This window comes from Myxococcales bacterium, from assembly GCA_016716835.1.
In the GTDB taxonomy this organism is placed as follows: Bacteria; Myxococcota_A; Polyangia; order Haliangiales; family Haliangiaceae; genus JADJUW01.
In genome coordinates this window covers 57672-115342 of sequence record JADJUW010000001.1, presented here as the reverse complement: position 1 = coordinate 115342, position 57671 = coordinate 57672, and the positions used below count along the sequence as shown (strand labels likewise).

Genomic DNA, 57671 nt, shown 5'->3' with positions numbered 1-57671 from the left:
GCGACGCCGTCGCGGCCGTGGCTCACCACGATGTCGCGCGCCGACGCCGTCCCCCGCCATAACGCGACGTCCACCTCGCCAACCGTCACGTCGCCGCCAAACGTCGTTTGCAACCGCGCGACCAGGCCACGACGCACGCGGCGCTCGACATACGAATTTGCCAGCGCCAAGCCGGCGACGTAGACAACCACCAGCAGCACGGCAAGCAATCCCCCTCGCCGACGCCATGTCATGACGAATTGCTAACACGATCTGCCCCTCGAAAGCGTGCTAGCCTACGCGCCATGAATCGTTCCCCTATTGGTGGCCGGCAAGCTTTTGGTGGCCCTTTTCGCCGTTGCAACCGTTGGCCTGCCGCTCACGGGCTGCAGCAAATCAGCCCCGACCGCGACCACGCCACCGGTCGAAACGCCCGCGTCCCCTGAGGTCCGTACCGCCACACTAGCGGACGTCGGGCTCGAGTTGGCCTCGCTCGATCGCCGCATTGGCGCGTGCGACGACTTCTACCACTTTGCCTGCGGCGGCTGGCTGGCCGCCACCACCATCCCGGCTGACAAATCGATCTACGGCCGCTTTCACCAGGTCCACGACCAAAACGAGCGCTGGCTGGGCGAGCTGCTCGATGCCGCTGTGACTCGGCCGACGGGGCAAGCCGACAAAAAGATTGGCGCCTTCTTCGCGTCGTGCATGGATGAGGCCTCGATTGAAAAGGTGGGCATCGCCGGCATTGCGCCGCTGCTCACGCCCATCGCACAATTAGCCACCACGCCGCCGAGCGCGTTTGCGAAAGCCTTTAGTTCGATCATCGGGACGTTGCACGCCCACGGTATTCGCGCCGCATTTGCGGCCTACCCTGAGGCCGACAATCTCGACTCGACGACATATTTACTGACGCTTGATTCGGGCGGGCTGAGCCTGCCCAGCCGCGACTACTATCTCGACGCCGCGTTTGCCCGCGAGCTGGCGGCCTACAAGGCGCATCTGGCGCGCGTCTTTGAACGGCTCGGTCAGGCGCCAGCATCGGCGCTGATATCGGCGGCCAACGTGGTGGCCGTTGAAACCGCGTTGGCAACCCTCACCAAAACCAACGTGCAGCGGCGCGACGTGCCAGGCATGTATAACCCCACGCCGAGCCTGACCGCGGTCGCGCCGCAGCTCGACTGGACCGCCTACTTTACTCAAATTGGCCTGGGCCAGCGTTCGTTTAAAGTCAACGTAACCTCGCCGGACTACTACCGCGGGCTGGGCGCATCGTTAGCGTCGGTAAAGCCTGCGGCATGGGTGAGCTACCTTACGTATCGCGTCGTGGCCTCAACTGCGAACACCCTGCCCAAGGCGTTTCGCGACGAGGCGTTCGCGTTGCGCAAGGTGATTCGCGGCGTCACCGAGGACAAGCCGCAGCGCAAGCAATGCATCGACGCCACCGGTGCCGCGCTGCCCGAGCTTGTCGGCCAGCGCTATGTTGAGACGCATTTTAGCGGCCACGCCAAGACCACGGCCGTTGAGATGATAACAGCGATTGGCGACGCCATGGGTAAGCGCATCGCCGAGCTGCCCTGGATGAGCGACGCCACAAAAACCCTGGCGGCGAAAAAGCTTGCAGCACTCGAGGCGCTGGTTGGCTATCCCGACGCGTGGCGCGCCTACGACTTCGAGGTCGTGCCGGGCAGGTTCACGCAAAATTCGCTTGCCGCCGACAAGCACGAGGCCTTGCGCCAGTTTGCCAAGGCAGGCACTCCTTATGATCGCAACGAGTGGCTGATGCCGACCTTCATCGTCAACGCCTACTACAACCCCAGCGCCAACAACACCGGCCTACCCGCCGGCATTTTGCAACCGCCGTTTTTTGGCAAGGACCGCAGCATCGCCGCCAACATGGGCGGCATCGGCATGGTGATTGGGCACGAGCTGACTCATGGCTTTGACGACCAAGGCGCACAGTTTGACGAGCGCGGCAACATGAAAAACTGGTGGACCAAGGATGACGCCGCGCAGTTTGCGAGCAAGGGCCAATGCGTCGTCGATCAGTACAATGGCTTTGAGCCGCTGCCGGGCAAGCGCCTCAATGGCGCACTCACGCTCGGTGAAAACATCGCCGACATCGGCGGCGTCAAGATGGCCTATTTCGCCTATCGCGCGCAGCGCGCCGGCGCGGTGCCGCAGGTCGTCGCCGATGGCTTTACCGAAGACCAACAATTTTTCCTTGGCGTCGCCCAGGCTTGGTGCAGCAAGGCGCGCGATGAGGAGACGCTGATGCGCCTGGGCACCGACGTGCATGCGCCGGCGCAATTTCGCGTTAACGGTGCGCTGCGCAACCTGCCGGAATTCGCCACCGCCTTTGGCTGCGCCGCCGACGCGCCGATGAACCCCAGCAAGCGCTGCGAAGTTTGGTAGCGTGTCATGCGCCAACCGAGCGTCCACATGTAAGTGTCAAGTCACCCTGATCAAAGAACTCGCCGAGAGGTTCTCCCCCGCAAAAAAAGTGGCCGAGATCGCCCACCGCAGATCCCGGGAGGGATAATGCAAATGTGGGGGTTCTAATGTCAGAAATAATTTCTATTAGGCTGCGAAGGCTAACCGATCGAAACGTCATTCCAACGCTGCGGCCGCGCTCAGAGGAGCTGCTTGCCGGTCTCGAGGCAGACCTTGGCTGGCAGCTGCCGCCGCGCACGCGCGAGCTGCTCTCAAGCGTCGGGCCGCTCGAGCTGCCGCCAACGCTGGCGGTGGTGCATTCGTTCCTCGGGCCAACGCCCGGTCCATACGGCAGCATCGCCTCCAAGACCGCGGAGCTTGTGGCAAGGTGTCCCGCGGCGCGTCACATGGTGGTACTCGGCGTCGGCGCCGTCGGGCGCGAATGGTTTTGCGCGCACCTCGCCGATGACCTCGAAGGCGAGCCGCCCATCTATCTCTACGACGCCACCGATGGCGTGCTCGAAGGCGTCTTCTATGACAATTACGAGGCGATGCTTTGTGAAGTACTCGACTTTGTAGACGAAATCACGGCGCTCGCGCCCGGGCCGCTTGAGCACCGGATGCCGCCTTTGACCATGTAGCGACCTCCCTACTTTGGGTGTATAAAACCGCCCATGCCAAGCTTTTCGCTCACCCAACACGGCATTGCGGTCAAGGAAATCGTCCGCAACGCCTCGCCCGCCGCCTACTATGAAATGGCGCTGCAACACGAAAAGGGCACGACCATCTCGTCAACCGGCGCCCTGGTCGCCTATTCCGGCGCCAAGACCGGCCGCAGCCCGACCGACAAGCGCGTCGCCGACGAGCCCGCAAGCACGAACGATATCTGGTGGGGCAACGTCAACATCAAGCTCGAGCCGAGCGTGTTTTTGATCAACCGCGAGCGCGCGGTGGATTACCTCAACACCAAGGAGCGCCTATTTTGCGTCGACGGCTTCGCCGGCTGGGACCCAAAATACCGCCTCAAGATTCGCGTCATCTGCGCTCGCGCCTATCACGCGCTGTTCATGCACAACATGCTGATTCGCCCGACGCCAGAAGAGCTGCACAATTTTGGCGAGCCCGACTATGTCATCTACAACGCGGGCGGCTTCCCAGCCAACCGCCATACGCCGGGCATGACCTCACCGACCAGCATCGATCTTTCATTTGGCCGCAAAGAGTTCGTCATCCTCGGCAGCGAATACGCCGGCGAAATGAAAAAGGGTGTGTTCACGATCATGAACTACCTGATGCCCAAGCAAAACGTGCTGTCGATGCACTGCTCGGCCACCGAGTCGCGCGACGGCAAGGATACGTCGATTCTCTTTGGCCTCTCGGGCACCGGCAAGACCACGCTGTCGGCCGACCCCAAGCGCCTGCTCATCGGCGACGACGAGCATTGCTGGAGCGAGCAAGGCATCTTTAATATCGAAGGCGGTTGCTACGCCAAGGTGATCGACCTTTCGCGCGAGCAAGAGCCCGACATTTGGAATGCGCTGCAATTTGGCTCGGTGCTCGAAAACGTCGTGCTCGACGCCGGCACGCGGCGGGTCGACTACACCGACGTCTCGATCACGCAAAACACGCGCGGCTGCTACCCGATCGACAGCATCCCGAACGCGAAGATTCCGTGCGTCAGCAAGCATCCGCAAAACGTCATCTTTCTCACCGCGGACGCCTTTGGCGTGCTGCCGCCGGTCTCCAAGCTAACGCCGGCGCAGGCGATGTACCATTATATCTCGGGCTACACCGCCAAGGTCGCCGGCACCGAAGTGGGCGTCAAAGACCCAGAGGCCACGTTCTCGCCGTGTTTTGGCGGTCCGTTTCTGGCGTGGCACCCAACCAAGTACGCCGAAATGCTAGCCGAGAAATTGCGCAAACACGGAGCCCAAACCTGGCTCGTCAACACCGGTTGGTCGGGCGGCCCGTACGGCGTAGGCTCGCGCATCAAGCTCAAGTACACGCGCGCCATCATCGACGCCATTCACGCCGGGACGCTCGACAAGGTGCCGACCACCACCGATCCAATCTTTGGCCTCGCCATTCCGACCTCGTGCCCCGAGGTGCCGAGCGACATCTTGCAGCCGCGCAATACATGGGGCGATAAGGCCGCCTTTGACGTCAAGGCTGCGCTCGTCGCCGCGCTGTTTCGCGACAACTTCAAAAAATACGAAGCCGCCGCCTCCGCCGAAATCCGCGCCGCTGGCCCAGCGCTGTAACCAATTCACGTCCTTGGCGTTCGGCGCCTCCCGTCGATCGCCCGACCGCCGCGCCGCGCGCGTCACGTTCGACGACATACGCAAAAGCCACGGATACTGGCTAACAGCGTCGCCAGCCCAGACTGGTGTCGCCAGCTGCCCCTGCCCACGACGCACGCTGCTATCGCTTACTAACCGCATAAATTTCCATCGCTTATCTTTTGCTGGCCGCGATGATGGCGGAAACGAGGGCTGATCGCCCGTCGCGCAGGGACTTTTAAGTGCGTCATTTACCAATAAGTCAGTCTGGCACTAGTCTTGCTCTACTGGTCACCATGAACCATACCGTTTCACGCCTCTTGCTTGCCTCCCTCTTCAGCATCACCAGCCTTGCCGGCCTGGCGGAGGCCGGCCCCCGCCAGGCCTCCGGCGGCGCCATCAAGCAGCGCGAGCCCCGTCCTGCCGCTGGCAAGATATTCGTATCCCGCACGTGGAAAAATAATAAGGGTCGAAAGACGACAGAGCTCCAACTAAAAATTACGCGTGGCAACGCTAGGCTCACCCGCGGCTATACCCAGTACGCCGCAGACGTGGCCGATGGCATCGTGATCTTTGACGGCAGCTTCGCAACCGGAGTCAAGGTCGACGTGCCAGGCATGGGCGCGGTTTCCCCGTTGTCGGCGACGATTTGGGAAGTCGTCACGAACCAGGGCGCGCGCCCCGCGGCTGGCAAACCGCTCCGAATCAAGGTGACGTATGGAATCATAAAGATGGTGGAAGGGGTACGAGAAATGAACCCCGAGCTGACGCGCGCGCAGCAACTCGCGCAGGTCATCGAGATAAGCGAGCAAGGCGACGTCTGGGGCACGTTAAAGGCGCTTGGCTACAACCCCGACACGCTGACCTTCCGCACGAGGCGCCTGCCCGACGACAAGTGGGGCCAACACAACATGGAAGCCTATATGGAAATTCGCCCTTCCAGCCCCTAAGCCGCGTCGCGCAATTTTCCCTGGCGCGGTTCTTGCTGTAGCCCCGAGCATGAAACGATTCTTAGCGATATTCCTCGTGTTCACGCTGGCGGCTCCGCTAGCCACTGCGGACAAATGGCCCCGGGGCGGCAAACCGTCGACCCATGCGAAGCTAACCAAGCGCGTCAGCACGGCAATCAAAGGCGCCTATAAACTCAATCGCGCCACCCAACGCAGCGGCGCACCGACCGATATAGCCTGGAAAGGTCCGGAGCTTGGCGTACAAACCGCGGCCATCGCCGGCTCCGCGGCGCGTCAGCTCACCAAAGACAGCCTAGACTATGCCGCCCAGCGCGGCCGCGAGCCCATCGATGTCCTCACCGGTATCGCCGTCAGCCTTGGCATCGAGCAAGGAGAACGCATGGTTAAAAGCGACCCGCTCTTGCTGGCGGCCCTTGAGATCCTGCGCAGCGCCGCGACCAGCGGCAATCAAGCCAGCATGCAAGCGGGTTTGCAACTCTTGGAACAGGTGCTTCGCCCGTCAACAACCCCATAGCCAATCCAGCGCAATGTATTTCAAAAAACAGACTACGACGTGAATGAGTAACATGAGCCCCTTACGCACATTCCCCACCGTCATCCTGCTTATCGCTTGCGCGACCGCGGCCCACGCCGCGCCACGCAACCGCTTGGCTGCCGGGTCAGACGTAAAGGCCGACTATGAAAAAGCCATCAAGTTAGCCAAGGTCGCACGCGCGGTGCCAGGCCCCAAGCCTACGCTCGGCACGCTAACCAAGCTAGAAACCAAACTCAAGCATGGCGTCCGCCGGGTGGTATGGGAAGCCGACATGAGCGAGATCGAGCTCAGAAAGTCGTTCGAACCCAGTGGCAAGGAAGCCACGACTGGCTTCTTTAAGGAGCACGACCATGTGTTTTTCAGAAGGCGACTCGATGGCTCAATCGTTCGAACCGCAAAGGCAACCTATTATACCGGACCGAGTCGGGACGCCAGCAAGCATCCCATTGAGTTTACCGAGGAAACCATCCAAGCGGCCGATGGGACGACCTCGTCAACTACGACCGTCGCGATTACCATTCACGCCCTTCGCAAGAATGTTAGCGAACCTGCGTTTGTTAAACTAACCCGCGTTAACGATAGGCCTATCGAAGCAGATTTCAACTTTAGATACAGCAGCGTCCGGGCTTCGCTGAATTCAGAAATCACGCCGATCCTTGCAATTATCGAAGGCCTAGGCGAAGGCATCGGCGCGCCAATGGCCGAGGCGTTTCGCAGCGCGATGAAAACCCCGCTCCATCGCTAGCAAGCGATGCGCATTGCAAACGTAGACAAGCCGCGCCCGGCGCCTGCATGGAAACACCCATCGAGACAAACGCAAACCCGTCCAGCCATGCGCCTGCCGCGGCCTGTTAAGGAGCCAGCGGCCCGGCGCGACATGAATGAATCATAAATAATGCGCAGCCACCCGTGAACCATCTCCAGTGCACGCCGCGCAGACCTGGTTGCTCACCACCGGCTGGCGGCGCCATGGCTTGCTGCCCCGCCCGCCCCTCCGCTAGCGATATTTTTAGTGCACGCGCGGAATTTCCCTGCCGTTTGGGTGTTCCCAGCCGGAGAGCCGCGGCCGCGCGCCGTGGTATAAGGCAGGCGGAATTCACATGAAAAAACATACCGTTGTTGCAGTGGCTTTAGCGTGGGTGGGCGTGGCGCAACTGAGCTGCCGAGGCACGCTCGAAGGCAAACAGCAGGTGGCCTTTGCCCCATCGCAAACCCAATCGCAAGGCCCGATCGAGGTTCGTTTTTATGAGCCGGTCGTCACCGCGGAGCAGGTCGGCACGCCGATCGCCGCTGGCGACATCAGCATTGAGCCATCGCTGGAATTTACCGCGCAGTGGCGCGACCGCCAAACCCTGGTTATCGAGACCGGTGGCAAATTGGTCGGTTCCACCGCCTATCGCGTAAAAACCCTCGGCGCGCTGGCGGCGCTGACGAAGGGCTACGAATTTTCCTTCATTCACCAGCCGCTCGTCGTCTACGGCATCACCAGCCGCCGCAAAGATAGCCTACCAACCCGCGGCGAGTTTGCCCTGGCATTTAACCAAGACGTCAACGCCGCGGATGTCGCGGGACACTGCCACTTGCTGACCGAAAACCAGACCAAGCTGCCGGTCGTCGTCGCCGATGGCCAGACCAAGAGCGATGTCGTCGTTTTGCGCGCTAAAGACGCCCTAGCTAAGAACACGAGCTACCGCATGGCCTGTCGCGGGCTTGCCGGGGCTGCGGGCCCTGCGCCCATGGTCGGCGAGTACCTCGAAATCATCAAGACGCGGCCCGATTTTGCCATTGCCGAAACGTCCCCCACGGGCGGCAGCGAGGTCGACCCCGACGAAACCACGGTTGAAATCACCTTCTCGACGCCGGTCAGCCTCGAGGCCGTGCGCAAAGCGATCACGACCACGCCGGCGCTCGAAGGCGCCAATGCCGGTTGGCTGAGCGATGACTATACCTATCGCTTCAGCGGTGAGTTTGACACCAACACTAAATATCGCGTCGCGCTGACGGGGCTCAAAGATGTCGATGGCGAGGCGCTGCCGCGCGACTTTCAGCTCGAGTTTGCCACCGGCGACGCCAAGCCCAACGTCACCATGGACACCGGCATCTTCGTGCTCGAGGGCTCGGCCAAGGGTTATCCGATTTGGTCGCGCAACGTCACCAACTACGACATCGCCTGCGCGCCGATCGCGGCGCCGAAGTTGGCGAGCATTCTGACCGCCGACATCGACTGGCAACCCTACCCAACTGGCCCCCGCAACGTCGCGCTAGCTTGGACCAAGCTTGGCTTAGTTCCCGCGCAGCATCAGCATACAGTCACGGGCTCACCCAATCGCTGGCAGCGCAATGACCTTAATCTGGGGCAGATCTGTAGTGGCGGCAAGGCTGGCGCCAAGGGTGTGTACCTCGCCGAGCTCCATGCGCCGCAGGTGCCTCGCGATGAAGATCGCCCGTGGCGATCGCCACAACGCCAGCGCGTGCTGATCAACGTCACCGACATGGGCGTCTTGCTCAAGGTCGGCGGCGGCTCAAGCATCGCGTGGGTGACGGACTTGGCCACGGGTGCGCCACAAGCCGGGGTCGCGATTTCGCTGTTTGACAAAAAAGGCAAGTCGTTCGCACAGGCGGTGACTGACGACCAAGGCCTCGCGCGACTGCCCGGATCGTCGGCGATGGCGGCTGCCGGCGCCTCCGAAGAAAACTGGTACGCCCCCACCATCTTCGCCGTCGCGCAAAAAGGCGATGACACCGCGGTGGTGAGCACGCAGTGGAACGACGGCATGGAGGCGTGGAACTTTGACATTTCCAGCGATCGGCTGGCCACCGCAACCCGCATCCGCGGCTTCATCCAGAGCGATCGCGGCATCTACCGCCCCGGCGATACGGTGCATTTCAAGGGCATCGCGCGCCAGATCGCCAAAGACGCGCCACCGCGCGTGCCGGCCGCCAAGAATGTCGCGGTGGAAATCTCCGACAGCCGCGGCACGGTGATTTCCAAGCAGACGTTAAAGCTTAGCAAGTACGGCGGCTTTGGCTTTGACCTGCCGCTGATTGCCGACGCCGCCCTCGGCGACTATGCCGTGCGCGCCAAGCTCGAAAATCAAACCTTTGTCGAATACTTCTCGGTCGAAGAATATCGCCCCGTCACCTTTGAGCTTGGCATTACCGGCAAGGAAGGCGGCCATCGCCTCGGCATGCCGCTCGAGGCGTCGCTGAAGGCAAACTACCTCTTTGGCGCGCCGGTCGACGACGCCGAAGTCGCGTGGAGCGTGCGCCGTCGCAATAAGTGGGTGAGCTTCCCTGGTTTTGACGGCTTCTCGTTTGAAAAAGGCGAGCGCTGGTACGAAGAATATAGCGATGAGTATGGCGACTTCATCGAAGAAGGCAGCGGCCGTACCGATGCCGCCGGTAACTTTGCGCTCCTCGTGAAAGATGGCAAAACGGAGTTTGACGGCCCGCAAGATTACGTGGTCGAGATGCGCGTCACCGACGCCAGCACGCAAACCGTCGCCAAGAGTTCGGTCATCGCCGCCTACTATGGCGACTACGTGCTCGGCGTTCGCAACGAAAACTGGGTCGCACCCGCCGGCAAGCCCTTCACGGTCGAGCTCGTAGCGCTCGACGAAAAGGGCACACCCGTCACCACGACCGCGCGCCTGTCGCTGGTGCGCTCGTCATGGGAATGCCGCCGCATTGGCATGGTGCAGATGCGCAGCGACTGCGAAGAGAAACAAACCGTCGCGATGGTCAAAGACCTCAAGGTCACCGGCATCACCAAGGCCGAGCTCGTCGGCAAGTTGCCGGGCTCGTACTCCATCCTCATCGAATCAAAAGATAGCCGCGGCCGCAGCATCGCGGCGAGCAGTGGCATTTGGCTAACCGGCGCCGGCGAAGGTGGCTGGGCCTACAGCGACGAATCCAAGATGAAGCTCATCGCCAATAAGCGCGACTATAAGATCGGCGATACCGCGACCATCGTTGCGCAGAGCGACTTTAAGCGCCCCACCGCGCTGCTCACCATTGAGCGCGACGGCATTATCGAGGCCTCGGTGCAACGGCTCGATAGCGCCAGCCAAGCCATGATGGTGCCGATCAAAGACCAATACGCGCCCAACGTGTTTGCCAGCATCGCCTTTGTTAAGGGCCGCACCGGCGCCGCCGACGAGGAGCGTCCGCGCCTGCAAATGGGCATGGCCACCCTGCCCGTCGACGCGTCGAGCAAGGAGCTAACCGTCGATATCAAGCTCGATCGCGCCGAGGTAAAACCAGGTGAACTCGTCACCGGTACCATCACCGTGTCGTCGCGCGGCAAACCCGTTCAAGCCGAGCTTTCGTTAGCAGCGGCCGACGAAGGCGTGCTGCAACTCATCAATTATCAGACGCCGAACCCCATGAAACGCTTCTATGCGCCATTTGGCCTTGGCGTCGACAGCAGCACCAACCTCGGCCGCATCGCGCGCCTGCGCGACAAGAAAAAAGACGCGGACGGCGACGAGGGCGGCGACGCCGGCAGCAACCCCGGGCGCGTCCGCTCCAAGTTTGTCGCCTCGGCGTACTGGAAGGCAGCCGTGGTCACCGACGCCAAGGGGGTGGCCACGTTCTCGTTTAACGCGCCCGACAATCTCACCGCCTATCGCGTGATGGCGGTCGCTGCAGACATTGGCGAGCGCTTTGGCGCCAGCGACAAGCGCTTTACCGTGAAGAAGCCGCTGATGGCGATGCCGGCGCTCGCCCGCGTTTACCAACCAGGCGATCAAACCTCGATCGGCGTCGTGGTGCACAACTACACCGGCACCGCGGGCACCGCCAAGGTGGTCGCGTCGGTGACGGGCCTGACGCTTGCCGCTTCCACCAAGGAAGTAAAGCTCCCGGCTAGCGGCTCGGTGGCGGTGTATTTCCCCGCCACGGTCAGCGACGTCAAAACCAGCACCGTCGGGTTTGCCGTCTCCATGGGCGCTGAACAAGATGCGGTCCAGCTCGAAATTCCGGTACGACGCCCGCGCACAGTTGATATCAAGACCGCGGCGAGCGGCAAGATCGCCGGCGGCGCGTTTGAATTGCCGCTGCGACTCGGCGCCGGCACGATTGCCAGCGAGAGCGAAGTGCGCCTAACGATCGATCGTACCGGCATGGCCGATTTGGAGCCGGCGTTGCGCTACCTGGTCGAGTACCCTTATGGCTGCCTCGAGCAAACGCTGTCGCGCTTTATCCCACTGACCAAGGCCAAAGATTTGGCCGAGCAGATGGGCATCGAAAGCCTGCCTAAGGCCAAGGTCGACGAGTTTCTCGCCGCCGGCCTCGCCAAGGTGGTGCGCCACCAACAATACAATGGCCACTTCTCGCTGTGGCCAGACTCTGAGCCCTACCCTCACCTAACGGCCTACGCCATTTTTGGCCTGCGCGAAGCGCAGAAGGCAGGGCTGAAAGTCGATACGGCGGCGCTGGATCGCGCATACGACGCCATGCGGCAATACCTCGGCTCGCGCGAGGCGACCAAAGATCGCGGCGACTTGGCGACGGCGGCGATGGGCGCGTATTTGCTCGCCGAGCGCGGCAAGCTCGATGCGAAAATCATCGACGCGCTATGGGACAAGCGCGCCACCATGCCAGCTTACGGCCTGGCTTTTCTGTGGCGGGCGCTCGCAATGTCCAAGGCCAGTCCGGCGCGCTTGATTGAAGCGCGCCTGCTCGTGCTGCAAAAACTCGCGGTCGGCACCACCAGCGCCTCGGCGATTGCCGATACCTGGACCAATTCGCCGTTCTACATGACATCCGACACGCGCGCGACCGCGATGATTCTCGCCGCGGTCAATGAGATCGACCCAACCAGCGACCTCGTGCCCAAGCTGGTCCACGGCCTGCGCGAGGCGCGCCGCGGCTCTCCGTATTGGAACAATACGCAAGAAAACCTATGGTCGCTGATCGCCATCGCGGACGTCGCGCGTCGCACCGCGGATGCCACCGCAACGGTGACGATCAAGCTCGGCGGGCGCGTGCTCGCGACGCAGGTGATTGCCGGCAACAAAATCTTTGCGATGAGCGTGCCCGGCAAGGACGCCAAGGGCACCCTGCGCCTCGAAAGCAGCGAACCCTTGCACTATGGCGTGCGCCTGGTCGAGGTCAAGCGCGACCCTGGCGACGCGGTGGCGCAAGGGTTTACGATCACGCGCGAATACCTCTCGGTCAAGGGCGTGTCCTTACCGCGCGCGGCCAGCGGCAGCGGCGTCCAAGTGCTCGCCGGCCAGCCGGTGCGCGTCCGCCTAACGATCAAGCTCGAGCGCTATACCAATTGGATCGCCGTGGTCGACCCGCTGCCAGGTGGCCTCGAAGCGGTGAATCCACGCCTGGCCACCAGTGAAGGTGGCGGCGATGGCGAGGGCGGCTGGCAATGGTCGCATAGCGAGATGCGAGACGATCGCGTCATGTGGTTTGCCGACCGGCTATCGCCAGGCACGCATACGCTGGAATACCTAACCCGCGCCACCACTGATGGCACCTTCACCAACGCGCCGGCCACCGTCGAGGCGATGTATCAGCCCGAGCTGCGCGGCCGCACCGCGGCGAGCACACTCGTCGTGACGCGCTAGGTTGGCGTGCTGGCGAACGCCGAGTCGATGTCGTCTCGCACGCGCAAGGCGTTGCGTGTGGCGACATGGGGGGCCTCGCTGCTCTTGTTGCCGCTGGCCTTGGCCACGCACGCCGCGCTGCTCATCGCGCTAGCGTGGCCGGCGCCCACCGCGTTGCTGGCTACGCGCGGGGAAGCGCTGGTAATTTTAGATCGCCACGGCGCCGAGCTGGCGAGCCTGGCCACTACCCCGGGTGGCAGCAGCCGCAGCGCGTGGTTGCCCCTCTCGGACGTGCCGACCATCGCCATGGCCGTGGTCCTTCACAGCGAAGATGAACATTTTTGGCAACACGGCGGCATCGACGGTCGCGGCATCGCGCGCGCGCTTTGGCTCAATGCTCGTGCCGGGCGCATCGCGTACGGTGGCTCGACCTTGACGATGCAGGTCGCGCGCATGCTGATCTCGGCCGGGCAGCGCCGCAGCGCCGGCAATAAGGCCGCCGAAGCCTTGCTCGCGCTGCGCCTCGAACGCGCGCTAAGCAAGCGCGAGATCCTCGAGCAATGGTTTAATCGCGCGTATTTTGGCAATGGCGCGTATGGCCTCGCGGCCGCCGCTCAGCTGTATTTTGGCAAGGATGCGGAGATGCTCAGTTCGGCCGAGGCCGCGCTGCTCGCCGTGTTGCCGCGCGCGCCAGGACGCTACGATCCGCTGATGCAACTGCAAGCGGCCACCGCGCGCCGCGACGCCGTCATCGCGCGCCTACAGCGCAGCGGCCTGCTTGGCGTCGACGAAGCCGCGGCCGCCACCGCGAGCATCGCCGTATCGCGCCACGAACACCCCGCGACGCGCGCGCCACATTTTGTCGCGTGGGTGATCGAGCAGCTGCCACCCCACGTTCGCGCAGGCGGCGGCGAGGTGACCACCACGCTCGACCTTGCCCTGCAAGAACGGCTCGAGCGCGCGCTCGCCATGCGCCTTGAGGCCGTCGCCGAGTTCGGGGTGCGCCAAGCCGGCTTGGTCGTCCTGGATTCCAGCACCGGCCAAGTCTTGGCGATGGTCGGCTCGGCCAATTGGCAGGGCGAGGATGGCCAGCTCAATATCGCGACGCGCCGGCGCAACCCTGGCTCGGCGCTCAAGCCCTTTGTCTATGCCGCGGCGCTCGAGCGCGGCGATACGCCGTTCTCCATTGCCTACGATCTTCGCGACGTCTCGGCCAACTACGTCGTGCCGTCGGCCGGCGTCGAGCATGGTCCGGTGACCTATCGCGAGGCGCTGGCTGGCTCGTACAACTTCGCCGCGGTCGATGTGCTCGAGCGCACCGGTATTGGCACCGTGATGACCCTACTTAAAAAAGCCGGCGTCGCCGACCTTGCGGGCGACCCGCGCGACTATGGGCTGCGACTCGCGCTCGGCTCCGCCAAGGTGCGACTGGTCGATTTAGTCGCCGGCTTTGGTTTTTTGGTGCGCGGCGGGGTCGTGCGGCATGTGGCCGCCACTATCTCAGTTCAAGCCCGCGGCGCCCAGGCGTGGCGTCCACCGCAGGCCAGCGAAACGCGCGTCGTCAGTGACGCAACGGCATGGCTCGTAATGGATATCTTGGCCGACCGCGACGCGCGCGGCCGCGTGTTTGGCCGCGACAATCCCTTTGATCTGCCCTTCGACGTCGCCGCTAAGACCGGCACCATGCGCGGCTTTGCCGATACCGTGGCCGTCGCCGCCACCGAGCAGGTGCTCGTCGGTGCGTGGGCAGGCAACTTCGATGGCCAGCCATCACATGGCGCGCTCGCGATGGACGTTGCGGCGCCGCTGGTGCGCGAGGCCTTGTTGTCGCTACATGCCGCGCGGCCGCTGACGCTGCCGCCGCGACCTGCGAACATTATCGGCGTGCAGGTGTGCGCAACCTCTGGCATGAAGCCCGGGCCGCATTGCCCGCGCCAGCGCGCGTGGGCGCAGCAAGGCGGTGAGCCTACGCACTCATGCGATTGGCATGATGCGGCAACGGGCCAGCTGCGCTACCCGCCGCGCGCCGCGCGATGGGCACGCGCGCAATGGGCACGCGCGCAATCGGCACCCGCGCCATCGGCTGAGCCGTCGCAACCGGACGCGGGGTCGGATGCGGCGCCGCCGCCAACGCCGTAAGCTCGGTGCGCACGTCACTAGGCAGCGCGCCCCATTCTTCGCCCGTTAGCACCACCCCACCAACGACAATATGCCCCATGTCACCAATGTCGCCGCGCCTACGTCAGTGGGCAAGTTTCTGCGGTCTTCGCCGCGCAATTGCCCACAACGGCGCAGGCCTCTCATGCTAGGGTCCGCGGCCATGCGCTTACGTTTCTTCATTCTTTGCGCGATTCTGGCGATCACCGCCTGTGGCGAAAAACCAGCCCCGGCCCCCGCCACCCAGCCCCCGAGCGAGACCAAGGGCGATGCCACCCCCGATGCCGGTGCGCTCGCACCGACGCCCGTCGCCCCACCCATTGGCTTGACCGTGGCCAAGCCGGGCGCCGAGCCGTTACGCCTGATGAGCTATGGCAAGCTTGCTCCGGTCAGCTTCGAGCTGACAATTGACACCGAGACCCGCACCAAGTCCGGCAATCTCGTCTCGCCCACGATTGTTGTCGCCGGCTCGCTAACCCCAAGCATCGAGGGCACGTCGGGGCAGCTTCACTTTAAAATTGCCAGCGTCACCGCGCGCGATCGCGAGCGCCAACTCGTCGAGGCCGCCGCCATCAACTTTTATCTCAAGGGATATAAGCCGCCCTCGTTCGTGCTCGGTGTGACCAGTGCGGGCGATCTATCGCCCGACACCAGCACCTGGAAGTTTCCCGAGATGTTGTTTAACCAAGAACAAGCGCTCCACGACATCATCGCCAAGTGGACGTTGGTATTTCCGGACGTTGCCGTTGGCCATGGCGCGGCCTGGACGCACGCCAAAAACGATGTCGTCAACGGCGTCGCCCTGGTCCGCACCTCCGAGGTGCGTCTGATCGAGCCCGAGGAGGCGGGCAAAAAGCAGGGCCAATTGCTCGCGCAGGTTGATTTCGCCGAATCCGCGGCGCCCCAACAAGCAATGATCGACGGCGCACCGCTAACGATCATAAGCTATGGGGCCACGGGCACCATCAGCTATACCTACGCCGATGTGGGCAGCCCTTGGTGGGCGCCGAGCAAGGGCACGTCAACGACGACGCTTGTGTATGACAATCGTGGCACCGAGCAAATGATCGTCCGCACGACCAGCTGGTCGCTCGCGCCGGTCGCCAAGGCCCGCAAACGCTAGTGCCGTGATATAATTTCTCAGATGATCCGCCCCGCGTCGACGAAGCTGCTATTGCTCGCCTGCATGCTCGGGGGGTGCGGCAACCGCTCGAGCTCAAACGCCAACGGCACCGACCCAGGCAAGGTCGATGGTACGCCTGCGGCACCCGATGCCGCTGGGGGTATCGCGCCTCTACCAATCGACGCCGCGCCAGGCACGGTCTCCGGCGCCGGCATCATCAAGCCCCCGCGCGAGCTGCCGCCCTGGCAATCATCGCTGCCCGGCACCCTCAAGGTCATCTCGCCTGGAACCGGCAAAAAAGAAGTGCTGCGCTTTGCGATCGCGCCCGGCACAAAACAGCGCTCGCTGCTCGAAGTTAAGATGGACCTTGCCACCGCGGGGCCGGCGTTTCCTCGCCCCACCGTCGTTATGGAGTTCAACACCGTCGCCGGCACGCCGGTGGAGGGCGGCGTGAGCTTTGCGCAGACCTTCACCAAATTTTACGGCAAGGAACGCGAAAAATCTGCCATTCCCGCGAGCATGGCTACGGAGACCCTTTCCACGTTTGCCGGGCTAACCCTCGCCGCGCTGCTCACGCCCGAGGGTTTCTTGCGCGGCGTCAAGGTGACTTACCCCGAGGCCATTCCCGACGAGGCCTTGCCAACCGCGCAGGGGCTGCTGCGCAGCATCGAGAAGGTCCTGCCGCAGTTGCCAAGCACGCCGATCGGCGTTGGCGCCAAGTGGCAAATCGTGCAGGTATTCGCGCAAGACGGCGTCGAGGTCAAGATGGTTAGCGACATGCACCTTGTCGCCAAGCGCGGCAGCCAGCTCACCATCAAGGGCACCTCAACTATGCATGCGCCGCCGCAGACCCTTGAACGCGATGGCGAGCGTGTTTACGTGAGGGGCGTCAATGGCGACGGCGTCATCAAGGTAGAGATGGACCTGCAAAAGCCCATGCCATCGGTCGAGCAGACGGTGAACATGGACATCGATCTGGTCATTACGTTTCGCAGCAAGATGCAACTCGTGCTCACGTCTGACTAGTGGGTTTAAGACAAGAAGGGTTTTGAGACGCGATCTACGGGCCTTTGCCCGGGTCGCACACATCGCCGTAGTGGATGCAGCCAAAGCCATCGGCCGCCAGGCACACGTGATAGTTACCGGTCGCCGCGTACCGCACGCAGGGTTGCGCCGGCGCCGCCACGGGCTTGACCGTTGCCCAGTCGAGCTCCTCCCCCGTGCCTGCACCGGCGCCGGCCGGTCCTTGGGTCGCGGGCGTCGCGGTTGATGCGGGCGGCTGGTCGACGTGGGGTTTCGCACAACTGGCGCCAACCATGGCGACCGTGGCAAGCACGAGTGCACGACAAGTCGTTGGGCGCATGCGCGCACCGTAGCGCGCGCCGCGTTGGTTTTAAAGGGGCCATGCGCTAGGATGCCCTCATGTTTCGCTCACATCGTATTTTGCGGCATGCCGCCCTTGTCTGGCTGGCGTGTGCCGCCGCGTGGCTTGGCCTTGGTTGTGACAACGACGCCAAGGCGCCGCCATCGCCGTGCAATCCCCTGGGCCTCAATCACTGCTTAACGCCATGGCCATCGGCGTATTTCGAGGTTGCCGACGCTACGACCGTAACTGGCAAACGCGTGGCGCTTACCGCCGCCGTGTTGCCAAGCAACGTGGCGGGCGAGGCGACCGACCCGACGCCGTGGAATGCCGCCGATGGCTTTTCCGCCGCGGCGCCGATGGTGATGTCCTTTCCCGCCGGGGTTAGCGTTGACAACCTCGTTGGTCACCACGACATGGATGCCAGCGTCGACGATGCCAGCCCCACGCTATTGCTCGACCTGACCACCGGCCAGCGCGTCCTGCACTTTGCCGAAGTCGACGTCCAGGCGCCTACCGTCGCCGAACGCGCCTTGCTAATTCGCCCCGCGCGCCGCCTTACGCCAGGTCATCATTATGTGGTGGCGCTCAGGCGCACGCTGCGCGATGCGGCCGGCGAGGAACTTGCGAGGCCAGCAGCGTTTGCCGCCATGCTCGCCGGCGACGGCGGGACGCTAACGCCTGGCTATGCGGCGCAACTCCGCACGGCGATCGATGCCATCGTCGCGGACGGCACCGCCGAAGATGACTTGTTGCTGGTCTGGGACTTCACGACCGCCTCGGACGACTTTGTGCGCGGCGATGCGCTCTCCGCCCGTGACCAAGCGGTCGCCGCGCTTGCCGCCACGCCGCAAACGTTTGAGATTAGCGAAACATTTACCGCCGAGGCGCCGATCGAGTTTATCGCCGACGGCTGGTTTGACGCGCCGCTTTTTCTCACCAACGACGGCGATTTCGACGTCGAGACTGTGCTCGCGCGCGCGGCGGATGGCACGCCGGCGTATGGGGGCATGTATCGCGTGCCGTTTACCGTCGTCGTCCCCATGTGCGCCAAGACGGCCAAGGCCCCAGTTGGGATGCTCGTCTTTGGCCATGGGCTAATGGGCCTGGCAAGCGAGGCCCGCACCGGCACCCTACGCGATACGGCCGCGGCGTTGTGCATGGTCATGATTGCCACCGATTTTCGCGGCATGTCGACCCGCGACATCTCTTCGGTGGCGCTGACGCTCAACAACATTGGCCGCGGCAGCGCGGTCTTTGAAGTGCTCACGCAGGGCATTGTCAACAATATCGCGCTCAGCCATATCGCGCGCACCGTATGGCCGGAGGCGCTGTTTGCCTACGACCACGACGACAACAGCAAAACGCCCGACGTGTCGTATGTCGACCCGACCAAGGTCTACTATTACGGGCTGTCGCAGGGCCATATCTTCGGCACGACCATCGTTGCCTACGATCCGTTCATCACGCGCGCGGTGCTCGGCGTCGGCGGCGGCAATTACTCAACCTTGCTCGAGCGGTCGACCGACTGGCCTGGGTATCGCGACATAATGGTTGGCGCGTACCCCAACGCCCTAGATCGCACGCTCATTATCAACTTGCTGCAGCAACGATGGGATCGAACTGAAACCGCCGGCGTTGCCAGCGATGCGATTGCCGGCACTTCCTTTGGTAACGAGCCCAAACAGTTCTTGCTGCAAATGGCGCTGGGCGACGACCAAGTGCCCAACCTCGGTACCGAATGGCAGGCGCGCACCATGGACATGCCCGTGCTGCTGCCCTCAATGAAACAGCCGTGGGGCCTAACCACCTTGAACGATGGCGATGGCGCCGGTGCCAGCGCGTTGGCCATTTACGACATTGGTTCGCCGCCGCCGCCGTACACCAACGTCCCGGCGCCGGACACCGGGGCGCACTATGCGACGCGCGGTCAACCCGCCGCGTGGCGCCAGATGGTCGAATTTTTTGCCACGGGCGTCGTCGCCAATCATTGCGATGGCCCGTGCCTTTGCGCCATTGACCGCTGTGAGTAACGAGACCGCGGCGCCGGCGCAACCCGCGGCCTTGCGCATTGGCGAGGCGAGTCTCTCGCGGCCTGCGCTCGCGGCTGCCATCGCCGCCTATGGCCGATGGCTGGTCGAGGTTGGAAGCAAGCCCGGCGATGTCATCGCGGTCGCCACCGAGCCGACGCTCGACGCCTGTGTCGCGCTAATCGGCACCTTGCTGCACAATCGCGTCGCCTTGCCACTCGATCCAGCGCTCGGTGCGGTCGAACGCGCTCACATCGTGAACGATGCCAAGCCGACGCTGCTCGTCAGCGGCGCGACAAGCTCGTGGGCAGCCAGCGCCGACGATGCAGACGCGATGCTGCCCAGTCTGCCCGACGCCGATCGCCCCGCGCTCTTGCTTTACACGTCCGGCACGACCGGGGCGCCCAAGGGCGTCATGCTCACCCAACGCAACCTCGCGACGAATCTGCGCGATCTAGCCGCGGCGTGGCGCCTCTCACCACAAGATCAACTCGTCCATGCCCTGCCGCTCTTTCACGTCCATGGCCTCGTGCTTGGGTTGTACGGCGGCGTATTTTTCACGCGGGGCCTGCATTGGCTCCCCAAGTTTAGGCCCGAACTTCTGCTCGCGGCACTCGCCGAGTCGGCGCCTGGCCATGCCGTGCTTTACGCCGTGCCAACCATGTACACGCGGCTGCTTGATTATATCGAGGCGGCGGCGACTCCCCATGAAACCATCAAGCCGCTCGCGCAGGCACGCCTCTTGGTGAGCGGCTCGGCGCCCTTACCGATGCGCGAACATGAACGCATGCAGCGCCTGACCGGCCGCGGCATCGTCGAACGCTATGGCATGACTGAAACTCTAATCACCTGCGCGGTCACCGCCGAGGCCCCCGATCCAGGGTGGGTGGGACCACCGCTGCCATCGGTGGCGCTGCGCCTGGTCGACGAGCATGGTGCCGAGGTAGCGCGCGATGGCGAGACCTTCGGCGAAATTCAAGTTCGCGGCCCCAGCATTTTTTCGGGGTATATGGGCCTGCCCGAGGCGACGACGGCAGCGTTGCAAGATGGCTGGTTTGTCACCGGCGATGTGGCGTGCCAGCGCGCAGACGGATCGATTAAAATCGTCGGCCGTACTTCGACCGACATCATTAAGTGCGGCGGTTACAAGGTTGGCGCCGGCGAGGTCGAGGCCGCGCTGCTTACCCACCCCGCCGTCGCCGAGGCCGCCGTGTTCGCGCTCCCCGATCGCGATCTCGGCGAGTTGGTTGCAGCGGCGATCGTACCGCGCGACCTCAGCGCAGACGAGGCCGAGCTCGCAGCCGAGCTCACGACCCACGTCGCCAGCGTCTTATCGGCACACAAGCGCCCGCGCCGAATTGTCGTGCTGCCTGCGCTGCCGCGCAATGCGATGGGCAAGGTGCAGAAAAAACACCTCGCGGCGTTATGCGGGTGACGCGGTCGACGTCGCGGCCGAGGTCGCAGCCAACGCCGCCTTGCGCGCCTCATACTCAATGCGCGCTTTTTGTAAATCGCCCATGAGGCCCATAATGAGCCGCGGATCGGTGAAGACATTTAGGTTGGGCGCCAGGCCTTTGGCGTAGCGATCGAAATAAAGAAACTGCTTGGTGATGAGGATAAGCTCGCGCGGCAGGCGAATCTTGTGCTTGGTGACGGCCGCCTGGATCTGCGGGATGACCTCGGCGTAGTTGAGCTTGCCAAACGCCGTATCGCGCATCGGGGCGTAGACCGCGCCCAAGTCCGCGACCAGGCGATCCATGTCTAGGTCCGGCGGCCGCCGATCCGCCAGCTCCAGCACGATCTCGGCGACGCGCTTAAAATTACCCATCGCAAAGGCGACCATGTATTCCGAGATCAGCCACTTCTGCGCCTCGCCGTAGCGCCCGACAATCCCGAAATCGAGGAAGCCAAGATCATCGTTGTCTAAGATCATCAAGTTGCCGGCGTGCACGTCGCCATGAAAAAAGCCGTGGAACACCACGCACTGCAGCCACGCGCGCAGACCGCTAACCAGCTGCGTCTCGCCATCAAGCCCGCGCGCGCGTATGACGTCAAACTGATCGACGCGCACGCCGCGAAACCGCTCCATCACCAACACGCGATCCGTCACCAGCTCCGCAACGGGCCGTGGCGCGCGAATGTTGCCGTGGCCGTGTTGCGCCATGATGTCGTTGAACTGGTTTAGGTTCGCCGCCTCTTTTTTAAACGACAACTCCTCGCGCATCGTCGCCGCAAAATCATCGACGATGCCGACGGGATTGGCGATTTCGGCGCTACGGCGGAAGCGCTCGGCCGTGCTCGCGGCAAAGCGGAGCAGCTTCATGTCAGCCTCGGTTTGCTTGTCGATGCCAGGGCGCTGCACCTTGATGACGACGTCTTGCCCCGTCGCGAGCGTCGCGCAATGCACCTGCGCGATCGAGGCCGAGGCCAGCGGCACCGGCTCGATGGTCGCGATCAAGGAGGCCTTGTCGCCCAATTCCTTGGCGATGGTCGCCGTGACGACGCTATATGGAATCGGCTTGACGGCATCGAGCACCTTCTGGAACTCTTTGACATACGCGTCGGGGAACAGCCCAGACGACGACGCGATGATCTGGCCAAACTTCACGAACGTGGGCCCCATGTCCTCGCAGAACCGCCGCATCAGGGCGGGGCGTGTATAGCGCTCGTAGGGGCGTCCGGTCACCTTGCACGCCAGCCACCGCAGCCCCAGCGCATCCGCCAACCACAGGCCGCCGTAGCGCAGCGCGGTCAGCGTGAACACCCACATCCGCCGCGTGGCGCCAAAGGCCAGGCTGAGCAGCAGCAGCGCCGCCAAGGCGGCAAGCAGGTAGGTTCCCATGTCGGTTTGATCGTAGACAAGCGCGCCACAATCCGCCACCAAGGGACGTGCCAAATCGCGGCGATTCGCTACACTGCCGGCGTGCTGACCGAAGATTCTCGCCACTTGTCCTCGCGGCTCGGGCGCGCGGGTGTTGTCGCCTTGCTGCTGCTCGCGGGGTGTGAAACCTTTCCGACGCCGGCTGAGCTGCAAAAGCCAACCGTCATCGCCGTCGTCGCCACCCCTCCGATCGCCAGGCTCGGTGAAACCTCGAGCCTGCAAATCGTCATGGTCGACGAAAACGGGCCGCTTCAGCCCAGCGACGTGACGTGGACGCTACGGCCGACGTACTCGGGCTACGAAACCATCGGCACCCTCGAACCGGGCGACGTCGGCGAAGCGGTCTACCGCGCGCCGGCGACGCTGCCCGAGCTGCCGGCAAACGCCCTGCCGCTCGACACCTTGGCCATCGAGGTATCCGGCGGTGGCGCGACCATCGATGTTATCAAGCTGATGGGCGTAGCCGACCTTGAGAGCAGCAACCCCGAGGTTGAACTCCTCGCCGATGGCGCGCCGGTGATCGACGAACTCACCGTCACGCGGGATGGCACCTTCGTGCTCTCACTCGTCGAGGCCCCCGACGCCGGCGACGACGCCCGCTACGCTTGGTACAGCACCTTTGGCACTATCGAGAAGTATCAATCCAATCCAACTGAAATCGAAATTGATGCCGATGAAGACGTCACCGAAGGCTGGTTGCACGCCGTCTACCGCGATGGCCGCGGCGGCGTGGCGTGGCGCAGCGTCCGCCTCGTGCTTGCCCCGTAAATGACAAACTCTGGCCAGCCCACCCCGCCAAACGCCCCCTTGGGCGCGGCGAGCGTTGCCGCAGGCCCGTACACCGTGCGCGGTATTTCGGTCGCGGGCATCTATACCTCCATTGCCGTGCCGCAGCTCGATGCGCTGTTTGACATCGGCGTCGCCATGCGCTCGTCGGCGGGTTGCAAGCACCTTTTTTTGTCGCACGCCCACGCCGACCACATCGGTGCCCTCGGCGCCCTGCTCGGCATGCGCGGCATCTTGTCGGGGCTGCCGCCACTGCGCATTTTTTTACCCGCGGAGATTGTCGATGACGTCACCGCCATGCTTGCACCCATGTCGCGCATGCAGCGCTATGGCTTTGCCTTCGAGCTAGTCCCGATGCTGCCTGACCAAATTGAGCCGCTCTACGCCGACCTCTCGGTCCAGGCTCATCGCACCTTTCATCCGGTGCCGTCGCTGGCGTTTTCGTTGCGCCGCACCGTGCAGCGCCTGCGCCCCGAATTTTCCACGCTGCCCGGCCGCGAGATTGCCGAGCGCCGTCGCCGCGGCGATGACCTATTTACCCCACACACCGCGGTGGAAATCGCCTATGCGACCGATACGCTGGTCAACGTGCTCGACGGCACGCCTGCCCTCGCGGCGGCCCGCGTGCTCATCTTGGAATGTTCTTTCCTCGACGAACGCAAGGACGTCAAGACCGCACGCGCGGGGTGCCATATTCATCTCGAAGAGCTAATCGAGCGCGCGAGCCTGTTTACTGGCGAACACCTGGTGCTCATGCACCCCAGCCAGTTGTTTTCCCCGGCAGCGGCGCGCGCGATCATTGAGGCGAGGCTAGCGCCCTTGCTGACGCCAACGGTGTCGCTGCTCGCGCCTACCAGTGGACCGTGGTTTGGTTAAGCGGAGTGGCCGCACAAGTAACGCACCAACGCCGCCGCCTTGGCGCCAAGGCTCTCGATTTCGATGTATTCGCCCGGCGTATGAAAGCCTTGGCCGCGAGGGCCTAAGGCATCGATCACCGGCACGCCGATTGCGGCGACGGTATTGGCATCGGAGCCACCGCCCACCAGCGGCGACATTTCATCGCCTAACCCCTCGGCACGCGCGCAGACGGCATACGTGGCGTGCAGCGCCAAACTCGCCGGCGTTGGCGCCAACGGCGCTCGCACAAAACCACCAATAACCTCGATCGTCGTTTCGCTGCCCTGCGCGACGCGCCGTGCGATCGCGTGAATGGCCGCGATAAGCGCCTCGCCATCCGCAAGCCGCTCGCAACGCAAGTCGATGTCGCAGGCGGCGTGCGCCGGCACCGTATTGGCGCTGGTGCCGCCGCGTACCGTACCGACATTTACGCTAAGGCCGGTGGCCTCATTGGTGAGGCCTGAGACGGCGTCGATCACCTTGGCCAACGCCCAAATCGCGTTGCGTCCCGTCAGCAGCGCATTGCCCGCGTGCGCCGCCTTGCCGGTTACGGCCAGGGTCACCTTGCCGGTGCCCTTGCGCGCGACGACCACTTGATCGCGCTGCCGCCCCGACTCAAAGACCAACGCCGCGGCCGCCCCGCTTGCCAGTGCCTGCAACCACGCCGCGCTATCGCGCGAACCGGTCTCCTCATCGGCCACCGTCACGAGCGCGAGCGGCGTATGTTTCAAGAGCTGAGCCTGCTGCATCGCCAGCAGCGCGCAGCGCACGACGAAAAAGCCACCCTTCATGTCGAGCACGCCGGGGCCGCGCGCGATGAAACGATGATCTAGAGTTGTCTCGCTGTAGCCCTCAAACTCGCCGGGCGGAAACACCGTATCGTGGTGGCCAATCAGCAGCACGCGCCCGTCGCGTGAGGCGTCCCATGCTGGGCTAAGCCATGCGACATGATCGCCGCAAGCTCCGCCGCTGCCGATGCGCCGCTCTTGCCGCCAGCCAAGCGGCGCGAAGTCGCGTACGAACAGCGCCGCCATTGCCTGGCAGCCTTCGATATTGCCAGTAAAAGAATTCTGCGCCACCCATGCCGCCAACACGTCGCGCGTGGTCGCGGCTAGGTGATGCGCGGTTGCAACGGCTGTCGCGACTTGCTCGGCGTTCATGGCGATGCCAGCCTATCACGCCGCCGGCGCACCCACTGCCCCCCCGCGATCGCTAGACACGCTAGCCACGCCGCCACACCAAGCCACCACATGGCCACCGCGACATGCCACCGCGTCGGTTGATACGTCCATTCAATGAACGACTCACCCGCTGGCACGGCGACCGCGCGAGCTACGCCGTCCGCGCGCGCCACCAGGGCGGGCTTGCCATTGACCGTCGCTGACCATCCTGGCGCCCATGCATCGAGCAGCACGGCGTACCCCGCGGCCTCGTGCTGACATCGTTGCGTCACCGCTGCGGCGCGTTCGTGGGTGATGTTGCACGCGCCAACACGAACGCTCGGTCCGGCGTCACGTGCGGTTGCGGACCCCGACGCCACCGTGGCGGCATCAAGCGCGACGAACGAAATGGGACGTCGCGCTAGCCCGACGGGAAAGATCGCGGGCCATACATCGGCGGCTGACATCACCTCGACGTTTGACGTGACCAAGGCGCGCGGCCTTGCCGTGGCGGTGCGCACCAGCGACCAGCCGTCATACTGTGCCAAGGCCTCGAGCCCACTCGCAATCACCGCGGAGCTCGGCACGATCGCGTAGGCAAGCCCCATGCGATCGATGAACTGGCCCATTGACCCAGCCGCGTGCCCGATCGCTTCGGCGAGCGCCGCATCATACCGCGCCCCGGCCTGGACATTGTGCGCGCCAAGCTGCGTGCCCATCGCCGCATATAAGCTATGCAGCGCGCGACGGAAGGCCGCATCAGGTGGCGCCTCGTCATCAAACATGGTCTGACCGCGAAGCACGCGCTCGCCGCCGCGCGTTGGCGCCAACCCGACCGGCCATAGCGCGGGTCTCATTGCGATCGTCTCGCGCAAAATGGTTGGTACCTGGCGCGCGTGCGCGAAGACGAGCAGCCACGTCACCGCGAGCGCGCCAAGCCCAAGCGGCCGCATTGGCACCCTTACCCGAAAAACGCGCCACGGCACCAACGCCTCAAGCGACCAAACTGCACAGCTCGCCGCGACCCACGCGGCCAGCGCAAGGCACAGCGCGCCGTCGACGCTGGGGCCCGCGAGCAAGTGCAGCGCCATCGCGCCGGCCACCGCGCCGCCGACGAACACCAACATCGCGGCGTGGCGCGGCAACGTCAGCAGCGCCACTACCAAGAGCGGCGCTAGCACCACCAGCTCGCCAACCCACGCGGCAAGCTCGGCAAGCGGCACAACCCGCGCCGCCACCATCCACTGCGGCGCCGCGAGCAAGCCGCCGATCACCACGCTAAGCGCGGCCCCGCGCAGGTCGCATCGCCGCGTCACGAAGCCGAAAACCAGCCACAGCGCCGCGAACACCGCAAAGAATGCGATCTGCCCTGCCAGCCCAACCGCCGCCCATAGCAGCGCCGCCATTGCGATGCGTCCAAATCGTCCGAATTTCGGACTGATGACTTGGTCGCCGTAGCCCGGCCCTGCCATCATCATCAACCACGGCACGTGCGCCCAGGCACCGAGCGCCCCCGCCAGGCCCAGCGTCAACCACGGGATCGCGATCGCGCTGGCGCAACCCCAAAGCGCACTCGCGAGATCGGACGCACCGCGCTGCCTCGTCCATAGCGCCGTCCCGAGCGCGAAATAGACGAGGTGCAGCAGCACGATTACGTCGTGCGCACGCGTCGTTGTGGCCAACCACGTGGTCGGATACAGCGCGTCTGGCCGCGCCGCCTCCAGCAGTGGTACGCCGAGGCCAACGCCCTGCCACCAAAATGGCCAATGTCCTTGTTGAACGTCGCGCGCCACCGCCAATGCGGGCGGCACGACGTGGGCGTGATAATCGAGCGACAACCACGAACCGCCACCGAGCACCACCGGCGCAAACGCAACCGCGACGGCCGCACACAGCAGCGGCAACACAAACAGGACGTAGCGCCCCGAATCCATCGCGGCGGTGTAGCACGGGTGGCCGGATCATGCATCATGCAGGGGTGCGCGCCGTTGCCACCATGCTCGCAAGCTGCCTCTGGGCCACCGCCGCTGCATGCGGCGAATCATCGACATCGGTGGACAAGGCATCTACGACGTGCCACGACGCCGTCAGTCGCACCATCACCCTCGGCGAGTCGGCCCTCGCCACCCTGCCCGCCGCCCAGCGCCACGCCAGCGCGCAGGCGCTGCCGCCGATGCGCGACGCGATGATGCAGCGATGCCGCAATGAAGCCTGGCCCCTGGCGACGCGCCGATGTTTCGTCGCCGCCGCCACGTCTGCCGATGTCATGGCGTGCGACCTCACTACCCGTGCGCGCTAACTTGAGATTTCGCGAGTTCTGCCGCAGAGTGCGGCGATGGCGCTAGAAATCGAACACCAACACGCGCTCCCCGAGCCCGAAGCCAAGGCGCGCCTCGAAGCCCTCGGCGAGTACTTTGCCAACCGCCACAAGCTTAAAATTGCCTGGCCGTCGCCAAGCAAGGCGACCGTGAGTGGCAAGTACGCCATGATCTCCATCGTTGCCGAAATCGAGCTGGCCGGCCCAGGTCGCATCAAGCTGCGCGGGCCCGACCCCGGCTTTCTCATGCGAAAAAAGGCCGAGGAATACCTGCGCAAGAAGCTCACGACGTATCTCAACCCCGCGACGCCGCTCGCTGACCTCGATCGCGGCTAAGGCGTCAACCTACGCCTACGCGTCGCGAAACGTCGCCATCACCGGGGCGTGATCGCTGGCACCTTCGCCCTTGCGCTCGTCGCGATCAATCTCGACCGCCGCCAGCAACGCCTGCGCACCCGCGCTGCATAGCACGTGGTCGATGCGCAGCCCCTTATCGCGGAAAAACGATGCGCCTCGGTAGTCCCACCAGCTAAACGCGCGCGCCTCGGGATAGAGCGCGCGAAAGCCGTCGCGAAAACCGCATGCCAAGAGCTCTTCGAGGCGCTGACGCTCCGGCGTCGAGCACAACACGGCTTCGCGCCACGCCGCGGGATCGTGGACGTCGTTGTCGGCGGGTGCGATGTTGAAATCGCCACACAGTGCGACGCGCGGCGCGGCCTGCGTCTCGATTTTTGCGAGCGCGACCAAGCGCGCCAACCACGCCAGCTTGTAGTGATACTTGTCGCTACCCACTTCCTGCCCATTTGGCACGTAGAGACTATAAACGCGCCAGCCCGCGACCGTGGCACCGATACATCGCGCCTGCGCGTCATCGCCGCCGTCGCCAAATCCGCGCCGCACGTCGGTCATTGGCGCTTTCGCCGCGATGGCCACCCCGTTATACGACTTCTGCCCATGAAATTCGACGTGGTAGCCAGCGTCCTCCAGCAGTGAGCGGGGGAATTTGGCATCTTCGACCTTGGTCTCCTGCAAACACAACACATCAGGCGCGTGCGTGGCGAGCCAGGCCGTCACGCGGGCGGCACGCATGCGCAAGGAGTTGACGTTCCAGGTCGCGATCTTCACGTCGGCGGTTGTAACAGGGCGCCCGCGCCGCGCCAAGCGACGCCAGAATGTCGATTGCATTCGCCACCGCCGGGCGGCATAGTGGCCGCGTGTCCCGCCGCGTCGCGCTGCCGCTCAGCTTCTCGCTCGTCCTCGCCTGCTGTTTGGCCGCCTGGCCGAGCGCAAACGGCGCGTTTGCCAACGGCCGATTTCCTGCGTCGACCACGATTTCCACGCGTCCCGGCGCGCCAGGCGAGCTGTTTTTAGGCGTCACGTTTGGCCTGCTAATTAGTCGAGACAGCGGCGCCTCCTTCCGTTGGCTTTGCGAAAACGCGGTCGGCTATGCGGGCGTATTTGACCCTAAATATCGCGTCGCAGCCGATGGAACCATCTACGCCACAAATTTTGACGGCTTGCGCGTCAGCCGCGACGGCGGTTGCAGCTTTGAATTTGCCGCGATGGCGGCGCCTCCAGGCTCGCCCGGCGCCATTTTCGACAAATGGGTCGATGCGATCGACGTCGCGCCAAGCGGCGACGTCTGGATCGGCACGGCCGACGGCGGCAAGCCTAACGATGTTTTCCGCTCCGAGGATATGGCGCACACCTTCAGCCCGATGGGGCTTGCCTCAAGCCAGGTTTGGTACAAGAGCATCGTCTCCGGTCGCGATGGCGCGCGGCTCTACGCCTCCGGGTACCAAGTCACGACGGCCGATCCAAATTGCACCGATCCCGATCCGCAAATCTGTCCGCCGCTGCCGCCACGCGTGCGCCTCTATCGCACCGACAATCCGACCGCCGACAAGATTGTGTGGACCGAACTAGCGATTGACAATATCCCCTTCGCGACCACGCCGCTTTTTCTATTTGATGTGGTCCACCCCAGCGACTCACAGATTATTTATGGCCGCTCCATTGGCGCCAACAATGGGGGCGACGTCTTGCTCCGCTCAGCTAACGGCGGCGCTACGTGGACCGAGGTCCTTTCGCTCGCCGAGCCGATGCGCGCCGTCGCGATCCGCGCGTCGGGCGAGGTTTGGGTCGGCACACTCTCACAAGGGATATTTATCGCCGCCGATGGCGTAACGTTTGCGCCCTTGGCCGATAGCCCATCGGCTGCCTGCCTGGGCGTTGCGGGCGACGGCAAGATGCTCGCGTGCGGCGCTAATTGGGAGCCAAATTTTTTTGCGCTTGCCGCCAGCGAAAGTGGCGACAGCTGGCAGACCCTTGCGCGCTTTTCACAAATCAAGGGTCCATTGATGTGCCCGGCAGGCACCGTCGCCCACGATACGTGCGCCCAAACGCTGTGGCCGGCGATCGCGGAGCAATTTGGCATTGAGCCTTCGCCTGATGCCATGCCCGATGCGCCGATCTCGACGCCGCCAAGCAAGCCGTGTTGCAGCGGCGCCGGCGCGACGTCGTCTCTCTTCGCCGCAGCCATCGTAGCGATCTCGATTGCGCGCCGTCGACGCCGTCATCGTCCTATTTAACGCACCCGGCTTGCAATTAAGGCGCCCTGCCTCACAAGATGGCGCCATGAAGACAAAACTTTTGATCGCGACCTTGGTGTTTACGCCATCTCTTGCCTTCGCCGGCGGCGAAGATGGCTCCCTCGGCGTCGGTGCCGAGGCTGATATTGCCGGCCGCGTCAGTGGTCTTTCGATGACGTACAACATGGAGAGCTTCCACGTCGGTGGCTTGCTCGGCTTCTCGGACGCCCCAGATCCCGCTGGACTTGGCGCCGACGTGTCGTCGTTTACGATTGGCGGCCGCGGTTATTACCACGTCGCGTCGACCAGCGCCTCAGATTTTAGCGTCGGTGGCGGCCTCTATTTGCAGCACACCAAATATGATCTCCCCGGTGATGACGACAGCACCGACGCGCTCATCTTGGATCTCGGCTTCCAGATTCGCGCGTTTATAACCCCCGAGGTTGCGCTGAGTTTTACGGGCGGCCTCAACGTTGGGGCGGCTGATGCGGACGGCGTGGTGCTGGCGGGCTCGCTCAACGGCGGCGCCGGCGTACACTACTACTTTTAACGGCATCTTTTCCCGGCGGCCAACGACAAGCGGCCGGCGGCGCCGTACACTACGGCATGCGCGACGAGCATGGCTCGCTAGAAGCCTTATGCCGTCTCGGCGAACAGGTCGACCCCGACGAGCGGACGCGCATTTGGCGCCACGCCATCTCGACGCTTTCGTCCAGCGAGGTCGCGCCCTCGGCGCTTGAACGCCTCGATCCGCTACACATCATGCAGGGGATCCGCGTCGCGCTGGCGACGGGCCAAATTCGCGACCTCGATTGGCTGCCATCGGCGCCGGCCTATCTCGCGCTCTATCACCTTGCCTCGGTGCTGCCACCTGGCACCGAACGCCGCGACCTTGGCCGCATGGTCCTCGAAAAATTCCGTCAATGCGACGCGCAGACCTTCGTCCAGTTGGCCGACCGCTTGGCGCTCGGCGCGCGCGATGCCTTCTCGGAGCCGTCGGTGCGGTTGCGACTGGGCGCCGAGTTTATCCATTGCCCGCTGCAGGCCGCGCACACCCGCGTGCTCGCGCGCCTTGCGCTGACCATGATCGCCCGCAGCGAGCTCCGTGAGGCGTGGCTGGTCGACCGCTCCATGGGCTCGCTCACCTCGCGCCGCGTCGCCGCGCGCATGCTCGAGTTGGCGGCGCGCCATGCCACCTACCTTACCGGCACCGACAACGGCCCGATGGCGGTGCTCACCGGCGCCCAGGTAAGTGACGTCATGGCGCGGCTGCTCCTCGATCGCGAGCCGTTAGTGTGGCGACACGCCGCCATCGCGCGCGGCCTCTTGGCCCTGCACGACACCCAGCTCGCCACCTCGATCCAAAACGAGCTCGATGGCGGCAACACCTCGGCCTGGCGCCACGGCGCCACCTCGCTCGCGTCCATGCTCGAGCGGCAGGGCCACGCCGCCAAGCCGCGCCTCGTCGCCGCCATCGATCGCATTTGTCATCAAGATGCCGGGGTGAGCCGCGCCTTTTTGATGGGGCTCGAGGGCGCGCTCCTCACCTTCCCGGATCTCTCGGACGACCTTGCTTGTCACATCGTGTTGCGCGGTGGCCTCGACGCCGCGCTTGGGCTGGCGGAGCTACGCCGCGCCCTAGGCGACGTCGCGCCGCGCGCCACGAGCAATGCGATTGCCAACATTGAACAACACGCCTGGCAGGGTCGCGACCCTTCTGAGCAAACCTTGCTCGATGACACCGCGCTGCAGCTCGACCTCACCGTGGCGCCGAGCACGCTCTGCACCCTGCTCGCCGCAGCGCGCGATGGCATGCGCAACGGCGATGCCGAGCTCGCGGTCAAGATGACCACGTTGGCCCTCGGCGAGATGCGCGTCATGCTCACCCGCTTGCAAGCGGCTGACCTGTCGCCCCACGATGAACTGCTCTTGCTCGTGGATATCGACCGCGAGTTGCTCACCGACAGCATGATCCACGCCCTGCTCGCCCTCACCACGGCCTCAAGCCAGCGACTGGGCAAGGAGCTGGAAGATATTTTGGTCGAATTCGAACACATCTTGATGGCCGCCGAACACGAACCCGTCATGGCGCATCCGGTGCCGCATGAGACGCTGCGGATGTGGCGGTTGCGCGCGCTGCTGCGACTCATTGATCGAGACGCGCTCGACATCGACAATGCCGCCGGTCGGGCGCGGCGCATTGCCACGGTCATCGCGCTGGCGCGGCGTGCGGCGCAAGAGCAGTCCTCGCTGCAACGCTTGGTCTCGGCCGCGATGATGCGCGCGTGGGATGCGCTGCTGCGCGACCAGGCGCTCGACGTTACCGAATTGCTCTTTGCGACCGCGACGCTGTTCGATCCACACTACGACGTCACTGCTTTATGCCAAGCCACCCGTTATCCGCATGCGGCTCGTTTGCTCGCCAACTACGCCGCGCTTACCAAGGCAAGTTGGGCGATCTCCGGACCTCGTGATGTGGCGGCCCTTGAGGCGGCCGTCGAGGCCGCGCGGGTGCTGGTCGAGGAATTGCCGATCGCCGTCTCGGCACGGGCCGATGCGTTGCGCCTGGCCTGCGTGCGTTTTGTCGAGGCCATTGCGGGCCTCACACGCAGCTCCACGATTGCGGTGGCCAACCCGTTCATTCATCTGCTTGCCGCCGCCAGCCGCGAACTCGCCGCCTTGGCCTCTGGCAGCGCGAGGCGGCTGGGGCTGCCGGAGCTTGGCGCGCTTGGGACTACCATCGGCGACGTCGCCATCACCGCAACGCGGCCGGCGGCGCATCAAAATGGCGAATTTAGCGATGCCGTGGCCGATGCGGGCGGCGCGCTGCGCGAGGGCCTCTTGCCGGCGTTTGGCAACCTCGCCTATGCGGCGCTCGTCACCTACGCGGCCCTCCCCGTCGGCGATCTCATCGCCGCGACCGCCGCGGCAAACATGCCCGCCGGCGGCAAAGATCGCTGGATGCGCGCCATCGATGCCAGCGAGAGCGTCGAGCTGCCCGATTGGATGCCGCTGTCGCGCATTGTCGGCGGCTTTCTCGTTGAGCGCGCGCTGGGATCGGGCAACAGCGGCTCGGTGTTTGTCGCGCGTCGCCGCGGCAAGCGCAACACGGACAATCCCGACGATACGGTCGCGGTGAAGGTGCCGGATTTCGATAGCGGCGTGGCGCGTAACCTCACGCAACACGAGTTCGAACGCCTGTTTCGCGAAGAGGCCGGCGCCTTGCTCGCGCTGCCCAATCACGTCAACCTCGCGCGCTTCATCAGCTTTGATGCCACCGCCAAGCCCAAGCCGATCTTGGTCATGGAATACGTGCGGGGCCCAACGCTCGAACAACTGCTCGATAGCCAACGCATGGACATCACCACGGCCTTGTCGATCGCTGACGACATCGCCGCGGGGCTGCTCGCCATGCACGACGTCAACCTCGCGCATCTCGATCTCAAGCCCGCCAACGTCGTCATTCGCCATTTCGGCACGCCGCGCGCGCGCGCCGTGCTCGTCGACTTCGGTCTCGCCGGGCGCCAGTTGCGGCGCGGCTGCGGCAGCCCGCACTATGGTGCGCCGGAGGTGTGGGGCACGCCGGGTGCGCGCACGTCGCCGCTGCCAACCGATGTCTATGCGTTTGCCTGCCTCGCCTACGAATTGTGTACCGGCCAGCCGTTGGTCGTGGGCTCCACGCTGCAAGGCGTCCTCGGCAAGCACCTCGCCGGTACGCCGGCAAAAGACGCCTATTGGCGCTTTGCTACCAAGCTGGGTGCGCCGCACCTCGCCGACGTGCTCGCGGCCTCGCTATCGCGCGACCCCGCCGGGCGACCGCCCATCACCGTGCTCAAGCAAGCGCTGCTCGATCACCACGCCCTCTTCGCCGCCAGCAAGTGGCCGTTGTGACCGATCGCTAGCTCAGCAGCACCCAAGCCAGCGCGGCGAGGGTTAGCACCAAGGAGAGCCACCACCAGATAGGCGTGCGGGGCGCTACCGAGGCCGCCTTGTGCTGCGGCACCACCGTGGCGCTACCCGCGGCGAGCGCGGCGGCCTGCGACGACGACGCCGCTTCTTCATAAACGAGCACCACGGTGCCAAATGAAATCGTCTGGCCCGAGACCAAGGGCCCGACGCGATCGGTAATGACGACGCCGCCCACCTGGGTGCCGCGGCGCGACGCATCGCTGATAAAACATCCCTGCTCATTGCGCTCGATGATGCACTGCTCGCGCGATACCGAGGCGTCGTCGAGTCGCCACGTCGCGGCCTCGCTCCGCCCAATGTGCACTGTGCACGGCGCTGGCGGCATCACGCATGGCGCTGCCGCGGAGCCGCGCACCACGCGCAACACCGGCGCCACCGATGCAGGCTCAGCCATGAGCTCCTGCGCGAGTTGCCGCGCCAGACTGGCGGTGCCGCTGCTCGCAAGCTTTTCCGTCACACGCCCAGCTTGCCGCAATTAGCGACGCCTGCCAACCCACGCAGCCAGCATCGCCCCAAGCAAGGCTAGCCACGCCACAACCGCCACGCCCGCGCCGTAGCGATACCACGGCACATCAAAGCGCAGCGAAACCACCACGTCCCCCGCCGGCACGGCGACGCCGCGAGCATAGCCATTGATAGCCGCAATGGCTGCGGGCGCCCCATTCACCGTCGCCCGCCAACCGCGCTCGACAAACATCTCGTTCATCACGAGCAGGCCTGGCGCCGGCGCGCTCACCGCATAGTCAATCGCGTCATCGCGGCGCGATCGCACCTGCGCCTGCACCTCGGCAAACGCTCGCGGCGCTGCCATGGCGCGCGCGACGTCGCCGAGCCTACCCGCGTGTGCCGCCTCAACAAAGGCCTGCGCGCCGTCGGCCTTCAGCGTACGTGCCAATGCCGTCTTCGCGTCCGGCACCACCTCCGCCCCGCTCGCCCACCACGCGTCGGGTGCAACGTCGACAAAGGCAAATAAACCGGGCAACACCTCCGTAGCCACCTGACGCGATGGCATCTTGGGCCACGCCCGCCGCGTCTCGTCGCCGATTCCCAAATACGACACGCCAACCCGACCGCACAAATTTGGATCGCGCCGCAGCTCGTTGCGCACCAGCGCATATCGCAACAACGCCAGCGGGTCGTCTTCATAGCCGCCCACGTCGCGCACGCCGAGCCGCGCGCCCGGCCGGTAGCCGAGCCAACCGCGATCGTACCAACGCGACCCAGACGTCGCGACCTCTGCCAACATCGCGCCGGCTTCCGCATCACGCGTGTGCACCGGCAGCGGCGCCATCGTCGACCACATCGCCGCCTGTCGAGCCGCAAATTGCTCGGCGCTTGCCACCACCAACACCACAACCGCCATCGCCGGGGCGCATCGCCGCCACCGCTCATCGCGATGCGCACGCATCAACAACACCGCCGCATGCAGGCCAAACGCCGCTAGCACTGCCAGCGCGAAGCTCGCTACATACAGATAGCGGTGTGCCATGCGAAACAACTCAATCGGCGGCAGCACCGCCGCGAGCCACTGCAGCATCGGCGTGCCCTCGCCCAGCGCGCACACCACGCCAAAAAGCCATACGCCGCCCCAAATCAAGCGTCCTGCGCCCGCCCCACGCCACAGCGCCGCGAGAGCTAACAGCAGCAGCCCCCACCCAACATAGACGGGAATGCCCGCGGCCAGCGGCGACCAAAGATTCGCCAACGCCTGCGGCGCCCACCCAGATTGGCCATAGAAATCTGCGCCGCGAATCGCGCGCTCGGTTTGCGGCAGCACGTCCCATGTCGCCCACACCTGCGTGCCACACAGCACGGCCGCGAGCACCAGCGCCGCCGCCACGGCGCCTGCAACCTCGCGCGCATACGGCCACCCTCGCCGCGCAACCTCGCCCCAGCTTCGCCAAAGCAAATACGGCGTCGCCAGCAGCGCGACGTACCACACCGACGCCAACGCCCCCGCCAAGATCATCAGCGCCATCACCACGCCCAGCCACCCCGCCGACCGGGCGCTTGGCCGCGCCAGCACATGCTCACAGGCGAGCAGCACCCACGGCGCATACGCAAAGCTCCAGTTCAGCGCCGACGGCGCATTGACCACAACCGTGTAGCTCGTCATCACCGCCACCGCGCCGAGCACGCACGCCGCTGGCACCAGCCGCTGCCCGCGCAACCACATCGCCATGCCAAACCCAAGCAACCAAATGTGAAACAAATTTTTAACGACGATCAGCCAATACGGCACCTCGCCTAGCGCGTGCGCCGCGCCCACGAGCAACCATTGCCCGGGATACAACGTGCCGGCCTGCGGATCGGCATAAAACGGGTAACCTAGGCGCTCGTTGCCCTGCCACAGTGGCCATTCGCCCTCGCGCGACGCGCGCACTTGAAGCTGCAAATCGCCCCAATACTCCCACAGCGCATCCCACCGCAGCGCATGCCGCGCCGACGGCCACGGCGACCACAGCGGCCAAAACATCGCCAGCACGACCAACGCGACCAACGCGGCGAGCACCCAGCCTCGCGCCCAACCTCGTGGCTTCTGCTCCGGCGTGGCCGCCGCTGACAACGTCACGGCGACACCATATCACGCGAAGCGCGGCTACTTCTTGCCGGCTTGTTCTTGCGCTAGGTACATCGCGTACCGCTCCTGCACCCGCGCCACGTAGGCCATGGTCTCGCGATACGGCGGCACGCTATTATTATATTTCGCCACCGCGCCCGGGCCCGCGTTGTACGCCGCCGCGGTTAACGCCAAGTCGCCGCTGAAGCGATTCGCCATCAGCCGCAGGTAGCGTGCACCGCCTAAAATATTTTCACGCGGGTCAAACGCATTTTGCACCCCTTGCTCGGTCGCGGTGCCGGGCATGAGCTGCATCAGCCCTTGCGCGCCGGCGCCGGAGACAACATTGGGATCGTAGTTGCTCTCGGTATGCATCACCGCACGAATGAGCGCAGGTGGCAGCTGATACAGCGCAGCGGCTTCATAGATATAGACGTCGTAACGCGTAAACCGCTCGGCCGACATATCGCGCGCCGGCACCCGATCACACCCGACACACGCCCCGCGCTTGGCGGAGGCCTTCGAGCCCGCCTCCGGTTCGGAGACGAGCACCTTTTTCCACTTTTTCCGCTCGGCACCGCGCGGCGCAATATTGGTAAAGTAGAGCTCGCCGTCGGCGTCGGTGTGGGAGTAAATGTCCGCCGCCGCGCTCGTCACGCCACCGCCCGCGCCGCCGCCAAAGGCTAGCGCCAGCCCCAACGCCGCCGCAGCCATCCCCAGCCATCTCATAAAAATATGGTAACAAGGCGGCATCCTCGATGCGAGCCATATGAGCACCAGCCGCGACAATTCCCACACCACCCGCGCGCAGACGGCCTACCTAGAAACCGACTACTTAGTGCTCGGCTCGGGCATTGCGGGCCTCAACTTCGCGCTGCAGGCCGCACCGCACGGCAAGGTGCTCGTCGTTGCCAAAAAGGCACTCGACGATACCGCGACCAATTGGGCGCAAGGCGGCGTAGCCGCGGTGCTCGCCGAGACCGACTCCTTCGATAAGCACATCGAGGACACGCTCACCGTCGGCGACGGCCTATGCGACCGCGCCATCGTCGAGATGGTGGTGCGCGAGGGCCCGGCGCAGGTGCGCCGCCTGCTCGAACTCGGCGTCAATCTCGCGCGCGGCACCGATGGCGAGCTCGATCTTACGCGCGAGGGCGGCCACTCCGAGCGCCGCGTCGTGCACTACCAAGACATCACCGGCCGCGAAATCCAACGCGCCATGCTCGCCGCGGCCGCGGCACATCCCAACATCACGATCATCCACGATCACATCGCGGTCGACTTGCTCTCGATGGCCAAGTACGGCGGCGACGCGGCGTGCTTTGGCGCGTACATTCTCGACAGCCACAGCGGCGAGGTCAAGACCGTCGTCGCCGGCGCCACCGTGCTCGCCACCGGCGGCGCCGGCAAGGTCTTCGTCTATACCTCTAACCCCGACGTCGCGACCGGCGACGGCATAGCCATGGCCTATCGCATCGGCGCCGTCGTCAGCGATCTCGAGTTCGTGCAGTTTCACCCCACCGTGCTCTTTCATCCCCACGCCAAGAGCTTCCTCATCTCGGAAGCCTTGCGCGGTGAAGGCGGCATCTTGCGCCACCTACCGCGCACGCCAGGCGAGGTCGGCGCGACCTTCATGGAAAACTATCATCCGCTCAAATCGCTCGGGCCGCGCGATGTCGTCGCGCGCGCCATTGACAACGAGCTCAAGAAAACCGGCGCCGACGCGGTGGGTCTGGACATGACGCATCTGCCCGCCGACTTTGTCCGCGAGCGCTTTCCCAACATTTATGAACGCTGCCTGGCACTCGGCATCGACATGACCAAGCAGCCCATCCCCGTCGTGCCCGCGGCGCACTATATGTGCGGCGGCGTCAAGACCGACGAATTTGGCCAAACCAGCGTTAGAAACTTGTTTGCCGTCGGCGAGACCGCGAGCACGGGGTTGCACGGCGCGTGCCGCCTTGCGTCCAACTCGCTGCTTGAGGGCATGGTGTTTTCCACTCGCGCCGCTGCCGCCGCCAAGCTCGTCACGCCGGTGCGGCCAAGCAACATCGCGCCGTGGAGCTCCGGCGACGCCACCGATTCGCAAGACGCCATCGTGGTGTCACTCAACTGGGACGAGATCCGCCGCTTCATGTGGAGCTACGTCAGCATCGTGCGCAGCGACAAGCGCCTCGAGCGCGCGCGCCGCCGCATCGAGGTCTTGCGCGAAGAAATCCGCGAGTACTATTGGGACTTCAAGATCACCAGCGATCTGGTCGAATTGCGCAACCTCGCGCTCGTCGCGCACCTCATCATCGAGAGCGCGCGCCGCCGCAAGGAGTCGCGCGGCCTTCACTATAGCCTCGACTACCCGACAAAATTCTCCGAGCCCATGCACACCGAGCTGCAGCTCACCAACGGCCCGACGGCGTGATGCTGGGCACGTTGGTCTGGCAATTTCGGGCAAGGTTGTGCCCAACCTCACGCGCAACCCTGTTCTTGTCGTTGTACGTTCGACAAAAGGCGTGCGTGCATGCGAAACATTTTGCATGCAAAAAGCAACGATACCTCTCGCCTCCGCTTGCTTGCTCACCGCGCTGTCGCTGCTCGGCTCGGCCGATGCCGCCCGGGCTGACACGCGCCGCCTCGCCGTCGGCGGCGAAATGTCGGTGTTGCATTTTCCCGTGGCGCCGTGCCTCACCTACTACGTCAATGACGACGTCGGCATCGGCGTCTGCGCGTCAGTTGGCATCAATGACCTGTCTCGATCGACCGAGGTCTTCCTGGCTCGCACCGGCGTGCTAACGCAGTGGCATACCTCGTCCTCGTCGCTAACGGGCGGCCTCGCCGGCACGCGGCAGTTGCGCCTCGGCGCAAAATTTGGCTATGCCCGCGGCGCCGTGGAATCGCTTATCGCCGACGATGCACGCCTCGAAGGCGTCGTGGGCGCCGCGCGCCTCGAGCTCTTGATCGCCCCCGCCGCCTCCCACGTCGGCCTGCTCGCCTACGTCGACGCGGGCGTGCTTTGGTACGCCACCGAAAACGACGAAGCCCTGTCGCCTCACATCGGGCTGGGCTTCGCCGTCACGCTGCGGTAATCGCGACGCTGAAACATGTTACGTTAGAAATCGGTTAACCACGGTCCGGAATTTGGCGAGACCGAAGGAGCCATCCAGCAGCTCCGCACCGGGTCGCAACTGCACGGATCTTGGCGTTGCGCGGGGTGGAATTGCTGCGAGCGTGCGCGCGTTGGCGCCATTTCTGACCCAAGCGCTGACGATTGTTGAAACCAAGCTGCGCCGGCGGTGTCGCAACGTTCATGCAATTCCTCCCCACAGGCATCGGCGCAAGCAGCATCTTCGTGGCACTTGTCCTGGTGCTCGGCGCCCAACCCAGTGCAGCCGATTCTTTGGTCGCGACCCGCAGCCAGCCGGTACGCGAGATCGCCCACAACGTCGCGATTTCGGTCGACGGAGGCATCGCCACCTACAGGGTGCGGCGGACCTTCGCCAATGCAGGCAAGGTGACTGATCAGGTCTACCTAGAAATCGATTTGCCTTACGGCGCCGCGGCAACCGGGCTGCGGATTCGCGCCCATGACCGCTGGTACGACGGCGAACTGATGGCCGCCGAAAAAGCCGAGGCTTTGTATCGCGAACTCACGGGTCTCGGCCCGCATCGACCAAAAGATCCGGCATGGCTGTATTGGCTGTGGACCGACAAGCTCGGCTTGCAGATTTTTCCGGTGCTGGCCGGACAAACCTCGACCGTCGAATACACGTTGACTGCGCCGACCCGGTACCAAAACGGCAGAATGGTGGTGTTTTATCCCCGGACGGAAGCCGCGACAGAAACCGACGAAGAGGCCGACGAAGAGGCCGAAGAGACCGATGCCGCCGGGACTGCAACCAATGAATCCGCAGCGCCTAGTCTGTTCGCCAAGCTGTTTTCCGCCGCAGCCCGGCAACGCATCGCCCAGTTGTGTGCTCGCGGCGGGTGCGCGCTATCAAGCCCGACCGGAGCGACCATGGTAGCGGACCTGAGCGAAGGCATCGCGCCCGGCGAGCTCCTCGGCGGCCTCGGCACCGCCGGCACGAACGACGCGTTGCAAACGGATTTCCCGGCGGACCCGCTGAGGGTAAGCAAACTCGCAAACCCAGTGATCACCGTCAAGCCGAGTTGGGGCGACGCGGCAACATTGCTGCGCGTCGACGGCAATCGTTTCTCCGTCGACACCCCGTTCATCTTGACCATACCAGACGTTCCGCCGTGGCAGCGCGAACACGCCGACGAACTAGAGGCTAGCGCGGGATACGTGGCCAGCGTAATAAGCGTGGCGCCGACCCGGCAAACCCAGCAACTCGCCACCGAAGTCACCCTCGTCGTCGACATCGAACATACCTGGCGCGGCGATATCCGCTTGCAGCTGCTGACCCCGACAGGCGAACTGCTCGATGTCGTGGGCGAAGCCGACCAGCCATGGGGCGGCCGCGAAAACGATTTGCGCATGTCACAAGTGATTTCCTTGCCAGAGCCAATGCCCGCGGCCGGTACCTGGCGGCTCATCGTTTCTGACCATGTGCCGACTGATGCCGGCGTGCTGCGCGCGTGGTCGTTGCGGTTCGGGCCCGGCAATACCGCGGCGCAGGCGTCGGCCACCGATACGCCGCTGTTCATCCAAGACGCGCCCTACAATCCTGACGACAGCGGCGTCGCCACCATCGAAATCGCCGCACCAACGATCGACATCGTCGCCGGCAGGCTCGGCCGCGTCGACGTCATCGCTGACAAACAGATCGCTCGGTTCGAGCTCGACACCGCGGCCGAATTGCTACCCGCACCCAAAGGCGCCCACGTGGTGTTTGCCGTCGACGCCTCGCACTCGCAGCAAGCCAAAGGCATCGCGGCGCAACTGCGGCTCATCAAGGCCTACGCTTCGCACCTGCCTGACGCTTCGTTTGAGATCGTCAGCTACCGACGCCGCGCCAGCCGCGTATTCGGCAAGTGGCAGCCGGCGGCGACCGTGGCGATCGCGCTCGACAAAGCGGTCGCGGCCGGTGGCTTTGCCCCCGGCAACGGCAGCGCGCTTGATGCCGCGGCGACGCTCGCGACCGAGATCCTTCGCGGTGACACGGCGCCGACCCGGCTGGTGTTTCTGACTGACGACTTGCTACGGCCCGGCTTTCACAACCGCGATGCGCTCGCCGCGCTGGCAGGCTTGCCACCGCGCGCCATCGTCCACGTTGCCACCGTTAAACTCGACGAAAGCGCCGACGAAGTCACCTTCGTTCGCGACGATACGCTGCCACGCGGCGTACTCGCCACCCGCCATCGCGGCATTGCCGTCACCCTCGACGGCCTAGGCGGTTCTGGCGAAAAACGACTCGGGGCGGTTGCCCTGCATTTGGTCCGGCCCACCCAAATCGACAATTTTCGCGTCGTCGGTTGGCCCGAGGTGGACGGCGACAATGAAGAAATCCCGGACTCGCTCAAGGAAGGCACCGGCCTGCGATTGATGGGAATCGCCGGCAACGCCGCGCCGACACGGGTCCAGCTGCGCGGCAAAATTTGGAGCGACGACTTCACACGCACCGTCACTGTCAATCAGCGCTTCTCGATAGCCACGGCGGGTTGGCTCTTCTCCGAAGACGAATACGGCGAGTTCAGTGATGAAGAGCAATACAAGGTTGCCATGTATGGCCGCGCCGTTTCGCCCGTGACCTCATATCTGGCAATCGAACCCGGCACACGACCTTCGTACGACGGCTTTGAACATGCCGGCATCGGCCTCGGCGGTTTTGGTGCAGCGGGTTTCGGCGCTGGCGGTGATGGCGCGCGGGGCATCCGCCGGCAGGCGCCCGATCTTCGGGCGCTCATCGATACCGCCGCCTGCCGCAAGGTTGCTCGCGGCCCCGCCGATAAGGTAACGCTGGTGATCGACACAACGTTTGCAGAAATCGTCGACGTACGTGCTCACGCCAACTCCGGCGGGTCGCCAGCCTTTTACGCCTGCGTGGTCGAAGCCACGTGGGCCGCGGTGCTAGACCAACGGTTTGATCTCGAACGCGAGGCGTACGAAGTCGAGTTTGCCGCTGAAGACGCCCCGTAGCTGTTGCGCTGCGGCGCCCGGCCCGGGTCATTTATTAACCCAGGGCCGGGGACGCTGGACCACAATTCTCAGACCTGCTTCCGATCACCTAGCAGCCGCGCACGTTTGGCTGACCAACCAGATTTCGACTATGCGAGCGACCCAATCTTTGCATTGCGCTTGGTTGGCGATGGAGCGCCGGGGCGCTGGCTACTGGCGGCCGCGCCCGGCGCCTCAAAGTTTACAGATCAATGGCATGCGCGACCTGTCGCGCCGCCGCCCCACCCGCACGCCACGCACCTGTATCCACGTGGTCACATCCCGTCGCAGGCGGCCCTCCCCGCTGGCATTTCCCGGCAGCGCACCCGACCGCCGCCGCCTTGGCACGCTCGTCGCAATACATCCAAAGCGCCGGTGAATCGGACGGACGGCGCCGGCACGGCCGTCGCGCAATTCTGCGCGGCGGCTTTCTTTTTTCGCAGCAGCCTAGCAAGATGTCGCCATGTTAAGCGGGCGCCGCCGTTGACTTGCTCGCGCTAGCCGGCAGGACAGGCCAGATCGTGTGGCATTTACCGTCCAAGCCAGTACAGCGGCTGCCGACGCTCGTGTGCAACGGCAAGCACCGTGACGCTTTCAGCGTTGACGGTGTAAATAGCAAGGTACGGAAATGATGGAATGCGCACCTGTCGATATCGCGAACCAGCCTCTAAGGTATTGCCCCGCAAGGGATATTCTTCAAGCGAGTTCAAGACGTGCGCGAAAGAGGTCACGAACTGTTGAGCGACAATCGGGGCGCGGCTCAAATACCAATCCGCCGCAAGTTCAACTTCGAGAATTGCCGTCGCCGCAACCGTAACCTGATATTTCATCGTTGGACACGAGACAACAAGCGCGCAACAACGTCGCTTGCAGCAATCGTCGGTTCTCGCTGGATGGAGACATCGTGCAGCCGCTGATCACACTCGGCAATCCACGCCGCAGCCCACGCATGATCGACAGCCCCATCGGCGTCCTCGCCGAGTAGTTCCCGAGCCAAATCCCGTCGCTCCTCTTCGCTGAGGCTCTTCGCTAGTGCTCGGATTTCGGATACTGCACTCACACCTTTATTGTAGCTGAACTCCGCCTGTCGGTCACCGTTTTTTTACCCCGCCTCGTCAACCCAGAACGCGCGATTGCAGCTCGACGATGCGATCCTCGGCTTGTGGTGGCCCATGGGCCATTAGACGTCGGCGGCGCGAGTCTATCGACGGTCGTTCTCAAGGAGCTGATCGGGAAGGATGCGGTGCAGAGCGCGGTCGAAATGGCGGCAACCAAGAAGGCGATCGACGGCGAGCTGCGATTAGTGATCTGAAGGCTTTGAATCCCCCGTGAGCCGGCATCTTCGCACCCCTGCCAGCCCCTGCCAGCCCTGCACGCCCCCTGCCACCCGTCGCAATTTCCGGCTGAAATTTCCTATCCCCATTTCCTATCCCCTAAGCAGACACCGCAATTCAATCGCTGACGATTGCGATCTACTATCCGGGTTAGTAGTAAAGGCTTGCAGATCCCAGGCTCGCAGGCAAATCAGGATGGACGCTTCCTCTGAACCGAATTTTCGGAACGTTGTGCAAGCATGAGGCCCGTCTACTTCTGGTTACTCGTGGCGATGCTTGCGTGCATCAGTGCGGTAGCATTCCAGCTCACCAACGACGAGCGAAACTGGCGCCTTGGCTCTGCCATGACAACAGCCACGGTGACGAGCGTCGCGAAGGTTGACTCTTACAAGCGTTCTCACACCTATCGCATCAACGTCGGATGGAAGCTCGGCGGAAGGCCGCACGCACTAGAAATTGAGACCAATCGCGACAAATCACACCCCGTGTCCGTGGGCGACCAATTGCGCCTGCTCGTAGACAGGGAAGAACCTTCCAATGCGGTGTTGCTCGATGACTGGCAAGAGGACTACTACGCGGGCATTGTCATGGGCCTGCTAGCTGGGATGGCAGCTGGCATGTGTCTCTTTTTCAAGTTCTCCCACCGACACCGGGCGCGCTTAAAGCTCTACTACCAAGGCTTCTCAGCAGCTACTTCTTTGCACACCACGCTCTTTGGGACGGTTGCCGCAGCTGCGTTCGTGGATCTCATTGACGACCTGGTGTTTGACTACGCGCTTCCGCGATATCTGCTGCTCATCGTCTTCTTGCCACTACTTATCAAAACTTACAAGACTTGGCGCAAGCTGCGTGATGAACTCGGGCAACGCAAGTAGCGGCGGCTTGTTCTATTTGGGCGTGCCCGGCCTCCTGCTGGCGCTTGGGTGTCCAAGCGGCGTAAACCGTGTCCAAAAGAATTCCAACCAGCTGCAGATATTTGCTACGCAAGCGATGAACCTCGTACCGCTACGCAGCAACGACGCAAGCTGCGCCGGCCTCGTCGATCAATATCAGTGATCGGAAGGCTATAAATCACCCGCACCCCGGCATCTGGCACCTTGCCAGCCCCGCTCGGCCCGCGCCACCCTCCGCATTTTCCGCCTAAAATTTCCTATCCCCGACGCCGGGGCGCTGGTCATTTGCGGCCGCGCCCGGCGCCTCAAAGTTTACAGGTCAATGGCACGCGCGACCTGTCGCGCCGTCGCCCCACCCGCTCGCCACGCCCCTGTATCCACGTGGTCACATCCCGTCGCAGGCGGCCCTCCCCGCTGGCATTTCCCGGCAGCGCACCCGACCGCTGCCGCCTTGGCACGCTCATCGCAATACACCTATATCGCCGGTGAATCGGACGGACGGCGCCGGCACGGCCGTCGCGCAATTCTGCGCGGCGGCTTTCTTTTTTCGCAGCAGCCTAGCAAGATGTCGCCATGCTTGGTGGTCGCCGCGGCTTCGACGCCGCGTTACTCGTTGCTGTCGTTGCCGCCCTGCTCGCCGCCGGCGCGCTGGCGGCCTGCCACCGCCCGCATGCACCCACGCCGCATGCCGCGGTCGCGCTGTACGCCGATGCGCTGCGCACGAACGATCCACAAGCCGCCTATGCCCTGCTCACGACCGCGCTGCAAAAACGCACGCCTTATGCCGAATTCGCCAAGCGATGGAGCGAGCAGTCCGCGGAACGCACGGCGCAATTGCAAGCGCTCACCACCGATCTCAAGCCGGCCCTGGCCCCCATGGTGCTGACGCGCTCGGCGATTATCACCACCGATGCGGTTGCGTCGCCCACTGGGGCGGTCCAGCGCGCCGAGTTCGTCAAACACGGCAACTATTGGTACGCAGGAACGCCGCTGCTCGCCGCAACATTCTACGCCACTCCAGAATCCGTGCTTGCGGCGCTGGCCGATGCACTGGAAACCTCTGCGGTCCAAACCCTCGTCGGCGTCTGGACCTCTGACCGCCAGGTCGAGCTGACCCAACAACTCGGCATCGCCCGAACCGGCCTCGCCGCGGCGCTGGCCAGCGGCACCAAGGCCAATCTTGTGAGCGAAGACCGGGCGCAGTTTTCGTTTTTCGCCGGCGACTTGTGGTTTCTAATCGCGCTGGAACGCGAAAACGGCCAATGGCAGATTGAAAACATTTACAGCGACAACGGCGTCTACCCACTGCCTTAGTCGATCCCACGTACAAAAACCGCCGGGTGAATCGCCCTAAGTTGTTGTGTTAATTACGTTTGATACAAGAACCGGCCCTTCGATAACTCTATATAGAAATGTATTGAATGGTAGTCGGTAGCTGATACACTCGTACCTCACTGTTGGTGGAGGCTGGATGAGCGAGTATCGCATAGGAGATAAGACCGTGTATCCAGGCCGCGGAGTGGCCGAAATCATTGGGATTGAGCAAAAAGAGATCAACGCAACTCTGTGCTCGTTCTACGTCTTAAAGGTGCTCGGCAGCGATCTACAGGTCATGGTGCCGCGCGATAAGGCCGATCAAGTGGGCCTGCGCCCCGTGGCGTCAACCGACGAAATTGAGGAAGTCTTTGAACTCCTAAAAGATCCCGACGTCCGCATCGACAAGCAGACGTGGAACCGCCGCAGCCGGGGTTTCCAAGAAAAAATCCGCACCGGTTCGCTGTTTGACGTCGCCGAGGTCTTCCGCGACCTCTACCGCCTGAAAAGCACCAAGGCCTTGTCATTTGGGGAAAAGAGCTGCTCGAAAAAGTGCGCACGCTCATGGTCAAAGAAATGGCCACCGCCCGCCAATGCCCCGAATCCGTGGTGGTCAGCGACATCGAAAAAGCCTTTGCGTAAGGATAGTGGGGCCTTAGCCCACCGGTGAGTTGCAACGTGGACGTCCGATGTGTTAGTCCGGCCGCGTGGGAGTATCAGTTTCATTAGACCGGGCCGAAGTCACCACCCTCGCGGTGGACGGCATTGTTAACCCGACCAATTCGCTCTGCATCATGAATACCGGGCTTTCCGGGGCGATTCGCCGCGCTGCCGGTGCCGCCATCGAGCAGCAAGCCCAGCTCAAGGCCCCACTGGCCGTGGGTGCCGCCATCGTGACCAAAGGCGGCAATCTTCCCGCCAAACACATCATCCACGCGCCCATCATCGCCGAACCTGGCCAACGCGTGATCACGGAGAATGTCCGTCGCGCCGCGCGCGTCGCGCTGCTGGCGGCCGATGCCTATAAGCTCAAGACCATCGCCATCCCCGCCATCGGCGTCGATTTGGGCGACGTCGCGCCGGAGGAAGCCACGCGCGCAATCGTCGAGGAAATTCGCGCCCATCGGCGACCATTTCCGGAACACGTCATCTTGGCGACCACAGATCTCTACGTCAGCCAAGCGTTTGAAGACGCCCTGCGCAACGCCCAACAGACGTCGTAGGCCGCGTTACTCAACGCGCCATTGCGGCGCGCTCAAAACGACCTCATCCCCGGCGCCTCCGAGCGTCCGATCTAGCTGTAAATATACCGCTAATCGCTCCCCAGCGCGGTTGACCAGTACCCCGCGTTCTCTATACTGGCGAGGTTTTGGAACTACAGGCTTTTCCCTCAGCAGGCATCGCAATTCTCCTGGCCGTCGGGTTTTGCGGCTTATTAACCGCGGTCTCGGTGCTCATCGGGCCCAAGTCCTCTAACGCGATCAAGAACGCGACGTTCGAATGCGGCTCGGATCCCATTGGTTCGCCGCGTGGCCAGTTCTCGATCAAATTTTATCACATCGCGATCTTGTTCCTCGTCTTCGACATCGAGGCGGCGTTCATGTACCCGTGGGCGGTGCTCTACACCAAGCTGTCCACCAACGCGGCCGGTGGCGTCAGCTTGCTCGGCTTTGTCGAGATGTTTTTGTTTGTCGCGATTATCACCGCCGCCCTGGCTTACCTGTGGCGAAAGAAGGCATTGGGATGGGAGTCGAACTAGCAACCACGCGGCTGGAAGACGCCGCGAACTGGGGTCGGAAGAATTCGTTCTTCACCTACCCGTTTGTCACCGCCTGCTGCGGCATGGAATTCATGTCGGTCGTCGGCTCGAAGTACGACATCGCGCGCTTTGGCGCCGAGTTTCCGCGCTTTTCGCCGCGGCAATCCGACCTCATGATGATTGTCGGCACCATCACCGAAAAGCAAGGCCCCGCGCTGCGCCGCGTCTATGACCAGATGGCCGAACCCAAGTGGGTCATCGCCTTTGGCGTCTGCGCGTCGACCGGCGGCTTTTATCAGAACTATCACGCCATGCCCGGCGCCGATCAGGTGGTGCCGGTGGATGTCTACATTCCGGGTTGTCCACCCCGCCCCGAGCAGGTGCTCGACGCGATCATCTTGTTGCAAGAGCGCGTGCAAAAGGGCACCGGCCGCAACCAAGTTAGTTATCGCCAGCAGCAAGCGGCGCAGACGGACAACGCCAAGCTGCCGACGCCGGCTGCCAAGCTCTAGGCTGCAACCACAGAGGCCCTATGTCGCAAAAAGTAATCGATGCCATCAAGAGCAAGTTTGCTCATGCGGTGGAACACACGGAGTCGCAATTTGGCGACGAAATCGCGCTCATCAAGCGCGACGCGCTCAAAGACATCGCGCTGTTTCTGCGCGACGACCCGGCAATGGCGTTTGACCAGGCGATGTTCGTCACCTGCCTCGATCGCTCGGAGCAACGCGTGCCGGGCATCGCCGACGATGAACCGGTCGATCCACGCTTCGAGGTTTCGTACCAGCTGCGCTCGCTGGCGCACCGCCATCGCGTCCGCCTCGCGGTGCGCGTTACCGAGGCCGACCCACGCGTCGCCTCGCTGGCCAGCGTGTGGCCGGCGCTCAACTGGCAAGAGCGCGAGACCTACGACATGTACGGCATCAAGTTCGAGGGCCACCCCGATCTGCGCCGCATCTATCTCTACGAAGAATTTGTCGGCTTTCCGCTGCGCAAAGACTATCCCAAAGACAAGCGCCAGCCGCTCATCCGGCGCGCCGACCTGCAAACCGAGACGCTCGAGAATAAGTAAAGGCGCGCATCATGGCCGATCTGAAAACACTGGTACTCGGGCGCAAAGACGCCAGCGATTTCGACGTCGTCGAGACCCTGCCCGCAGACTTAATGACCATCAACATGGGCCCGTCGCACCCGGCGATGCACGGCACGGTGCGCATGGTGCTGCAGCTCGATGGCGAAAAAATTGTCACCACCGATGTGCAGCCGGGCTACCTGCACCGCTGCTTCGAAAAAGAGGCCGAGTACGCGACGTACACCCAGATTTTTCCGTACACCGACCGCCTCAACTACGTTTCGCCGATGATCAACAACTGTGGCTATGCCATGGCGGTTGAGAAACTCATGGGTATTTACGGCCAGCTGCCACGCCGCGCCGAATACATCCGCGTCATCGTCAGCGAAATCTCGCGCATTACCGACCACCTCACCTGCGTCTGCGCCAGCGCGATGGAGCTCGGCGCGTTTACGATTTTCTTCTATTTCATGAAGTGTCGCGAGTGGCTGTACTGCCTGCTCGAAGAGCTCTCCGGCGCGCGGCTGACGCATTCCTACGTCCGCGTCGGCGGCGTATCTAAAGATCTATCAGATGGCTTCTGCGACAAGCTGCTCGATATCTTGGTGCGCATGGAAAAAACGCTTGCCGAAGGCGAGCAAATGCTCAACAAGAACAAGATTTTCCGCGACCGCATGGCCGGCGTTGGCGCGCTCTCTAAGCAAGAGGCCATCGACTGGGGCTGCACCGGCCCTATTGGCCGCGCCTGCGGCATCGACTATGACGTACGCAAAGACTTTCCGTACTCGGTCTATCCCGAGTTCGAATTCGACGTGCCGCTCGGCACCACCGGCGATTGCTACGACCGCTACCTGGTGCGCATGGAGGAGATTCGCCAATCCGTCCGCATCCTGCGCCAGGCCGTGAAGCAACTGCCCGACGGCCCCGTCATGATCGACGACCCGCGCTGCGCCTTGCCGCCTAAGCAAGAGGCGTACAACACCATCGAGGCGATGATTCGCCACTTCAAGCACATCGTCGACGGCATCAAGGTGCCCGCAGGGCAAGCCTATACCTTTCTCGAGGGCGGCAATGGCGAGCTTGGTTTCTACATTGTCTCTGACGGCACCGGCCGTCCGTATAAATGCTACGTCCGCTCGCCGAGCTTCGTGCACCTCTCCACGGTGCCGCTGCTCATCGTCGGGCAACAAATCGCCGACGTCGTGCCCATCTTTGGCATGATCAACATGATCGGCGGGGAGTGCGACAAATGAGTACCGACACGGCCACCCCGGCGCCTGCGCCAAACACCGTCACCCTCACCATCGACGGCACCTCGGTCACCGTGCCCAAGGGCACCAACGTGCTCGAGGCCGCCAAGACCACGGGCGTCGATATCTCGGCGTTTTGTTATCACCCCGGCCTCTCCATCGCCGCGTGTTGTCGCCAGTGTCTGGTCACTGTCGAGAAGTCGCCCAAGCTCGCGCCGTCGTGTCAGACCACATGCGGCGAGGGCATGGTGGTGCACACCAAAGACGCCGCCTCCACCGAGGCGCGGCGGCAGATGCTCGAGTTCACCTTAGTGAACCATCCGATCGACTGCCCTATTTGCGATAAAGCCGGCGAGTGCACGCTGCAAAAACTCTACGTCGACAACAATAACCAAGCCTCGCGCGTCGACGTGCCCAAGGTACACAAGCCCAAGGTCAAAGACTTGGGGCCAACGATTGTCCTCGACGCCGAGCGCTGCATCTTGTGCACGCGCTGCATTCGCGTGTGCGACGAGGTCGCCGGCGAGCACCAACTCGAGATGGCCCATCGCGGCAACCACGAAGAGCTCGGCTGCGCGCCGGGCGCCGTGCTCGACAATCCCTATTCGCTCAACACCGTGGATGTCTGCCCGGTTGGCGCGCTGACGTCGAAAGACTTCCGCTTCACCATGCGCGCGTGGGAGCTCGACGCGACGCCATCGGTGTGCACCGGCTGCGCGACGGGCTGCAACATCGAAATCCACGCCAAAGACGACCGCGTGTGGCGCCTCGTGCCGCGCCACAATGCGGCGGTAAATAAATATTGGATGTGCGACGAGGGCCGTCTCACGTACCACGCGCTGCGCGAAAACCGCCTGGCGGCGCCGCTGCAAAATGGCTTGCCGAGCTCGTGGCCTAAGGCGCTCGCCGCCGCCGCCGAGCTCATCAAGGCGCATGGCAAACAGGTGGCGTTTGTCGCCTCGTATGACCATTGCAACGAAGATAATTTCGCGCTGCTCAAGTTGGCCGCCGCTGTTGGCGGACCGGTGTTTGCCACCGGCGCCGCGCCCGTGCCGGGCCGCGCCGACAAGATCTTGCGCGACGCCGACGTCAGCCCCAACCGCGCCGGTGTCACCGCGCTAGCCGCAGCGCTCAATGTTACCCTGACCGATACCTCGCAACTGGGCGCGGCGCTGGCCGCCGGCACTGTCAAAGCCGTGGTCGCGCTCGGCACCACGCTTGACCTTGGCGCCACCAAGGCGCCGCTCATCGCGATTGCCTCGCACGAAGTTGGCGCGGTGCGCACCGCCGCCATCGCGCTGCCCGCCGCCGCATGGGCCGAGATGTCGGGCACCGTCACCAATCGGCAAAACAAGACGCAGCGCTTTCACGCCGCCGTTTCAGCGCCCGGCCTCGCCAAGCCGGCGTGGCAGGGCGTCGCCGAACTCGGCGAATTAGTCGGGACAAAGCTCGGGCATAAAAACGCCAAGGAAGTCTTCACCGCCTACGCCGCGCTGTCACCATCCTTTGCCGACGCTAAATGGGGCCGCGACGTGCGGCCGCTGCAACTGCGCTTCGCCGGGAGCCGAGGGTAACCCCCATGATACCAACCATTCTCAACTCACCGATTACCAAGTGGCTGCTCTTGGTGTTTGGCTTTGTCATGCCGCTCGCCTCGCTGCTCACGTGGGCCGAGCGTCGCCAGAGCGCGATGATGCAAGACCGCCTCGGCCCCAACCGCGCGATGCTGCCGCTGCTCGGCATGAAGATCCGCCTCAAGGGCATTCTTCACTTTGTCGCTGACGGCATCAAGATGGCATTCAAAGAAGACGTCGTGCCAACCAACGCCCACAAGGGCTTGTTTACCTTGGCGCCGATTATCGCGCTCGCCCCGGTGCTGGTGGCGTTTGCCATCATTCCGTTTGGCCCGACGATTTTTCCGCACAGCCTGACGGCGCCGCTCGATGTTGCCGCGCTCGCCGCCGCCCCTACCGCGCCCGGCTTTGCCGACGCCATCCGCCTGCAAATCTTGCAAGTCGACTTTGGCCTGCTGTTCTACTTCGCCGTGCTCACCCTTGCCAACTACGGCACCACGCTGGCTGGCTGGGCCAGCTACAACAAGTGGGCGCTCCTTGGCGGCCTGCGCGGCTCATCGCAAATGATGGCCTACGAAGTGTCCATGGGCCTGTCGCTGATGGGCGTGTTCTTGCTCGTCGGCAGCCTCGAGCCGGGCTGGATCGCGGCGCACGGCGCCAGCAGCACCATGTCGGCCAGCAATCCCATGAACTGGCTGTGGCTGTGGCAGCCGTTGGCGCTGGTGCTCTTTTTTACGGCGTCGATCGCCGAGACCAAGCGCGCGCCGTTTGACATCCCCGAGGGCGAATCGGAAATCGTCGGCTACTTCGTCGAATACTCGGGCATGCGCTTTGGCATGTTCTATCTCGCCGAGTTCATCGAAATCGTCTTCGTCTCGGCCGTGGTCACCACCGTGTTCTTTGGCGGCTACCAGGTGCCCTTCCTCGACCCCGATGGTTTCCGCTTTGGCGGCTACGTCAACGAGCTCGGCATTTCGACGGGCGGCGCCTTCTTCGCCATGGACCACTGGCTGGTGTCGCTGCTGCAATTTGCGGCGTTTGGCCTCAAGGTGGTCTTGCTGTGCTCGTTCCAGCTGCTCATTCGCTGGACCCTGCCGCGTTTCCGCGCCGACCAGCTGATGAACCTGGGCTGGAAATGGCTCTTGCCGTTGGCGCTGGCCAACGTCATGCTGACGGCACTGATCAAGTTGTTTTTTATCTAAGCTGATCGCAAACGAGGACCCCATGGCTTCAGGACATCACGCAGCTCCACCTAGCGACGGCCCGGTCGTCGTCTCGACCTCGGTGAAAAACCCAAAGCAGCGCAGCGTGCTGGTGGCGCGCCCGACCAACGACGACGCGTCGTTTTTATCGGCGACGCTGACGGGCCTCGGCATTACGTTTAAGCACTTTGCGCGCAACCTCCTCTTGCCGCGCGACAAGGGCGACATCGAGACGGTGCAGTACCCCGAGGAAACCATTCCGTATCCCGAGCGCTTCCGTGGCCTGCATCGCCTCATGTTGCGCGACGACGGCAACGTGCGCTGCGTCGCCTGTATGTGCTGCCCCACGGCCTGCCCGGCCAACTGCATCACGATTGTCCCCGAGGAGGCCGCCGATGGCAGCATCGAGAAGCGCCCGGCGATCTTCGAGATCGACGAGCTGCGCTGCATCGCCTGCGGCCTGTGCGTCGAGGCCTGCCCGTGCGACGCCATCCGCATGGATACCGGCGTCCATGTCAAGCCGGTTTATGAGCGCAACCAGGCGATCATGAACAAGGAAGAATTGATGTCGCGAGGTAGCACCTCCATCGCGACGCAGGGCGGCGAAGGCGCCGAGTGGCGCGAAAAGCCGTAACTGCCCGCACAGACGTGACTGCGGCAGCTACAATCGCTTCGCGGCAATCTTGACAAATTTAGTTTTCGCGCCGCAAACGATTTTCGCTTGACGAGATCCTGCATCGTCGCTAGCGTTAATCTTGACTGAACGGTGTGAAGCGATAACAAGTGAGCAATTAGTTCCCCACTCTTTTCATTCAGGGATCCGCCTCTATTTAGGGAGAGCAAGCCCGCTCGTCGGGAAGCCCAAGCAAATATTGTGGAGCCCACCTACTTAGGTAGGGGGATGAACGTCACGGCGCTCAAACGGTTCAGTCTTTAATTTTAGCGGCGGTCGCGGTCCCAAGGGCCCAGCGCCTTCCAGCCCCGAGGGGGGTTGGCACATGAGTTGCTCTAGCTAGCACCATCGTGCTGCGCAGCTTACTTGTGGCCTTGCTATGCGGGGGACTGTTAGTCCCTAGCGCCGCCGTGGCTGGGGTCAAGGGGCCGCAGCGCAAGGCAAACGTATCCCAGCGCATAAGCGGTCCTCACCTCGGTGCGGCGCGGCTCGGCCCCAAAAGTAAAGGTAGCTTTGGGGTCCCCGGCGCTAAGCCGCGTGCGCCTCGGGGCACATTCTTTAGTCCGTTGCGGGCGGCGCACGACGCCACGCCGATTGCGGAGCCATCGCAGGTTGCGAAGGCTGCGCCGAGCGCGGCCCGTGGGAAACGCGTCGCCGATACCCACGTAGCCGTCGCCCTAGACAAGGGCACCGATCGCTCCACCGTGCACGCGCGCTATGCCACCGCCAAGGGCGAGCTTGAAATGCGCTTCAATGGCGAAGCGACGATTGGTGACAAGACCTATAAGATCATCGGAAAAACCACCGACGCCCAGTATGTGCTTAGGGATGCGCAAGGGGCGCTGGTTGCCTTCACGCGCAAGAACGCGACCCACGGGACGCTGCGCCGGTTCAAGCTGGCCGCCAATCAATTCATCGAGGGCGATAGGCTGCTGCGGATTGAAGGCACCCGCATCAGGCATACCCCGCACAACGATGGGATCCTATCGTATCCCGATGCGGGCTTTGTCGCGCCGGATGGCACCCACATCATGCAAAAATGGGCCGGGCCGCAAGCCGCCGCCCCAAGCCAGGTTGCCTTTGCCCAAGATGAGCAAGGCGTCTATTACGCGCATCTCACGTGGGAAACCGATGGCAGCCTCGTGGCGTTGAAGGTGCCAAGCCAGTCCCTGCTGGCGGCAGACGGCACCGAGTATCGCGCCCAGCAGGCGCCGTTTGAGGTGTTCGTCGGAGTGAGCAAAGGCGACGTCTTGCAGTACCGCAAGGGGAAAATCGCGCGCCCGCCGCCAGACACAACGCTCAACGGGCAGGAATTCACGCTTAAAGACGGCATCTATGGCGCCGTCAAGGAGGTTGACGCCAAAGATGGCAGCAAGCAACTGCTCGTGGTGAATCGCTTCGGCGTGCCATTTAGCATGGCGACCAACACCAAGACGGGCCTTTCGCCCCGCACCTTTGCGGTCACAGATTTCGCTGACGGCACAGGGATCGGGAAGGACAACGTCATCGAAACCACAACGCAGATACAGCTACCGGATTTCACATTGGCCAACGTGCCCGCGGCGGTCGTGCTGCTGGGCTCGGGCAAGCTCGCGAGCGGCCTTGTCGTTGAACGCACGCCGAACTCCATCGTCTTGCAAAGGCCACGCAGCGCCGTCCATAGGCTACTTATTCGCCACAACGGCGACTGGCATGAAGCCGCGACCAATGACAGATTCGTCGATGACAAGGGCATGGCGTGGCGGGCCTTCCCCGTAGGCGGCAAGGCACTCGATGGCGCGCCAACGCAGGTCATCGCTACAGCCATCGTGGGGAAAGATAAGAAAAAGACCACGGCCATGTTCACCCGGTCGCTAAAGGGAACGCAGTGGGTTTATGAGCCCGCGCCCGAAGGCTCGGTCCAAACCACGAATCACGACGCCTCGACGTATATCTCCAACGGCGAGGCTTATCGCATCGTCGCCAAGCCGTTAACCGCGGCCAAGCTTGCCGATGACTTGGAGGCGATGTTCAACCAGGTCGGCCAGCGCGAGGCACCGACGCGCTCGACCAGCCCAATCCGTACCGCCCTGCAGCAAATGGGCATTGATGGCCCCAACACGTGGGCAGCGCAAAGCGCGCGCATCCTGCCGCAACTGCGCCAAGGCGTTGGCCCTGACGTCGCAAAAATTAGCCCCGACGTCATGCAGGCCGTCCGCAGAATGCTCAACCCGACCGCGGATGAGTTTCCCTTTGCAATCGGCGTAAAGTCGAATGTCATAGGCACGCCGCGCAGCATCAGCCAATGGGGCGCCACCAAGAGCATCGACGTCGCCGACTATCACCCAGCCGATCTCGCATTTTTTCACGTCGCCCCCAGCGGCACCTTGCGCCCCGCGAGCCTGGGCGAGCTGCGAGCCTATTTTGATGCGACGTTGGGCCAGCAAAAACCGCTGGTACATTATTCAGACCTCGCGCGTCCCGCGGGCCTGGAAATCGTTACCTCGGTCGACGAGCTAACATGGGACGCGGCCCTCATGGTTAAGGCACGACAGGCGGTGTCAACCTTGCGCCTGGGCGAGACCGACAAGATCGTCGTGGCGTACGACGCCTGCGGCAATGTCGAAGCGCGCCCGCTGCACACCGAGGCGGTGCAAGATGGCCATCCGACGCCAACGCAGTGGCGTGATTGGTTGGCCGAGCTGCCGCTGCTCGCGACGCTTCAATCGGATGCGTTTGCGCATTCGGCCAAGAAGAACAATGGGTCGTGGGGCTTGCACGTTTGGGAGGGCCCGCAAGTAACCAAGATGGGCTTTATACCCGGCGGCTACAATAAGTACACCTGGCCTGCGGCGCCTGGCGCATGAGAGCCTGGGGCATGGCACCGAGCGCCTACTTCCTTTGATGCAAACCATGATTGCGCTCAGCGCGTACCTAGACGCGGCGGAAGGCACCAACTTCATGGAGCGCACCTATCAAACCGGTCCATGGGAGCAGCACACGACAAATCTCGAGGCCTATATGGAAGACTCGGCGAGCTATTTTAAGGAACACCCGTACCATGCGCAATTGCTCATGACCGTGCTCCAGGCCGATGCCCCTGCGCCGAAACCATTTAGCGATGGTGGCCTCTACAAACTGTTGCGCACCGCCATGAAGCTAGCGGAACCCTAGCGTCGGCTACCGTCGATCTCCCGGGGTGCAGTCAATCGAAATCTACCCACTGTCAATGCGCGGTGGTCGGCGGATTGGCACACACCTTGCTGTAGTTACGACCGTCGTGCTGCGCAGCCTGCTCATTGCCATCGCCTGTTGGGGCGTTGTTGCGCCCAGCGCGGCGAGTGCTGGAGCCAACCGACACCAGCGGGTTCGAGCGAATCCCGGCAAGACCCACTTCACGCGCCTGACGTCCGGCCCGGGCCGCGCAACTCGACGCGTAAATTTCGCACCTGCGTTTGCGACGCCCGGTCGCCAGCCCGGCCGGCCGCCCGCCCGCCAGGGCGATGGGCAATTGGCGCTCGCCCTCAAAAAAGGCATCGACCGCAGCTCGATCGACGTGGCCTACCAGACGCAAACCGGCGAAACGTTTCAGCTGCGCATGAACGGCACGGCGACGCACGGCACGCGCAAGCTCAAGGTGTTAGGCAAGCCCTCCCGCAAGGCCTATGTGCTCCAGGATGAGGCGGGGCGCCTTGTCGAGGTAACCCACCAAGATGCAACCCACGCCACGGCAAACGACGTAACGCTGCGCCGCGATCAATTTATCGAGGGCGATCGCCTGCTAACCATCAGCGGCAGCCGCATCGTTCACGAGCGCTTCCGCGACCAAGATATTTCAACGCCCGACGCGGGCTACGTCGCGCCCGACGGCACGCATATCATGCGTCGCACCGACCTCGCCCAAGGCGGCTCGCCCCGCGA

47 protein-coding genes, 1 other RNA gene and 1 pseudogene (2 of these 49 cut by a window edge) are annotated in these 57671 nt (G+C 63.7%); 39 read left to right on the top strand and 10 right to left on the bottom strand.

Annotated features, from left to right (window positions below; genetic code table 11):
* Window positions 1-233 carry the start of a hypothetical protein gene (locus tag IPL79_00490; GenBank protein MBK9069477.1) on the bottom strand. It extends 562 nt beyond the left edge of the window, so only the first 233 of its 795 coding nucleotides appear in the window; its start codon is at window positions 231-233; its stop codon lies off the left edge, out of view.
* A gap of 70 nt (window positions 234-303) precedes the next feature.
* Here IPL79_00490 and IPL79_00485 point away from each other — a divergent pair, with 70 nt between their 5' ends.
* The 10 genes from IPL79_00485 (at window position 304) to IPL79_00440 (ending at window position 17063) form a co-directional block, all read left to right on the top strand.
* Window positions 304-2394, top strand: coding sequence for a M13 family metallopeptidase (locus tag IPL79_00485; GenBank protein MBK9069476.1), 2091 nt, complete (start codon window positions 304-306; stop codon window positions 2392-2394).
* 146 nt (window positions 2395-2540) lie between these two features.
* Window positions 2541-3053 carry an SMI1/KNR4 family protein gene (locus IPL79_00480; GenBank protein MBK9069475.1) on the top strand — a complete coding sequence of 171 codons (513 nt, stop codon included), beginning with the start codon at window positions 2541-2543 and terminating at the stop codon, window positions 3051-3053.
* A 33-nt stretch (window positions 3054-3086) separates the two neighbouring features.
* Complete coding sequence (gene pckA, locus IPL79_00475; protein ID MBK9069474.1) at window positions 3087-4673, top strand: phosphoenolpyruvate carboxykinase (ATP); 1587 nt, start codon at window positions 3087-3089, stop codon at window positions 4671-4673.
* A 314-nt stretch (window positions 4674-4987) separates the two neighbouring features.
* Window positions 4988-5641 (top strand): hypothetical protein, encoded by a 654-nt coding sequence (locus IPL79_00470; protein MBK9069473.1) that lies wholly within the window; start codon window positions 4988-4990, stop codon window positions 5639-5641.
* 49 nt (window positions 5642-5690) lie between these two features.
* Entirely contained in the window at window positions 5691-6176 is a 486-nt protein-coding gene (locus tag IPL79_00465; protein MBK9069472.1) for a hypothetical protein, read from the top strand.
* 52 nt (window positions 6177-6228) lie between these two features.
* Window positions 6229-6942, top strand: a complete 714-nt coding sequence (locus IPL79_00460; GenBank protein ID MBK9069471.1) for a hypothetical protein — start codon at window positions 6229-6231, stop codon at window positions 6940-6942.
* A gap of 400 nt (window positions 6943-7342) precedes the next feature.
* Window positions 7343-12778: an Ig-like domain-containing protein gene (locus IPL79_00455; protein ID MBK9069470.1), complete on the top strand. Its 5436-nt coding sequence runs from the start codon at window positions 7343-7345 to the stop codon at window positions 12776-12778.
* A 6-nt stretch (window positions 12779-12784) separates the two neighbouring features.
* Window positions 12785-14896 carry a transglycosylase domain-containing protein gene (locus IPL79_00450; protein ID MBK9069469.1) on the top strand — a complete coding sequence of 704 codons (2112 nt, stop codon included), beginning with the start codon at window positions 12785-12787 and terminating at the stop codon, window positions 14894-14896.
* Between the two features lie 181 nt (window positions 14897-15077).
* On the top strand, window positions 15078-16037 hold the full coding sequence (locus tag IPL79_00445; protein MBK9069468.1) for a hypothetical protein: 960 nt from the start codon (window positions 15078-15080) through the stop codon (window positions 16035-16037).
* A gap of 21 nt (window positions 16038-16058) precedes the next feature.
* Entirely contained in the window at window positions 16059-17063 is a 1005-nt protein-coding gene (locus IPL79_00440) for a hypothetical protein (GenBank protein ID MBK9069467.1), read from the top strand.
* Between the two features lie 34 nt (window positions 17064-17097).
* On the opposite strand, the gene IPL79_00435 is transcribed toward IPL79_00440, so the two are convergent.
* Window positions 17098-17400, bottom strand: coding sequence for a hypothetical protein (locus IPL79_00435; GenBank protein MBK9069466.1), 303 nt, complete (start codon window positions 17398-17400; stop codon window positions 17098-17100).
* A gap of 59 nt (window positions 17401-17459) precedes the next feature.
* Between IPL79_00435 and IPL79_00430 the strand changes: the two genes are divergently transcribed.
* Complete coding sequence (locus tag IPL79_00430; GenBank protein ID MBK9069465.1) at window positions 17460-19433, top strand: hypothetical protein; 1974 nt, start codon at window positions 17460-17462, stop codon at window positions 19431-19433.
* Window positions 19396-20865: an AMP-binding protein gene (locus IPL79_00425; GenBank protein ID MBK9069464.1), complete on the top strand. Its 1470-nt coding sequence runs from the start codon at window positions 19396-19398 to the stop codon at window positions 20863-20865. The genes IPL79_00430 and IPL79_00425 overlap by 38 nt, the downstream gene beginning before the upstream one ends.
* On the opposite strand, the gene IPL79_00420 is transcribed toward IPL79_00425, so the two are convergent.
* Window positions 20854-22272, bottom strand: a complete 1419-nt coding sequence (locus IPL79_00420) for an AarF/ABC1/UbiB kinase family protein (GenBank protein MBK9069463.1) — start codon at window positions 22270-22272, stop codon at window positions 20854-20856. The genes IPL79_00425 and IPL79_00420 overlap by 12 nt on opposite strands.
* Before the next feature lie 81 nt (window positions 22273-22353).
* Between IPL79_00420 and IPL79_00415 the strand changes: the two genes are divergently transcribed.
* Window positions 22354-23079 carry a hypothetical protein gene (locus tag IPL79_00415; GenBank protein ID MBK9069462.1) on the top strand — a complete coding sequence of 242 codons (726 nt, stop codon included), beginning with the start codon at window positions 22354-22356 and terminating at the stop codon, window positions 23077-23079.
* Window positions 23080-23973: an MBL fold metallo-hydrolase gene (locus IPL79_00410; GenBank protein ID MBK9069461.1), complete on the top strand. Its 894-nt coding sequence runs from the start codon at window positions 23080-23082 to the stop codon at window positions 23971-23973. It abuts the gene before it with no gap.
* On the opposite strand, the gene IPL79_00405 is transcribed toward IPL79_00410, so the two are convergent.
* Entirely contained in the window at window positions 23970-25154 is a 1185-nt protein-coding gene (locus tag IPL79_00405; protein MBK9069460.1) for a M20/M25/M40 family metallo-hydrolase, read from the bottom strand. The genes IPL79_00410 and IPL79_00405 overlap by 4 nt on opposite strands.
* Window positions 25151-27088, bottom strand: a complete 1938-nt coding sequence (locus tag IPL79_00400) for a hypothetical protein (GenBank protein ID MBK9069459.1) — start codon at window positions 27086-27088, stop codon at window positions 25151-25153. The genes IPL79_00405 and IPL79_00400 overlap by 4 nt, the downstream gene beginning before the upstream one ends.
* Window positions 27089-27132: 44 nt before the next feature.
* Between IPL79_00400 and IPL79_00395 the strand changes: the two genes are divergently transcribed.
* The gene (locus IPL79_00395) at window positions 27133-27453 is read left to right on the top strand and encodes a hypothetical protein (protein MBK9069458.1); all 321 of its coding nucleotides are present in this window, start codon (window positions 27133-27135) and stop codon (window positions 27451-27453) included.
* A 36-nt stretch (window positions 27454-27489) separates the two neighbouring features.
* Entirely contained in the window at window positions 27490-27807 is a 318-nt protein-coding gene (locus tag IPL79_00390) for a polyhydroxyalkanoic acid system family protein (protein MBK9069457.1), read from the top strand.
* Window positions 27808-27822: 15 nt separating this feature from the next.
* Here the strand turns inward: IPL79_00390 and xth are convergent, their stop codons facing one another.
* The gene (xth, locus tag IPL79_00385; GenBank protein ID MBK9069456.1) at window positions 27823-28596 is read right to left on the bottom strand and encodes an exodeoxyribonuclease III; all 774 of its coding nucleotides are present in this window, start codon (window positions 28594-28596) and stop codon (window positions 27823-27825) included.
* 89 nt (window positions 28597-28685) lie between these two features.
* Here xth and IPL79_00380 point away from each other — a divergent pair, with 89 nt between their 5' ends.
* The 3 genes from IPL79_00380 to IPL79_00370 are packed head-to-tail and all read left to right on the top strand — an operon-like array spanning window position 28686 to window position 33953.
* Complete coding sequence (locus tag IPL79_00380) at window positions 28686-30062, top strand: hypothetical protein (protein ID MBK9069455.1); 1377 nt, start codon at window positions 28686-28688, stop codon at window positions 30060-30062.
* A gap of 46 nt (window positions 30063-30108) precedes the next feature.
* Window positions 30109-30612 carry a hypothetical protein gene (locus tag IPL79_00375; protein MBK9069454.1) on the top strand — a complete coding sequence of 168 codons (504 nt, stop codon included), beginning with the start codon at window positions 30109-30111 and terminating at the stop codon, window positions 30610-30612.
* Between the two features lie 56 nt (window positions 30613-30668).
* Complete coding sequence (locus tag IPL79_00370; GenBank protein MBK9069453.1) at window positions 30669-33953, top strand: serine/threonine protein kinase; 3285 nt, start codon at window positions 30669-30671, stop codon at window positions 33951-33953.
* Window positions 33954-33960: 7 nt separating this feature from the next.
* Here the strand turns inward: IPL79_00370 and IPL79_00365 are convergent, their stop codons facing one another.
* Genes IPL79_00365 through IPL79_00355 form a run of 3 tightly spaced genes read right to left on the bottom strand, consistent with a single transcriptional unit; the run spans window position 33961 to window position 37344 of the window.
* On the bottom strand, window positions 33961-34488 hold the full coding sequence (locus IPL79_00365; GenBank protein MBK9069452.1) for an FHA domain-containing protein: 528 nt from the start codon (window positions 34486-34488) through the stop codon (window positions 33961-33963).
* Between the two features lie 18 nt (window positions 34489-34506).
* Window positions 34507-36603, bottom strand: coding sequence for a hypothetical protein (locus IPL79_00360; protein ID MBK9069451.1), 2097 nt, complete (start codon window positions 36601-36603; stop codon window positions 34507-34509).
* A 27-nt stretch (window positions 36604-36630) separates the two neighbouring features.
* Window positions 36631-37344, bottom strand: coding sequence for a lytic transglycosylase domain-containing protein (locus IPL79_00355; protein MBK9069450.1), 714 nt, complete (start codon window positions 37342-37344; stop codon window positions 36631-36633).
* 16 nt (window positions 37345-37360) lie between these two features.
* Between IPL79_00355 and nadB the strand changes: the two genes are divergently transcribed.
* The 3 genes from nadB to IPL79_00340 all read left to right on the top strand — a co-directional run bounded on the left by nadB (window position 37361) and on the right by IPL79_00340 (window position 42682).
* Window positions 37361-39007, top strand: coding sequence for an L-aspartate oxidase (nadB, locus tag IPL79_00350; GenBank protein MBK9069449.1), 1647 nt, complete (start codon window positions 37361-37363; stop codon window positions 39005-39007).
* A gap of 115 nt (window positions 39008-39122) precedes the next feature.
* Entirely contained in the window at window positions 39123-39671 is a 549-nt protein-coding gene (locus IPL79_00345; protein MBK9069448.1) for a hypothetical protein, read from the top strand.
* A gap of 221 nt (window positions 39672-39892) precedes the next feature.
* Entirely contained in the window at window positions 39893-42682 is a 2790-nt protein-coding gene (locus tag IPL79_00340; protein MBK9069447.1) for a proprotein convertase P-domain-containing protein, read from the top strand.
* A 548-nt stretch (window positions 42683-43230) separates the two neighbouring features.
* On the opposite strand, the gene IPL79_00335 is transcribed toward IPL79_00340, so the two are convergent.
* Window positions 43231-43530, bottom strand: coding sequence for a type II toxin-antitoxin system RelE/ParE family toxin (locus IPL79_00335; GenBank protein MBK9069446.1), 300 nt, complete (start codon window positions 43528-43530; stop codon window positions 43231-43233).
* Between the two features lie 2 nt (window positions 43531-43532).
* Between IPL79_00335 and IPL79_00330 the strand changes: the two genes are divergently transcribed.
* The 17 genes and pseudogenes from IPL79_00330 to IPL79_00250 all read left to right on the top strand — a co-directional run.
* Window positions 43533-43685, top strand: coding sequence for a hypothetical protein (locus IPL79_00330; protein MBK9069445.1), 153 nt, complete (start codon window positions 43533-43535; stop codon window positions 43683-43685).
* Window positions 43686-43865: 180 nt separating this feature from the next.
* Window positions 43866-44012, top strand: a complete 147-nt coding sequence (locus IPL79_00325; protein MBK9069444.1) for a hypothetical protein — start codon at window positions 43866-43868, stop codon at window positions 44010-44012.
* Window positions 44013-44273: 261 nt separating this feature from the next.
* Entirely contained in the window at window positions 44274-44909 is a 636-nt protein-coding gene (locus IPL79_00320) for a hypothetical protein (GenBank protein ID MBK9069443.1), read from the top strand.
* Between the two features lie 591 nt (window positions 44910-45500).
* The gene (locus IPL79_00315) at window positions 45501-46241 is read left to right on the top strand and encodes a hypothetical protein (protein ID MBK9069442.1); all 741 of its coding nucleotides are present in this window, start codon (window positions 45501-45503) and stop codon (window positions 46239-46241) included.
* 157 nt (window positions 46242-46398) lie between these two features.
* Window positions 46399-46883 (top strand): annotated as a pseudogene (locus IPL79_00310) (CarD family transcriptional regulator).
* A gap of 65 nt (window positions 46884-46948) precedes the next feature.
* Window positions 46949-47464 (top strand): macro domain-containing protein, encoded by a 516-nt coding sequence (locus IPL79_00305; GenBank protein ID MBK9069441.1) that lies wholly within the window; start codon window positions 46949-46951, stop codon window positions 47462-47464.
* 176 nt (window positions 47465-47640) lie between these two features.
* Entirely contained in the window at window positions 47641-48000 is a 360-nt protein-coding gene (locus IPL79_00300; GenBank protein ID MBK9069440.1) for an NADH-quinone oxidoreductase subunit A, read from the top strand.
* Window positions 47985-48512 carry an NADH-quinone oxidoreductase subunit NuoB gene (gene nuoB, locus IPL79_00295; GenBank protein ID MBK9069439.1) on the top strand — a complete coding sequence of 176 codons (528 nt, stop codon included), beginning with the start codon at window positions 47985-47987 and terminating at the stop codon, window positions 48510-48512. Before IPL79_00300 ends, nuoB begins: the two co-directional genes overlap by 16 nt.
* Before the next feature lie 20 nt (window positions 48513-48532).
* Window positions 48533-49072, top strand: a complete 540-nt coding sequence (locus IPL79_00290; protein ID MBK9069438.1) for an NADH-quinone oxidoreductase subunit C — start codon at window positions 48533-48535, stop codon at window positions 49070-49072.
* Between the two features lie 11 nt (window positions 49073-49083).
* A complete protein-coding gene (locus IPL79_00285; GenBank protein ID MBK9069437.1) occupies window positions 49084-50325 on the top strand; it encodes an NADH-quinone oxidoreductase subunit D in 1242 nt (413 codons plus the stop codon).
* Window positions 50322-51896, top strand: coding sequence for a (2Fe-2S)-binding protein (locus IPL79_00280; protein MBK9069436.1), 1575 nt, complete (start codon window positions 50322-50324; stop codon window positions 51894-51896). The genes IPL79_00285 and IPL79_00280 overlap by 4 nt, the downstream gene beginning before the upstream one ends.
* 5 nt (window positions 51897-51901) lie before the next feature.
* On the top strand, window positions 51902-53098 hold the full coding sequence (locus IPL79_00275; GenBank protein MBK9069435.1) for an NADH-quinone oxidoreductase subunit H: 1197 nt from the start codon (window positions 51902-51904) through the stop codon (window positions 53096-53098).
* Between the two features lie 22 nt (window positions 53099-53120).
* Window positions 53121-53732, top strand: a complete 612-nt coding sequence (locus IPL79_00270) for an NADH-quinone oxidoreductase subunit I (protein MBK9069434.1) — start codon at window positions 53121-53123, stop codon at window positions 53730-53732.
* A 124-nt stretch (window positions 53733-53856) separates the two neighbouring features.
* Window positions 53857-54030: non-coding RNA, 6S RNA (gene ssrS / locus IPL79_00265), on the top strand.
* A gap of 307 nt (window positions 54031-54337) precedes the next feature.
* Window positions 54338-56617, top strand: a complete 2280-nt coding sequence (locus IPL79_00260) for a hypothetical protein (GenBank protein ID MBK9069433.1) — start codon at window positions 54338-54340, stop codon at window positions 56615-56617.
* 46 nt (window positions 56618-56663) lie between these two features.
* Window positions 56664-56924, top strand: coding sequence for a hypothetical protein (locus tag IPL79_00255; GenBank protein MBK9069432.1), 261 nt, complete (start codon window positions 56664-56666; stop codon window positions 56922-56924).
* Window positions 56925-57261: 337 nt separating this feature from the next.
* On the top strand, window positions 57262-57671 hold the beginning of the coding sequence (locus IPL79_00250; protein ID MBK9069431.1) for a hypothetical protein. It continues 2107 nt past the right edge of the window; only the first 410 of its 2517 coding nucleotides appear in the window; its start codon is at window positions 57262-57264; the stop codon falls past the right edge of the window.

Bases quoted from the DNA above. Each gene is read 5' to 3' on its own strand.
- IPL79_00480 (MBK9069475.1), top strand. From the start codon at position 2,541: ATGTCAGAAATAATTTCTATTAGGCTGCGAAGGCTAACCGATCGAAAC.
- pckA (MBK9069474.1), top strand. From the start codon at position 3,087: ATGCCAAGCTTTTCGCTCACCCAACACGGCATTGCGGTCAAGGAAATC.
- IPL79_00470 (MBK9069473.1), top strand. From the start codon at position 4,988: ATGAACCATACCGTTTCACGCCTCTTGCTTGCCTCCCTCTTCAGCATC.
- IPL79_00465 (MBK9069472.1), top strand. From the start codon at position 5,691: ATGAAACGATTCTTAGCGATATTCCTCGTGTTCACGCTGGCGGCTCCG.
- IPL79_00460 (MBK9069471.1), top strand. From the start codon at position 6,229: ATGAGCCCCTTACGCACATTCCCCACCGTCATCCTGCTTATCGCTTGC.
- IPL79_00445 (MBK9069468.1), top strand. From the start codon at position 15,078: ATGCGCTTACGTTTCTTCATTCTTTGCGCGATTCTGGCGATCACCGCC.
- IPL79_00440 (MBK9069467.1), top strand. From the start codon at position 16,059: ATGATCCGCCCCGCGTCGACGAAGCTGCTATTGCTCGCCTGCATGCTC.
- IPL79_00435 (MBK9069466.1), bottom strand. From the start codon at position 17,400: ATGCGCCCAACGACTTGTCGTGCACTCGTGCTTGCCACGGTCGCCATG.
- IPL79_00430 (MBK9069465.1), top strand. From the start codon at position 17,460: ATGTTTCGCTCACATCGTATTTTGCGGCATGCCGCCCTTGTCTGGCTG.
- IPL79_00425 (MBK9069464.1), top strand. From the start codon at position 19,396: ATGGCCCGTGCCTTTGCGCCATTGACCGCTGTGAGTAACGAGACCGCG.
- IPL79_00420 (MBK9069463.1), bottom strand. From the start codon at position 22,272: ATGGGAACCTACCTGCTTGCCGCCTTGGCGGCGCTGCTGCTGCTCAGC.
- IPL79_00410 (MBK9069461.1), top strand. From the start codon at position 23,080: ATGACAAACTCTGGCCAGCCCACCCCGCCAAACGCCCCCTTGGGCGCG.
- IPL79_00405 (MBK9069460.1), bottom strand. From the start codon at position 25,154: ATGAACGCCGAGCAAGTCGCGACAGCCGTTGCAACCGCGCATCACCTA.
- IPL79_00400 (MBK9069459.1), bottom strand. From the start codon at position 27,088: ATGGATTCGGGGCGCTACGTCCTGTTTGTGTTGCCGCTGCTGTGTGCG.
- IPL79_00390 (MBK9069457.1), top strand. From the start codon at position 27,490: ATGGCGCTAGAAATCGAACACCAACACGCGCTCCCCGAGCCCGAAGCC.
- IPL79_00375 (MBK9069454.1), top strand. From the start codon at position 30,109: ATGAAGACAAAACTTTTGATCGCGACCTTGGTGTTTACGCCATCTCTT.
- IPL79_00370 (MBK9069453.1), top strand. From the start codon at position 30,669: ATGCGCGACGAGCATGGCTCGCTAGAAGCCTTATGCCGTCTCGGCGAA.
- IPL79_00355 (MBK9069450.1), bottom strand. From the start codon at position 37,344: ATGCCGCCTTGTTACCATATTTTTATGAGATGGCTGGGGATGGCTGCG.
- nadB (MBK9069449.1), top strand. From the start codon at position 37,361: ATGAGCACCAGCCGCGACAATTCCCACACCACCCGCGCGCAGACGGCC.
- IPL79_00345 (MBK9069448.1), top strand. From the start codon at position 39,123: ATGCAAAAAGCAACGATACCTCTCGCCTCCGCTTGCTTGCTCACCGCG.
- IPL79_00340 (MBK9069447.1), top strand. From the start codon at position 39,893: ATGCAATTCCTCCCCACAGGCATCGGCGCAAGCAGCATCTTCGTGGCA.
- IPL79_00335 (MBK9069446.1), bottom strand. From the start codon at position 43,530: ATGAAATATCAGGTTACGGTTGCGGCGACGGCAATTCTCGAAGTTGAA.
- IPL79_00320 (MBK9069443.1), top strand. From the start codon at position 44,274: ATGAGGCCCGTCTACTTCTGGTTACTCGTGGCGATGCTTGCGTGCATC.
- IPL79_00315 (MBK9069442.1), top strand. From the start codon at position 45,501: ATGCTTGGTGGTCGCCGCGGCTTCGACGCCGCGTTACTCGTTGCTGTC.
- nuoB (MBK9069439.1), top strand. From the start codon at position 47,985: ATGGGAGTCGAACTAGCAACCACGCGGCTGGAAGACGCCGCGAACTGG.
- IPL79_00290 (MBK9069438.1), top strand. From the start codon at position 48,533: ATGTCGCAAAAAGTAATCGATGCCATCAAGAGCAAGTTTGCTCATGCG.
- IPL79_00285 (MBK9069437.1), top strand. From the start codon at position 49,084: ATGGCCGATCTGAAAACACTGGTACTCGGGCGCAAAGACGCCAGCGAT.
- IPL79_00280 (MBK9069436.1), top strand. From the start codon at position 50,322: ATGAGTACCGACACGGCCACCCCGGCGCCTGCGCCAAACACCGTCACC.
- IPL79_00275 (MBK9069435.1), top strand. From the start codon at position 51,902: ATGATACCAACCATTCTCAACTCACCGATTACCAAGTGGCTGCTCTTG.
- IPL79_00270 (MBK9069434.1), top strand. From the start codon at position 53,121: ATGGCTTCAGGACATCACGCAGCTCCACCTAGCGACGGCCCGGTCGTC.
- IPL79_00255 (MBK9069432.1), top strand. From the start codon at position 56,664: ATGATTGCGCTCAGCGCGTACCTAGACGCGGCGGAAGGCACCAACTTC.